The following is a 57,671-nucleotide window of genomic DNA, read 5'->3' as shown; positions in this document are numbered from 1 at the left end:
CATTCTTTATATAGGGCATGAGGGACATACGGGGCGCAATCCCAAGGCCTCCGTTCGCACGCGTACCCCCATGCGGTGGCACCATGACGCGGTGACCCACGTACGACAGCACCGGATTCAGGTCGTCGCCCACCGCGGAGCCTCGGAGGAGGCCCCCGAGCACACGCTGGCCGCGTACAGGAAGGCCATCGAGGACGGCGCCGACGCCCTCGAATGCGATGTCCGGCTGACCGCTGACGGCCATCTCGTCTGCGTCCACGACCGTCGCGTCAACCGTACGTCCAACGGCCGCGGAGCGGTCTCCGCGCTGGAGCTAGCCGATCTCGCCGCCCTGGACTTCGGTTCCCGCAAGACCCGGGAGTTCTGGCGCACGCGCGACGAGGAGCCCGACTGGGAGTTCCGCCCCGAGGACCGCGAGGACACCTCCGTGCTCACCCTGGAGCGGCTGCTGGAGCTCGTCGCCGACGCGGGGCGCCGGGTGGAGCTGGCGATCGAGACCAAGCACCCCACGCGGTGGGCGGGGCAGGTCGAGGAGCGGCTGCTGGTGCTGCTGAAGCGGTTCGGGCTGGACGCCCCGGCGGACGCGGCCGACTCGCCGGTGCGGGTGATGAGCTTCTCGGCGCGCTCGCTGCACCGGGTGCGGGCCGCCTCTCCGACGCTGCCGTCGGTCTATCTGATGCAGTTCGTCTCGCCCCGGCTGCGTGACGGCAGGCTGCCGGTGGGCGTGCGGATCGCGGGCCCGTCGATGCGGATTGTGCGCAATCACCCGGCGTACATCGAGCGTCTGAAGCGAGCCGGCCACCAGGTGCACGTGTGGACGGTGAACGAGCTCGAGGACGTCGATCTCTGTGTCGACCTGGGCGTCGACGCCATCATCACCAACCGTCCGCGCGCGGTCCTGGGCCGGATCGGACGCTGACGCACGCGCGTGTGACGCACGACTCTTGACCCGGCAGCCCCACCGGCCTCATCCTCCGATCTCGGCCATACCGTCGAAATCCAGCCATACGGCTACAGGGAGTGCTCCGGCGCGTTCGGTCCGTATTCGATCGTTGCGAATGCGTCTTCGGACGCGGAGTGGCCGGTTTCCGGTACAGGCCAAGGGGGCATCCACTCCGTGGCGTGGGGCGAAGGAGGTCTCGGGGGTGGCGTTGGTGGTGGCACAGGAAGTGCCCGCGTCGTCGAGCATGGCCGTACCCCATGGCCCTGCGGGCGTGGGCAAGGCAAGGCACCGCATGCGCACCCAGTTGCGCAGCGGCGGTGTGTCGGAAACGGTCATCGACGACGCCGTGCTGATTCTTTCCGAACTCTTGAGCAACGCGTGCAAGCACGGCAGACCGCTGGGCGACGCCCTGGCCGGCGACGGCGACGTCCGGGCCGCATGGCGGGTGGACACGGGCGGCAGACTCACGGTCGAGGTGACGGACGGCGGCGGGCCCACCCGCCCGGCTCCGGCCACGCCCTCGGTCACCGCGCACGGCGGCCGTGGGCTCAACATCATCACGGCGCTGGCCGACGACTGGGGCGTACGGGACAACACCCGCGGCGAGATCACGGTGTGGGTCGTCGTCCACCGCGACGTGCACGATCCGGACGCCGGACGCCGACGGGACGACCTGGCCCCGCGCTCCCCCGCTCGCGACTTCGCTCGAGCAGGAGGGACCGGAACCGTCGAGCCCTCCAGGGCACCGTCGGCCTCGGCGATACCCGAGATGGCCGAGCTGAACTTCGCGGACGCCTTCGACGACCTGGACTGAGCCGCCGGTCCCGCGGGGTCGGGCGCGTTGTCCACAGGTCGGCACGTGGGCCGCGTTGTCCACAGGCACCGGTTGTTGACGGCGCAAACGGCTAGGCTCGCGCCCGTACGAGACGAGCCGTAACCGGGAGACACCCACGATGGCCAAGAAGCGACCCCAGACGAAGGCCAAGCGGCCGCAGCTCAGCGACGGTGAGGTCCCGGTCGTCGGTGCCCGTGAGCCCTGCCCCTGCGGCAGCGGCCGCCGTTACAAGGCCTGCCACGGCCGGGCGGCCCAGCATGCCGTGACCGAACTGGTGCAGCGCCCCTTCGAGGGGCTGCCCAGCGAGTGCGACTGGGTGGCACTGCGCGAACTGGTGCCGGCCGCCACGGTGGAACTGACGCTGAAGGACGGCCTCCCCGAGGGCGTCCCGTCGGTCACGCTGGCCACGGTCCTGCCGATGGCCTGGCCGGCGCTGCGCCGCGACGACGGCTCGGTCCTGCTCGGCCTGCAGAACGACACGGCGTCGGGCGACATCAGCCGCGACCTCGCCGACACCCTCCAGCGCGCGCTCACCGCGGACCCGGGCACTCCGGTCCAGTCCCGCCGCGCCCCGGCGGACGGTCCGCGACTGCAGGACCTCCTCGACTCCGAAGGCGCGTTCGAGCCAGTTGTGCACCCGGGCTTCGAGTTCTGGGTCCCGGACGCGGAGAACGCCACGCCGGAGGTGACCGCCTCCCTGGAGCGGGCCAACGCCGCGGCCATCCCGACCGTGCGCCTGACCGGCGTGGACGCCGCCTACTGGTGCGAGACGCCGGACAAGAACCACCTGCGCTGGGTGATGCCTTACCCGGAGGAGCAGCTTCTGGACGCCCTTGCGCGGCTGCACGCGGCGGGCCGCTCGAACCTCGGGGAGGGCACCCGTCTCGTGGGGTCCTTCCGTGCTCACGGGCTCACCGTGCCGGTCTGGGACCTGCCGAGCGCGGTCACCGCCGAGGACATCGAGAAGCCGGCCGCCGAGTTCGCCGAGCGCCTTTCCGGCGCGCTGGCCACGGACGCACCGCTGACCGCGGAAGAGCGTCGCGCGCGTGGCGGGCTGACCAACCGGCAGGTCACGCTGAGTTGACGTGGCGTGTGCGGCTGACCGGTCGGTCAGCCGCACACCGCCCGCCCGGATCGGCGACTTTGCTCACAACTCCCGTTCCGGGCAAGCCACATCCGGTGTCCGAATAGCCGAGCAACAGCCGAGATCGAATTTGCGAACTGCCGATCTCTTGTTACCGTTTCAGTAGCCCGGTTGCTGGTGCATCCCCCGTCGCCAGCAACCGGGTTCTTTCCTGTTCGGGTGCTCTTTACGCAACGACATCACGCGTCAACTACCCGTAGCAGCACCCGAGTTGCTCCCGGACCGCAACAGCAGCGGCCCTTCTCCGACCCGCTCCGCGAACTCCGCGACCGCCGTGTACCCGTCCGGTTCTCCGCGGGTGTGCTCCCGGGGCGTCTCACAGGTCTTCGGCTCGTCCCCCGCGCCCACCGCGCAGTGCATCTGCACGGTACGTCCGCCGGGTCCCATGAGGCTCAGTACGGAGTCCAGCGCTCCGCCGGTCGCATTGCGGTAGTAGGTCCGCGCCCACGTCCGCTCACCCTGCGTCAGCACGCACGTCTGCGCCTCGACGCCTTCGGGCGAGGTGAGTTCGGGACCGCAACGGGCGGCCACGCCAAGACCGAGGCCGAGCACCGGCCGGGAACCGGTGCGCCGGGCCGAGGGGGCCTTCGCGTCGGCGGGCGGCGCGGAAGGACGTACCACGTCAGGCGCGTCAGGTACGGAGGCGTCGGGTACAGAGGCGCCACGTACGGACGAGCGTCCCTCGTCGCCCACCTGTCCCGCGGACGCCATGGCCAGCGGCAGCGCGACCGCGCATGCCACGACGCCCGCGAGGGCGAGCAGACGAAGGTTCATGGACCGGAACATAACCAGTGGCGCGGGCGTCCGGTTCCGCCCGCGCCCGACACCCCTACAACTCGGGTGCGTTCACACCCGTACGAGTGAGGGCCTCGACCACCGCGTCCACCACGGCCTCCACGTCGGGTACCCACGGGGAGGCCGAGCCGGGCAGCGGGGCACGCTCCCAGCGGATCTCGCCGTGGCCGGTCTCGGAGGGGGGCAGGGCCAGATAGCCGCCCTCGCCGTGGAAGCGGAGGGAACCGGGGACGAAGTCCTTGGCGTACAGCAGTTCGCCCAACTGCTCCAGGGAGTAGGGCTTCACGAGCAGCGCCCACCGGGTGGGTGCTGCGACGACCGGGCCGAGGCGCATGCCCGTGCTGTCGAGCACGGCGAGTGCGCGGGCGGCCGCGGGCGCCGGCAGGCTGACCGCGCAGGGCGCGTTGCCGCCGGTGGCCAGGACGATCGGCGCGGCGGGCCGGTTGCTCCACCACCAGCGCACCATGCGCTCGTCGGTGGTGGCCGCGAGCAGGCCGGGGTCGAAGGGGTGGGCACCGGGCACCGTGCACTCGGGGTCGGGGCACCCGCAGCGGGCTCGCCCCTGCGGGTCGGCCGCCACGCCCGGGAGTACGGGCCACTGCCATTGAGTCGCGAAGGTCAGGGCCGCGCTGATCAACTCAGGCCTTCCGTCGCTGCGCTGGGACAGGAGCCTGCGTCGCCTTCCGAGGATCTCGCGCATGAGCGCTCGTTCCTTTCCGTTGCACCGCTGGCAACACCGAGGACCACATCACAACATGTGTCGATCTCTTCACTGTGCGTACCTGTTGGCGCATCACACCCCTGTCCGAGACAAGGGGAACCCCTATGGGCCGAACGTTGAGCTGCGTCCGCGGCAGCCTCGCCCACACTGCGGTCTATCAGAAGCGCGGGCCTGGCGTGGGGTGGCGAAGTCTGGCGTTTGCTGTCGCGCGTGGTTCTCTTCGCCTCCGCCGCGGGAGGATGGGGCTCGGTCGTCGGTGGCTAAGACGCCCGGGTCCGTCGCCAGGTTCCGGGTGATTACCAACCACCCCTGGCCTTCTCCGAGTACGTACCCATCACGACCGCTGTGACGCTCTGTGGAGCAGGGCCAGTCGACCGCAATACGCCGTTACCCGAGTCAGTTTTAGGCCAACTTTATCTTTTGGCAAGTGCTGCACTGATGACCCACGGACACCAGGAATCCCGGCAGGACAATGCTGGACATCCCCTCACGAGTGCGTGTACATGTGGAGACACTGCTAGCGGCGCAGAATGACATGGGGGTTTGCGATGCTTTTGAGCAATACGCACCGGTCGGAAAGCCGGACGCCATGAACGCCCCTCACCCTCCGAAAGTGGCTGGAATCGATTCAACGGTTCCCTCGCCAGCCCACACTGTCGCGCCCGCGCCTTCCGTCTCGGGTACCTCGGGGGTTCTCTCACCAAACGCGCCGGGCGCGCTGCTTCAGGACCGGCTCGCCGGCTGGGTCTCGGACCTCACGACCCTGCACGAACTGACCGAACGGCTGGCCCGCACGGACGCGCTGTCCGAGGCTCTGCAGGAACTGCTGCACGCCGGAGCCGCCCTGGTGGGCGCCCGCCGCGGACTCGTCGTGCTGGAACCCGGCGACGGACTCGGCCCCGACACCACCATCGGCCTGGGCCTCGCCCGCGCCGACCTCGGTCACATCGAGACCGTGCCCCGCAGCTCCCTGTCGTACGGCCGCATCCTCGACGGACTGCCCGGCGGTGACGGCGAGATCGCCCAGCCCGACCTCTTCGCCGAGGACGGGCTCGACCCCCGGCACCGCGAGGTCGCCGCCCGCCTCGGCTACGCCGCGAGCTACGCGCTGCCCCTGACCGCGGAGGCGTACAGCGAGGTCGCCGGCCGGCTCGGCGCCGCCGTGTGGCTCTACGACGAGCCCGCGGAACCCACCGAACGGCAGCGCCACCTGGTCGGCCTGTACGCGCGTTACGCCGGCGAGCACCTGGCCCGGCTCCTGGAGGTCGAGCGCACGCGCGCGTGCATGGCGACGATCGCCGAGGAACTGCTGCCGTCCCGGCTCCCCCGCGTCGCCGGAGTACGGCTCGCCGCCAGGCACCGCACCGGGCCGCGCGGCGGCGGCGACTGGTACGACGCGCTGCCGCTGCCGGATGCCGCGCTCGGTCTCGCCGTGGGCTCTGTGACGGGGTCCGGGCCCAGCGCGATCGCCGCGATGGGACGGCTGAGAGCCTCCCTGCGGGCGTACGCCGTGATGGAGGGCGAGGACCCGGTCGCGGTCCTGTCCGACCTGGAGCTGCTGCTCCGGCTCACCGAGCCGGCCCGCTCCGCCACCGCCCTGTTCGCCTACTGCGAGCCCGCGCTGCGCAAGATCACGCTGGCCGGTGCCGGGCACTGCCCGCCGCTGCTGGTCGGCGAGCGGCGCACCGAGTTCATGGAGACCTCCGTGTCCGCGCCGCTCGGGATGCTCGCCTGCTGGGAGGCGCCGAGTGTGGAACTCCAGGCGGAGGCGGGTGAGACGGTTCTGCTCTACACCGACGGGCTCCTGCACCGCACCGGCGACCCCACGGACCGCTCCTTCGCCCGGCTGCACGCGGCGGCGGCCGGCGTGCCCAGGGCGCTGCGGCGCGACCCCGAGGCGATCGTCGACCACGTGCTGCGGACCGTGCTGCCGGACGGGCTGGACGAGGCGGACTCCGAGGAGGACGTGGTCCTGGTCGCCGCTCACTTCGAGTAGTCGCGGGCCAAGCCGTCGGTAACAGGTCTTCCGGCCCTGGGCCCCTTCCGTACGACCGTACGATGGACGGGGTCCAGTGCCGTATCGAGGAGGATGACCGTGGCCGACGAGCTCACCCCGGAGACCCCGGAAGCTGAGTCTGAGGAGCCGATCAAGCAGCGGAAGAACGGCCTGTACCCGGGCGTCTCCGACGAGCTGGCCGAGAACATGAAGTCCGGCTGGGCCGACACGGAACTGCGCGACCTGGAGCCCATCGCCCAGGCCGCCGAGACCGCCGCCCGCCGCGCCGCGCTCTCCGCGCGCTTCCCCGGCGACCGCCTGGTGATCCCCGCGGGCAACCTGAAGACCCGCTCGAACGACACCGAGTACGCCTTCAGGGCCTCGGTCGAGTACGCGTACCTCACCGGCGGCCGGCCCGATGAGAGCGCAGGCGGCGTGCTGGTCATGGAGCCCGTCGCCGACGGCCACAAGGCGACGATCTACCTCCTGCCGCGCTCCGACCGCGAGAACGGCGAGTTCTGGCTCTCCGGCCAGGGCGAGCTGTGGGTGGGCCGCCGGCACTCCCTCACCGAGGCCGAGAAGCTGTACGGCATTCCCGCCTCCGACGTGCGCGAGCTGGCCGACCACCTGCGCGAGGCCACCGGCCCGGTCCGGGTGGTGCGCGGGTACGACGCCGGCATCGAGGCCGCGCTGACCGACAAGGTCACCGCCGAGCGCGACGCCGAGCTGCGGGTCTTCCTCTCCGAGGCGCGGCTGGTCAAGGACGGGTTCGAGATCGGCGAGCTGCAGAAGGCGGTCGACTCGACCGTTCGCGGCTTCGAGGACGTCGTACGCGTTCTGGACAAGGCCGAGGCGACGTCCGAGCGGTACATCGAGGGCACGTTCTTCCTCCGCGCCCGCGTCGAGGGCAACGACGTCGGCTACGGCACCATCGCCGCGGCCGGCCCGCACGCCTGCACGCTGCACTGGGTGCGCAACGACGGGCCGGTGCGCTCCGGCGACCTGCTGCTGCTGGACGCGGGCGTCGAGACCCACACGTACTACACCGCCGACGTCACGCGCACGCTGCCGGTCAACGGCCGGTTCAGTGAGATCCAGAAGCAGATCTACGACGCCGTGTACGACGCCCAGGAGGCCGGCATCGCGGCGGTGAAGCCGGGCGGGAAGTACCGGGACTTCCACGACGCGGCGCAGCGGGTGCTGACCGAGCGGCTCGTGGAGTGGGGACTGGTCGAGGGGCCGGTCGAGCGAGTGCTGGAGCTCGGGTTGCAGCGCCGGTGGACGCTGCACGGCACCGGGCACATGCTCGGTATGGACGTCCATGACTGCGCCGCCGCGCGCGTGGAGTCGTATGTCGACGGCACGCTGGAGCCGGGGATGGTGCTCACCGTCGAGCCCGGTCTGTACTTCCAGGCCGATGACCTGACGGTGCCGGAGGAGTACCGGGGCATCGGTGTGCGGATCGAGGACGACCTTCTGGTGACGGAGGACGGCAACCGGAACCTGTCCGCGGGGCTGCCTCGCCGGTCGGACGAGGTCGAGGCGTGGATGGCGGCCCTCAAGGGCTGAGATTCGTCGGCGGGTGGTTCGTGGCTGATCGCGCCCACGCGGCGGAGCCGCACATGTCACGGCCCCGCGCCCCTGAGGGGGTGGGGGTGGACCTGCATGTGCAGCTCCACGTCGGGGAAGGGCGTCGCGCCGGGCTGGAGCGTGCCCTGCGTGACGCCGTGCGGGAGGGGCGGCTGGCGCCCGGGGTGCGGTTGCCCGCGACCCGGCGGCTCGCGGGTGAGCTGGGGGTCTCACGGGGGACGGTGAAGGCGGCGTACGACCAGCTCGTCGCCGAGGGGTATCTGACCGCGCTGCAGGGGTCGGGCACCCGGGTCGCCCCGCTGCCCTCCGTCGATGCCGCACCGCTTCAGGCCGCCGCACCCACGCGTGTGCCGCGTCTCGATCTGCGGCCGGGGAGCCCGGACGTGGGGACGTTTCCGGCGGCGGCCTGGCTGCGGGCGCTGCGGCGCGCCATCGCGACGGCGCCCTCGCGGTCGTACGACTACGGCGATCCGCGCGGGCGGATCGAGCTGCGGACGGCGCTGTCGGGGTACCTGGGGCGGGCGCGGGGGGTGATCGCGCCGCCGGAGCGGATCGTCGTCACCTCGGGGTATGTGCAGGGGCTTTCGCTGCTCACGCGAGTGCTGGAGGGCGGCAGCGTCGCCATGGAGGATCCCGGGCTGCCCTTCCACCGGGAGGTGGTGCGGCGGGGCGGCGGGCGGGTGGTGCCGGTGCGGGTGGACGAACGGGGCGTCCTCCCCGGGGACTTGGGAGACGCCTCGGCCGTCGTGGTCACGCCGGCGCACCAGTACCCGACCGGGGTGACCCTGCATCCGGAGCGGCGGCGGGCGCTGACCGACTGGGCACGCACGCGTGGCGGGCTGATCGTCGAGGACGACTACGACGGGGAGTTCCGCTACGACCGGCAGCCCGTCGGCGCGCTCCAGGGGATGGCGCCCGGGCACGTGGCGTATCTGGGGACCGCTTCGAAGACGCTCGGGCCGGCGCTGCGGCTCGGGTGGATGGTGCTGCCGCCCGATCTGGTCGACGCGGTCGCCGACGCCAAGCTGCACAGCGACCATCACACCGAGTCCATCGGGCAGTTGGCGCTGGCCGAGCTGATCGGGAGCCATGCGTACGACCGTCACGTGCGCGCGTGCCGGTTGCGGTACCGGCGGCGCCGGGACCAGCTCCTGGACCGGCTGGGGCCGCGTCGGCGGGTACGCGGGATCGCGGCCGGGCTGCACGCGCTGGTGGAGGTCGACGACGAGGCGGAGGCGCTGGCGCGCGCGGCAGCGCGGGGCCTCGCCGTGGGGCACCTCGGGGAGCACTGGCACACGCCGGGCGTCGACGGGCGGACGCAAGGGCTGGTCGTGGGCTACGGGACGCCTCGGGAGCGGATGTACCTGGAGGCGCTGGACGTGCTGAGGAAGGTTCTGGACGGAGGCTGGGACAGCCGCTCGGCCGTCCTGGAATTGGGCCACTGAAAGGCCTGCCCAGTGGGCCTGCCCAGGGATCCACCGCGCTTCTAGCGTCGTTCGCATGACGAACCCACTCGTCCCGCCCGCGGGGCCGCAACGCGTCCTGGCTCTGGCCCAGTTGGCCAACTCCGTCGGTGACGGCGCCTACTACGTGACGTCGGCGCTCTACTTCACCCACGTCGTCGGGCTCGCCCCCGCGCGCGTGGGGCTCGGGCTGACCGTCGCCTGGGGGGTCGGCTCGCTGGTGGGGGTGCCGCTCGGGCGGCTCGCGGACCGGCGCGGGGCCCGCGGCACGGCGGTGCTGCTGGCGCTGGCGACCGGGCTGGCGGTGGCGTCCTTCCTGGTCGTCCGGGACTTCGTGCCGTTCGTCGTGGCAGCCTGCGCCTACGCCTCCGCCCAGTCGGGACTCGCCGCCGCCCGGCAGGCGCTGCTCGCGGGACTGGTGCCGGCCGGGGAGCGGACCGGGCTGCTCGCGCATCTCCAGGCAACGCTCAACGCCGGTCTGGCGGTGGGCGCCGGACTGGGCGGGCTCGCCCTGCACGCCGGGACGCGGACCGCTTATCTCGGGGTGTTCGCGCTGGACGCGGTGAGCTTCGTGGTGTGTGCGGGGCTGCTGGCGCGGATGCCTTCGATGGCTCCCGTGCGGTTGCCTTCGGTGGCGCCGGTGCACAAGGGCCGGGCCAACGGCCCTGAAGGCGTCCGGGAGCGCCGTGATCGCGGAGTACTGCGCGACCGTCCCTACGCCCTCCTCACGCTCCTCAACACCGTGCTCCTGCTGCGCATGCCGTTGCTCAGCCTCGGACTGCCGCTGTGGATCGCGGAGCGCACGGACGCCCCGGTCTGGCTGGTCTCCGCGCTGTTCGTGCTCAACACCGGGGCGGTGATGGTGTTCCAGGTGCGGATGGCGCGCGGGGTCACAGGCGTAGCGTCGGCCACGCGCGCGGTGCGGAGGTCGGGGTGGGTGATGCTGGCGGCGTGCGCGGTCTTCGCGCTGTCGGCGGGCGCGTCGCCCTGGGTGGCGGTCGGTGCGCTGGTCGTCGGTGCGGTGCTCCAAGTGGCCGCCGAGATGGGACAGTCGGCCGGTTCCTGGCAGCTGTCCTTCGAGCTGGCCCCGGCCGACCGCGTCGGCGAGTACCAGGGCTTCTTCGGGACCGGCGTGATCGTGGCCCGGGCCCTGGGCCCCCTGGTACTGACCTCGCTGCTGCTCGGGTGGGGGGCGGCGGGGTGGCTGCTGCTCGGCGGAGCGACGCTCGTGGCGTCGTACGCGATGGGCCCGGCGACCCGCCGGGCCCATGCCTCCCGGACGGACGTCAGGCTGCCCGCACCGGTGAACTGACCCTCGCCGGAAGTGAGTCCAGGAACAGGGCCCCCGCCAGTAGTCCCGCACTGCCCCTCGGGCTCCACGCGCGCGCGTGCAGGTCGGCGTCGAGGGCGTGCAGGGCTTCGCGGCCCGCGTCCGTCGCCGTGCCGCCCGCTTCCAGGATCCCGCGGGCGCCCGCCTGGACGTGCCGCAGGCCGGCCGGGCCCGCGGTGTGCAGGAGTTCGGTGTCCTGGAGGGTGGACATCACGGTGAGCAGGGCGTCGAGGCGGGCCTCGTCCTCGCCGCCGCCGGCCGAGCGGGCGGTGGCCAGGGCGTCCAACGCCCGCCGTACGTGCGGGAATCCGGCCCGGGCCTCGCCGCGCGCCCCGGCGGCGCCGTACTTCGCCGAGATCGACGAGCCGCGCGAGGGCCGTCGCGGGGCCCGGCGGTCGGGGTGCGCGGCGATCCGCTTGGCGGTCGCGGCCACGTCCTTCGCCGCGGCACGGGGTTCGAGGGCGGCCGCGGCGACCAGCAGGCCGAGCGCCCACAGGGCGCCGCGGTGGCCGCCGCCGGCGAGGCCCACCGAGTGCTCGGTGCAGCGGCCGATCGCGCCCAGTTCGGTGCGGAGCCGGGGCGTGGGCTCGCCCGTGCGGCGGGCCGCGGCGGCCATCGCCGCGAGGCCGGGTGCGAGTGCCTTGGCGGACCAGCGCAGGGCGCGGTGGTCCACCCGTGTCGTACGGGCGCCCAGGTCACGTGGGTCGGGCAGGCCTGGCTTGGGGGCGAGCGCCAGCTGCCCGGTCAGCGCGTCCACGGCGGCCCGGGCCAGTGCGTCGTCCTCGCGGCTGTTCATGCGTTACGAGGACGCCGTGGCCGACGGGGCGGCGCCGCCGCTCGGCGGGGTGCCGGTCGGCGCGCCGCTCGGGGGCGTACCGCCCGCACCGCCACCGCCGCTGCCCGCGCCGGTGTTCTCGGCGTCGGGGTCGACGCCGAGGGTGAGGGAGCCCTTGTAGCCCTTGGAGGGGTCGCTCTTGTGTACGGCCTTGAGGGTGAGCAGGCCGCTGGAGGCGCCGCCACCGTCGTAGACCATGTCGTCGGCGAGCTCGGTGTAGGTGCCGGAGTGCTTCGCGTAAGGCTCCAGCGTGAAGATCTCCTCGGCGATCTCGTCGGCGAAGAACAGCTGGCCGGTGTAGTTGACCTTGCCGCCCTTCTCGCCGCCCGTGTGCACCTTGAGGTGGATGTGACAGGTGCGCGGGGTGTACCAGCCGGGGAAGATCGTCTCGAACTTGACGACCCCGTTGGCGTTGGCGATCTGGTGACCGCGCAGATAGGTGGTGTCGTCGGCGGTCGAGCCGTCCTCGCTCTCGGCGGGCGCGGAACCGCCGGGGTTGGCGGTGGTGTACCCGGAGTAGTAGCCCCAGGCGTCGCAGTGCCAGATCTCGACGGCCGCGCCGGGCACCGGGGTGCAGCCGTCGGTGGCGTCCACGACGGTGAGGCGCAGGGTCAGCGGGACACCGCTCTTGCCGTCGGTGATGTCCTTCCGCACCAGGGCGCCGTCGAGGTAGTACGGCCCCTCGGTGACGCTGGACATCAGGGTCATGCACGCGCTGCCGGCGGAGGTCGCCGAGGCGGTGGCCGTGGCCTCGGTGGTGGTCGTCGCGTCGGCGGCGAAGGCCGACCGATACCCGGCCCAGCCGAGAGTGCCGGCCGTGACCGTGCCACCGGTCACCGCGAGGGCGCGGCGCCGGGTGATGGAGGTGTCCTTGTGGTTTCCCGTCATGCCCATGAACGTAGGAACGACGACCGTCAGGAACCTGGGCCGACGCTGTGCGCAGGCTGAGAATGCGGATCGCGTGTCTTCGGGTACGGCGCCGGCGCTACACCGCCATCAGCGGCGCGTCCTTCTTCCACTTCAGGATCTTGTCGAAGCTCACCACCGCGCCCCGCCGGCCGGGCTTGTTGCCGATGTGGACGTGGTCGGCGAGTTCCTCGATGAGACACAGACCGCGGCCGTTCTCGTCCTCCACGGGCACCGGACGGGCCGGCGGCCGGGGCGGGGCCGCGGAGAAACCGGGGCCCGAGTCGGCGACCTCGATACGGCACTTCTCGCCGTCGAGGTAGGCGGTGACGCGGTACGCCTGCGAGGAATCCTCGGTGTCACCGTCCCCGCCGTGCTCCACGGCGTTGGCGCAGGCCTCGCTGAGCGCCAGGGAGAGGTCGTAGGAGATGTCGGGGTCGACACCCGCCGTCTCCATGGTTCCGAGCAGCAGCCGCCGGGCGAGCGGAACGCTCGCGGCCTCGCGGCGCAGATGGAGTGACCACCAGATGCTCATGCTCCAGCCTCCAGGCCGCGGCTCGACATACCGTTACGTATTGCCGCGAGTGCACCGGTGTAAGCACACAGTTGACGTGATGCCGCCCATATGGGGGATGCGCCGATGACGGCCATCGGTGTATGTGGGGCGCCCTGTGGCAGAACGTGACCTTCCGGCCGTACACCGCGTACGTCATCTTGTGGACCTGCCGTATGGCGGTCATCAGGCCAGTGCGATGATGAGCCCGCCATGACTGCCCCCCACCCACGTACGGCGCGTGCCGGAGGCGACCTCCGGGTGCTACGGGCCGCGGTGTTCGCCGCGGTCTGTGTCGTGCTGGCCGCGGCCGGTCACGCCCTCGCCTCCTGCGCCACGGTTCCGCTGTGGACGCTGGGCGCGGGTTTCCTGGGGGCCGTCCTGGTCGTGGCACCACTCGCCGGACGTGAGCGGTCGCTGCCGGGCATAGCCGCGCTGCTCGCGGTCGGACAGACCGTGCTGCACGTGCTGTTCGGGCTGGGGCAGCACGGGACGACGGCCGGCGCTGCGGCGGGTACGGCCACGACGGCCTCGGCAGTGTCCGACGCCTCCCTGGTCGAGCAGGCCGCACGGCTCGTCTGCGGGACCACCGCGGCGGCGATCAGCCCCGCGCAGGCCCACAAGATCCTCGTCGACGCCCGGCTCCGCCCGAGCGCGGCCGCTCCCCCGACCACGACGCACCACCCGGCGGACGCTCTGTCCACCGCGGCGGGGTCCGCCATGTCGCTGCTGCCGTCCCTGCCGATGCTGCTCGGGCATGTCCTCGCGGCCTTCGCCGCGGGATGGCTGCTGCGTCGGGGGGACATGGCACTGCTGCGGCTCGTCGAGATGTCCGCACTGTCGGCACACGCGGTCGCCGAGGGAGCGCTCGTACGGTCCCTGCGCGGGGCGCTCGCGCTGGTGCGCGCCCTGCGTGCCGGGCTGCCGGGCGCGCCCGAGGCCGGTTGGCGCATCCCGCGCACCACTCTGCCAGCGCCGCCCGCCCCCCGCACCACCGCACTCCAGCACACGCTGGTCCGGCGGGGCCCGCCGGACGCCGACGCGTTCCTCCTCGCCGCCTGACGCGACGCGACCAGTGCTCCACCTCCTTCGAGGACGTGGGGAGGGCCGCCGTCGCGCGGCACGCGCGTGTGCCCGTGCTGGTGTGAGTCACCGCCCGTCGACGGGTGAGAGCTGACGCCCGCGCACGCGTACCCCTCTTCCTCACCGGAACCCGGAAACCTCTCGGAGTGGAGTGCTCCCCATGAAGGCCTCTCGCCTCGCCGCCGTCGGCGCCGTCGCCGCCTCTACCGTCGTCGTCCTGTCCTCGCCCGCGTTCGCGCACGTCAGCGTGCAGCCCGAGGGCACCGCCGCCAAGGGCGGTTACGCGGTCGTCGACTTCAAGGTCCCCAACGAGCGCGACGACGCCTCGACCACCAAGCTCGAGGTCAACTTCCCGGCCGACCACCCGATCGCCTCCGTGATGCCGGAGCCGATGGCCGGCTGGGACATCAAGGTCACCAGGTCCAAGCTCGACAAGCCCGTCGAACTGCACGGCAAGCAGATCACCGAGGCCGTCACCAAGGTCACCTGGACCGCGGACGGCAAGGGCATCGAGCCCGGCTACTTCCAGAAGTTCCCCGTCTCCGTCGGCGCGCTCCCCGAGGACACCGACGAGCTGGTCTTCAAGGCGATCCAGACGTACTCCAACAAGGAGGTCGTCCGCTGGATCGAGGAGCAGCAGGAGGGCGCGGAGGAGCCCGAGAACCCGGCGCCCGTGCTGGCGCTGTCCGCCGCCGCCGAGGACGGGCACGCGCACGACTCCGCGGCCGGCGCCGAAGCCACCGAAGAGGCCGCCGACGCGGAAGCCGCCGACGCCGAGACCGCGGCCCCCGCCGACAGCAGCGACACGACCGCCCGCGTTCTCGGCGTGGTCGGCATCGTCATCGGCGTGGTCGGCGTGGCGTACGGCGTGCTCGCCGGGCGCCGGCGCACCGACGCCTGAGGTCCACCGTCCGGCCCGGTACCGGGGTTCGCTCGGCTCCCGTGCGACCCCGGTGCCGTCGGCACCATCACATCTGGGACATTTTTCTATGCGCAAGAAGACGTTCGCCGCGGCCGCCCTGCTCGCCGCCGCCACCTTGACCCTCTCCGCGTGCGGCAGCAGTGACGACAGCGGCTCGCCGGTCTCCGTGGTCTCCGAGGAGGCGGGCGCGGACAAGGCCGCCACCGTCCTCGACCAGCCGTTCGAAAAGCCGGACCTGGTCCTCACCGACACGAAGGGCAAGTCGTACGACCTCCGCAAGGAGACCGCGGGCAAGCCGACGCTCATCTACTTCGGCTACACGCACTGCCCCGACATCTGCCCGCTGACGATGAACAACATCGCCGTCGCCAAGAAGTCGCTGCCCAAGTCCGAACAGGACGAGCTGCGCGTCGTGTTCGTCACCACGGACCCGGACCGGGACACGCCCTCCGAACTCGGCAAGTGGCTCAAGGGCATCGACACCCAGTTCGTCGGCCTGACCGGCGACTTCCCCACCATCCAGGCCGGCGCCCGCACCCTAGGCATCTCCATCGAGCCGACGCACAAGGACAAGAAGGGCAAGACCGTCTCCGTGCACGGCACCCAGGTCGTCGCGTTCTCCCCGAAGACCGACGCCGGATACGTCCTCTACGGCGAGGACGCCACGGTCGACGACTACACCAAGGACCTCCCCAAGCTCGTGAAGGGTGCGAAGCCGTGAGGCCTCTCACCGTGCCCGCCGCGGTGCTGACCGGGGTCCTGGTCCTGGCCGGCTGCGGCTCGGACTCCGGCTCCGACACCGGAGGCGGCGTCTCCGTGTCCGGCGCCTACATGCCGCAGCCGGTGTCCGACGACATGGCGGCCGGCTATCTGACGATCGTCAACGACAGCGGTACGAAGGCCGAGCTGACCTCGGTCACCAGCGACATCGGCGAGGTCACCATGCACCGGACGGTCGGGGGCGCGATGGAGGAGAGCAACCGGTTCTCCATCCCCGCCCACGGTCAACTCGTGTTCAAAAGCGGTGACAACCATCTGATGTTCGACAAGCTGCAGCACAAGCCCGAACAGGGCCAGACGGTCTCCGTCGAGCTGCACTTCGCCAAGTCCGACCCGGTCGTCGTCAAGATGCCGGTCAGGTCGGCGACGTACGTCCCGAAGACCGGACACTGACGGAGGGATCACCTTGACGCCGACCATCGCCCCCCGCGTCCGGACCCTGGTGCTGCTGCTCCTGGCCGCGGCCGGGCTGCTCCTCGCCGGGGCGGCCCCGGCCTCCGCGCACGCCGCGCTGACCGGCAGCGACCCGCAGCAGGGTGTGGTGGTCGACAAGGCACCCACCCAGGTCTCACTGACCTTCTCCGAGCAGGTCTCGACGTCCGCCGACTCGCTGCGCGTGCTCGATCCCAAGGGCAAGCCCGTCCAGCGCGGCAAACCGTCCAACGTGAGCGGCACGACGTACGCCGTCCAGCTGCTCAGCGGCCTGCCCGACGGCACCTACACCGTCACCTATCAGGTCGTGTCCGCGGACAGTCACCCCGTGGCCGGCGCCTTCACCTTCTCCGTCGGCGCGCCCTCGTCCACCTCCGTCTCGGTGTCCGGCGAGACCGCGGGCGGCGGGGCCGTCGGCTGGCTGTACGGCTTCGGGCGGTACATGTCGTACGCCGGCTTCGTCGTCCTGGTCGGCGGGGCCGCGTTCGTCCTCGCCTGCTGGCAGCCCGGTTCCGGCGTCCGGGCCGTACAGCGGCTCGTCGTCTCCGGCTGGCTCACGCTCACCGCGGCCACGCTCGCGCTGCTGCTCCTGCGCGGCTCCTACACCGGCTCCGGCAAGGTCGGCGACGTCTTCGACCTCGACCTGCTCGGGCAGGTGCTCCAGACCAAGACGGGCGCGGCGCTGGTGTCCCGGCTGCTGCTGCTCGCCGCGGCCGCGCTGTTCATCGCGGTGCTCTTCGGGGCGTACGACAAACGCGAGGAGGACGAGAAGCGGGACCTTACCTTCGGACTCGCCATCGGCGGGACCGTGGTCGCCGCCGGACTCGCCGCGAGCTGGGCGATGTCCGAGCACGCCTCGGTGGGCCTCCAGGCCGGGATCGCGATGCCGGTCGACGTCCTCCACCTGCTGGCGGTCGCGGCCTGGCTCGGCGGCCTCACCGCCCTCCTCGTCGCGCTGTACCGGGCACCCGCGGACACGCCCGTCGACACGGCCGCCGTACGGCGTTTCTCGACCGTCGCCTTCGGCAGTGTCGTCGCTCTGGTCCTGACCGGGACCTACCAGTCCTGGCGCCAGCTCGGCTCCTGGTCGGCGTTCACCGACACGCGGTACGGACAACTGCTGCTCGTCAAGATCGGGCTCGTGGCCCTCCTCGTCGGCGTCGCGTACATCTCGCGGCGGTGGACGGCACAGCTGGTGGACACGCCGGTCCGGGGGAGCAGGCAGGCGCCCGAGAAGGAGCGGGTCGGTGCGGGCGCCGGGGACGCCAAGGGTGGTTCCGGGGCGTCCAAGGACGCCGGAGCCTCCAAGCGCGCCGCGCAGCTCGCCCGGCAGCGCGCCGCGATGGACACGGCACGGCAGAAGCGGGAGCGGGACGCCGACCCGCACCGGTTCGGGCTGCGCCGCTCGGTGCTCGCCGAGGCCGGTGTCGCCGTCGTCCTGCTCGCCGTCACCACCGTGCTCACGCAGACCGAGCCCGGCCGTACGGAACAGGACGCCAAGGCGGCCACGTCGTCCTCCTCGTCCACCTCGTCGTCCGGGGCGGTCACCCTGGACATGTCGTTCGACACCGGCGGCGAGGACGGCAAGGGCGTCGTACGCATCGATCTCGACCCCGCGCGCGTGGGCGCCAACGAGATGCACGTCTATGTGGAGCGGTCCAACGGGCGTGCCTTCGACGTCCCGGAGGTGAAGGTCGCCTTCACCCTCGAGTCGAAGGACATCGGACCGCTGCCCGTCGTCCCCGACCACATCACCACCGGGCACTGGGCGGCGAACGGAGTGCAGATCCCCATGGCGGGCGACTGGGAGATCGCGGTGACCGTGCGGACCTCCGACATCGACCAGACGACCGTCTCCAAGAACACGCAGATCGGCTGAACCACACCATGCCTGAGCAGTCCATCCCGGAGGCCCCGACTCCCGCTCTCGAAGGGGGCGCTTCCGGACAGGCCCCCTCGGGGGAGGCTCTTTCGCGGCGGAAGCTGCTGAGCACCGCCGGCGCCACCGGGCTCGTCCTCGGGGTGGCCGGCGGGGCCGTCGGCTACACCGCGCGTCCGGCCGAGGCCACGCCTCTCACTTCCGTGGGCGCCGAGCAGGTGATGTTTCACGGGAAACATCAGCCCGGCATCACCCAGGGTCTCCAGGCCCGCGGTCACCTCGTGGCCTTCGACCTGGCGGCGGGAGCGGGCCGCAAGGAGGCTGCCGCACTGCTGCGTCGCTGGTCGCAGACGGCAGGGCGGCTGATGACGGGGGAGGCGGCGACGCAGGACGACACGGACGTCGCCCGGGACGCCGGCCCGTCCTCGCTGACGGTCACCTTCGGATTCGGGCACAGCTTCTTCGCCCGCACCGGCCTGGAGAAGCAGCGCCCGGCCTCCCTCGATCCCCTGCCCGACTTCTCCTCCGACCACCTCGACAAGAAGCGCAGCGACGGCGACCTGTGGGTGCAGATCGGCGCCAACGACGCGCTGGTCGCCTTCCACGCCCTGCGCGCCATCCAGAAGGACGCGGGGAGCGCGGCCCGCATCCGCTGGCAGATGAACGGCTTCAACCGCTCGCCGGGCGCCACGTCCCATCCCATGACGGCCCGCAACCTCATGGGCCAGATCGACGGCACCCGCAACCCGAAGCCGGCCGAGCCCGACTTCGACCGGCGGATCTTCGTGCCGTCCTCCGGCTCGAACGACCCGTCATGGATGGCGAACGGCTCCTACGCCGTCGTACGCCGCATCCGCATGCTCCTCGACGACTGGGAGAAGCTGTCGGTCACGGCCCAGGAGGACGTCATCGGGCGCCGCAAGTCCGACGGGGCTGCGCTGTCCGGCGGTACCGAGACGACCGAGATGGACCTGGAGAAGACCGACGCCAAGGGCGACCTGGTCGTCCCGATCAACGCCCATGCCCGCATCACACGGCCCGACCAGAACGGGGGCGCGGCGATGCTCCGGCGCCCGTTCTCGTACCACGACGGCTTCGACGGCGACGGGGTCCCCGACGCCGGTCTCCTCTTCGTCTGCTGGCAGGCCGACCCCCTGCGCGGCTTCGTTCCTGTACAGCGCAAGCTCGACCGGGGCGACGCCCTGTCCCGGTTCATCCGCCACGAGGCGAGCGGCCTGTTCGCGGTGCCGGGCGGGGCGGCGGAGGGGGAGTACGTGGGGCAGGCCCTGCTGGAGGGGTGACCCGGTCGCTCGGCGGGGTGGCTGTACCGAGATGCGGGCGCTGTGTTTCGCAAGGCCCATTAGGGTGAGGTCATGCCAGCGAGCTATGCGTATCTCGGCCCTGAGGGCACGTTCACCGAAGTGGCCCTGCGCCGGCTTCCCGAGGCGGCCACCCGGGAGTTGATCCCGTACGTGTCCGTGCAGTCCGCGCTCGACGCGGTGCGCCTCGGTGAGGCCGAGGCCGCGTTCGTGCCGATCGAGAACTCTGTCGAGGGCGGGATCACGACGACGCTCGACGAGCTGGTCGCCGGCGCGCCGCTGATGATCTACCGCGAGGTGCTGCTGTCGATCACCTTCGCGCTGCTGGTCCGGCCGGGCACCAAGCTGTCGGACATCAAGACGGTCTCCGCGCATCCGGCCGCCCAGCCGCAGGTGCGCAACTGGCTCAAGAAGAACCTCCCGGACGTCCACTGGGAGTCGGCCGCCTCGAACGCGGACGCCGCCCGCCTGGTCCAGGAGGGTCAGTACGACGCGGCCTTCGCGGGCGAGTTCGCGGCCGCCCGGTACGGCCTGGAGGCCCTGGAGACCGGCATCCACGACGCGGAGAACGCCCAGACCCGGTTCGTGTTGGTCGGCCGGCCCGCCCGGCCCGCGGCGCGCACCGGCGCGGACAAGACGTCCGTCGTGCTGTGGCAGCGCGACGACCACCCCGGCGGCCTGCGCGACCTGCTCGGCGAGTTCGCCACACGGGGCATCAACCTGATGCTGCTGCAGTCCCGGCCCACCGGCGCGGGCATCGGCAACTACTGCTTCTGTATCGACGCCGAGGGCCACATCTCCGACCGCCGAGTCGCCGAGGCCCTGACGGGGCTCAAGCGGATCTGCCTCCAGGTGCGCTACCTCGGCTCGTATCCGCGCGCGGACGTGGAGGTGGCGGACGTACGCCTTCCGTTCCCAGGGACCTCGGACGACGAGTTCGTGTCGGCGGCGGACTGGGTGGCACGATGCCAGGACGGACGTTTCTAGGACGTTTCCAGCCGCTCCCACCTGCATATCTTAGTTATCCACAGGAGTTATCCACAGGTGAGCATCTCGACCTGGGGACAAGTCGACATCCAAGCGCCACTCGGTCGACAAATCGCCTACAGCGCCCAAGTTCGTCCACAGTCCCGCGGGTCACTCTTCGTCCACCCGTTTCCTTCCGTCCATCCTTCGGAGCGACGCATTTCCACCTGAAAGTGGATGTGACGCCGGTTTGGGACGGGAATTCCTCGCCCTACACGCCCGACTCGGAATGATCGATTCCGACATCCACAGATCTTTCGCACAGCCTGTGGATAACTTTTCGGCGCTGTGGATTTCTGTGGACGAAGGCCGGCCCAAGTCCCGTTCCCCACAGGGAAATCGGGTCAACCCGACGCCCGTCGCATGCCCCGTCCCGGGGAGTGAGACGCCTTTCATTGACACGCTCGGCAATTGCCGCACAACGCAACGTAAGCCGCGATTCGGGGCAGCCCGGAATAGTGAGTCGTGAGCCGTCACCCCGCACCGGTAGCCTGGGTCGCGTGATTGACCTTCGCCTGCTCCGTGAGGACCCCGACCGTGTGCGTGCGTCGCAGCGCGCCCGTGGAGAGGACGTCGCGCTCGTCGACGCTCTCCTGTCTGCCGACGAGCGGCGCAGGTCGTCCGGCGTCCGCTTCGACGAGCTGCGCGCCGAACAGAAGGCCCTCGGCAAGCTCATTCCCAAGGCCTCCGGGGACGAGAAGGCCGAGCTGCTGAAGAAGGCGGGCCAGCTCGCCGCCGACGTCAAGGCCGCCGACGCCGAGCGCGACGCGGCCGACACCGAGACCCAGGAACTCGCCCTCCAGCTCAGCAACCTCGTGCACCCCGAGGTGCCCGTGGGCGGCGAGGAGGACTTCGTCACGCTGGAGACGCACGGCACGATCCGCGACTTCGGCGCCGAGGGCTTCGAGCCCAAGGACCACCTGGAGCTCGGCACGACCCTCGGCGCGATCGACGTCGAGCGCGGCGCCAAGGTCTCCGGCTCGCGCTTCTACTTCCTCACCGGTATCGGCGCCCTGCTGGAGCTCGCCCTGGTGAACGCGGCGATCGCGCAGGCCACGGCGGCCGGCTTCACGCCGATGCTGACGCCCGCGCTGGTCCGCCCCCAGTCGATGGCCGGCACCGGCTTCCTCGGCCAGGCGGCCCAGGACGTCTACCACCTCGACAAGGACGACCTCTACCTCGTCGGCACGTCCGAGGTCGCGCTCGCCGCGTACCACATGGACGAGATCATCGACGCCGACCGCCTCCCGCTGCGCTACGCGGGCTTCTCGCCCTGCTTCCGCCGCGAGGCCGGTTCGCACGGCAAGGACACCCGCGGCATCTTCCGCGTCCACCAGTTCGACAAGGTCGAGATGTTCTCGTACGTCGACCCGGCGGACTCGCAGGCCGAGCACCAGCGCCTGCTGGAGTGGGAGAAGCAGTGGCTGACGTCGCTGGAACTGCCGTTCCGGGTCATCGACGTCGCCTCCGCCGACCTCGGCTCCTCGGCCGCCCGCAAGTTCGACTGCGAGGCGTGGATCCCGACGCAGGGCAAGTACCGCGAGCTGACCTCGACCTCGGACTGCACCGAGTACCAGTCCCGCCGCCTGTCGATCCGCGTCCGTGACGGCAAGCGGGTCAAGCCGCTGGCGACGCTGAACGGCACGCTGTGCGCGGTACCGCGCACGATCGTGGCGATCCTGGAGAACCACCAGCAGGCCGACGGCTCCGTCCGGGTCCCCGAGGTGCTCCGCCCCTACCTGGGCGGCCGGGAGATCCTGGAGCCGGTCGCCAAGTGAGTACGTCGGCCGAATCGGGATTCCCCTACCGCCTGATCGCGACCGACCTCGACGGAACGCTCCTGCGTTCCGACGAGTCGGTCTCGCAGCGCACCCGTGACGCGCTCGCCGCGGCCACCGCGGCGGGCGCCGCCCACATCGTCGTGACGGGCCGCGCGGCCCCCTGGACCCGCCACATCCTCGACGACCTCGGCTACAACGGCCTCGCCGTCTGCGCCCAGGGTGCCCAGGTGTACGACGCCGGCGAGCACCGCCTGCTGACGTCGGTGACGCTGGACCGGCAGCTGGCCGGGGTGGCGCTGGCGAAGATCGAGGCGGAGGTCGGCCCGCTGTACCTGGCGGCGAGCCGGGACGGTCTGGAGGGCGAGGTGCTGGTCGGCCCCGGTTACGCGGTCACCGGAAAGCTCCCCTCGACCCCCTTCACGGACGCGTCCGACCTGTGGACCGCCCCGCTGAACAAGATCTACATACAGCATCCCACGCTGACGGACGACGAGTTGGCCGAGGCCTCCCGTCAGGCCGCCGGTGGCTTCGTCGGTGTCGCGATGGCCGGCGCGGGCATCGTCGAGCTGCTTCCCCTCGGCCTCTCCAAGGCGACGGGGCTGTCCCTGGCGGCCCGCCGCCTGGGCATGAAGGCCGCCGACACGATCGCCTTCGGCGACATGCCCAACGACGTCCCGATGTTCGCCTGGTCCTCCTACGGCGTGGCCATGGCCAACGCCCACGAGGAACTGAAGACGGTGGCGAACGAGGTGACGACCTCCAACGAGGAGGACGGGATCGCGGTCGTGCTGGAGCGGTTGCTGGGCTGAAGTTCCCTACTCGGCGGAGGATGCACGGATCGAACGTGCGCGGGCTTTTCAGGCCCGACCTTGGCTTAGCAAGCCAGTGCCTTACCACTCGGCCAATCCTCCGGGTGGGCGGCCTCACGTGAGCGCAGTGCGCACGTGCTCGAAGCGGCCGCCCCGGGCAGCTCCCCGTATGGGCGGACTCGACGGAGGAGTAACTACTCCGGAGTCCGCCGCGGGCTGCCCTGCGGGGAGCTCAACGGACTGTCGTGCATGGACATCGTCGAACTCCTCCCCAGTACGTGGCGCCGGTTCGGTCCGGCGGGCTGGACATCAACCACTGTGCCCGTACGCCGGGTTCGGCGCCACCGATTAACCGGCGGCCCCGGACTCCTTCACCGCCGCCGCCACCTGCGCCGACGCTTGCTGAAGAACCACCCCGCGGGCGGCTCGTCGGAACGCCACGGCTGTGGTTCGGGCTTCTCCTTGCGCCAGCGCTCAGCCAGCATGCGCGCCCGCGCGGACGGCTCGGCGGTCTCGGCCGAGCGTATGAAGTCCTCGTCCAGGACGAGGTCGTCCCAGCTCTCGTCCCCGGACCGTCCGCGACTGTCGTCCTGTGACGCCTCGTCCGCCACCGCCATCCCCGCCCTCCCAGCCGTGCGCCCGCCTGTGCCCAGTGTGCCCGGACCGAGGTGAAGCCCCTGTCAGTAAGCAGGGCGTCTACTCCTCGCCCGCGAGCGTCAGTGACCGCAGTTTCTGCCCTGCGTACCAGGTCGCCAGGACGGTGACCGCGACGAGCAGGACCGTCGCCGTCGTCAGCCCGACGTCGGAGGTCACCAGGTCGCCGCCGGCGACCTTCTGGGCCACCGCCAGCGACCACTGCTGGACGCTGAGCGTGCGCGCCCCTGCGACCAGGGAGCCGAACAGGGCCTCCCAGACGAGCGCGTAGACGAGCCCGAAGACGACCGCGTGCCGGGACACCGTGCCGAGCAGCAGGAAGAGTGCCGCGTAGGCGATGGAGGCGACCAGCGCGGCCACCGTGTAGGCGACGGCGATCTGCTGGCCGTTGCCGTTGAGGATGAGGCCGGCGATCAGAGTGGGTACCGCGGAGAACACCATCGTCACGGCGATCGCGACGATCAGCTTGGTGAAGATGATCGTGGGCCGTTTGATCGGCTTGGACAGCAGGTAGACCACGGAGCCGTCGTCGATCTCCGGGCCGATCGCGCCCGTGCCGGCGATGACGCCGATGATCGGCACCATGGTGGCGAGCGCGAGCCCGCCCAGCAGGTCGGACGCCGTCTGGTCGTCGGCGCCGGCCAGGCCGCGCACCACGACGGAGATCGCGATGAGCAGCAGGGGCAGCGCGCCCAGGATGAGGGCCCGGCGCCGGCCGAGCAGGGCGCGGTAGGTGAGTCGGGCGACTGTGGGGTCGTACATCTTGGCCTCCTACGCCGCGACGAGATACGAGAAGACGGACTCGAGGGACTCGTCGGACGGCGAGACCGTGAGCAGGCGGATGCCGTGGTCCCTGGCCACCCTCGGCAGCAGGGCCGTGAAGCGGCCGAAGTCGACGGCCTGGATGCGCAACGCGCCCTCCGCGAGGTCGACTTCGATGCCGGACGTGGACGGGTCGGCGATCAGCGCGGCCGCGAGGGCGCGGTCGTCGCTGGAGCGCACCAGGTAGCGGTGCGGACGGTCGGTCATCAGGCGGCGGATCTTGCGGAAGTCGCCGCTGGCCGCGTGCCTGCCTGCCACCACCACCTCGATGTGCCGGGCGAGTTGTTCGACCTCTTCGAGGATGTGGGACGAGAAGAGCACCGTGCGGCCCTCGTCACCCATACGCCTGAGCAGGTCCATGAGCTGCATGCGCTGGCGCGGGTCCATGCCGTTGAAGGGCTCGTCCAGCAGCAGCAGCGAGGGGTCGTGGACGAGCGCGCTGGCCATCTTCACGCGCTGGCGCATGCCCTTGGAGTACGTCGAGATCTTGCGGTCCTGCGCGTACTCCATCTCGACCGTGGCCAGCGCCTTGTGAGCAGCCTTGGCGCCCAGGCCGTGCAACTCGGCGTTGGCGACGACGAATTCGCGCCCGGTGAGGAAGTCGTACATCGCCTCGCGCTCCGGGACGATACCGATGTGCTTGTAGATGTTCTCGTTGCGCCACACCTGCTGGCCGTCGAGGGTGACGGTGCCGGTGGAGGGGGCCAGGAAGCCGCCCATCATGTTGATGAGGGTGGACTTTCCTGCGCCGTTGGGGCCGAGCAGGCCGGTGACGCCGGGGCCGATGGTCATGGTGATGTCGTTGACGGCGACCACGTTGCCGAACCAGCGCGAGACGTGGTCGATGTTGAGCGTGGTCACAGTCCGACCTTTCGGTAGCGGCGCATCATGAGGCCGTAGCAGGCGGCGATCAGGCCGAGGGTGACGAGGACGTAGACCACGCCCTCCCCGTTCGTCGGGCCGACCCCTCCGGGGAACGCCGAGCTCGCGCCCAGGAACGCGGACTGCACTCCGTCGATGAGCGTGATGGGCGAGAACAGACCGATCCAGGCGATGGACCCGGTGCTGCTCTGCGCTTCGGCGATGGCCTGCAGCGTGGAGACGGCGCCGTAGGAGATGGTCAGGACGGCGATCACGGCGGCGATGCCGAAGCCGCGGCGCGGGGTGACCGACGCGATGACGAGGCCTAGGCCGGCGAAGAGCAGCGAGAGCAGTGCCACGGAGACCAGCCCCTGTGCGAATCCCTTGGTCTGGTCGGTGAAGTCGAGCTTGGCCAGCAGAGCGCCCACGTAGAGCACCAGCAGCGGGGCGGCGGTGAGGATGAACAGCGCCGATGCCAGGGCCGCGAACTTCGCGCGGACGTAGTCGGCGGTCTCGATGGGCCGCGAGAAGTACAGCGGTACGGTCTTGAAGCGCAGGTCGCGCGAGACGGACTGGGGTGCCTGCGAGGCGACGTACAGGCTGATGACGGCCTGCATGACGATCGCGTAGCGCGTGTAGTCGAGCGGCAGGTCCTTCGCCTTGGTGGCGACCGCGACGGCGACCATGATGGCCGCGGGCACGCACATCACCACGAACAGCAGCATCGGCAGCACCTTGGACTTGACCGAGCGGCCGAGGCCGTAGGAGCCGCGCAGGGACTGCGAGTACAGGGAACGGGTGGCGTAGGAGCGGCCCAGGCGCGGGCCGTCGTAGCTGCGGTAGCCGATGTTGTGGATGCGGGTCTGGTCACCGGACGGTGCCGCCGGTGTCCGCATGGGCTGTTCAACCGCCATGACCGACGGCCTCCTTCCGCTGCTCGTCCTCGTGGGTGAAGACCTCGGAGATGTGATGCCGGCGCTGTTCCATGCGCACCAGGCCGAGGCCGAGGTCGGCGACCACGTCCCGCACCAGGTCGTACGTCTCCTCGCCCTGCGCGGTGAGCAGCAGCACGTGGCCGGCGCCCGGCAGGCCCGCGCCGCTGTCGAGGATGTCCATCCCGCGCGCGTGGAGAGCGTCGCGCACCGCGCGGGTGCCGTCCGGGTGCTCGTCGGTGTCGGTGACCTCGATCGCGAGGGTGGTCGTGATCTGGGTGAAGTCGGTGGTGGAGCTGGATCGCAGGAGTTTGCCGCCGTCGACGACGACCACGTGGTCGCAGGTGCGCTCCAGCTCGCCGAGGAGGTGGGAGGTGACCAGGACGGAGATGCCGAAGTCGGTGTAGATGCGGCGGATCAGGCCGAGCATCTCGTCGCGGCCGACCGGGTCGAGGCCGTTGGTCGGCTCGTCCAGGAGGACCAGTTGCGGGTCGTGGACGAGGGCTTGCGCGAGTTTCACGCGCTGCTTCATGCCGGTGGAGTAGCCGCCGATGGGGCGGTAGCGCTCCTCGTACAGCCCGACGTGCCGCAGCGTGTCCGCGGTGCGTTCGCGGGCGGCGGTGGGCGGCAGGCCGGACATGCGCGCCATGTGCACGACGAACTCGGTGGCCGAGACGTCGGGCGGCAGGCAGTCGTGCTCCGGCATGTAGCCGACCCGCTCGCGGATGGCGGCTCCCTTGGTGGCGACATCGAGTCCGAGCACTTCGGCGCGGCCCTCGGTGGCGGGGGAAAGACCCAGAAGGATCTTGATCAGTGTGGACTTGCCGGCTCCATTGGCTCCGACGAGTCCGGTCACACCGGGCCCGACGTCCACGGAGAGCCGGTCAAGCGCGGTCACCCGGGGGAACCGCTTGCTCAGGCTTTCGGTCGCGATCACAGTCACGGCTATGACGGTAGTGACCTGGACCACGCCGGTCGTCACTCCGCAGGGTCGTCTTGGTATCAGACTCCAGGCGTACGGGTCCCTAAGGGTCCCCCTCAGGTCGAACAACGTATCGCCGGCTGTCCACATCCGCGGAGTCGTCCACAGCCCGGCGCCCTCCTATTGACGCAATCTCTAACGACTGCCACATTCGCCAGTGTCACGTGACGAGCACGTACCGCGGTCGACGAGGACGTGGACCGGCTCATGGTCCGCCAGGACTGTGCCAACCGGCAACTCCCGGGACCCCGGGCAGTGCGCCTTCTGGCTGGACGACGATCTGCCGCACGTGCGGCGCTGGGCGGAGGACAAGTGACGTTGCCGACGGGTGCGCGGGAGCGCTGGGTGCGGACCGGCGGGGTCGAGCTGTGCGTCGCCGAACTCGGGGACCCCTCCGGGCCGACGGTCGTCCTGGTGCACGGCTATCCGGACAGCAAGGAGGTGTGGTCGGCGGTCGCGTCCCGGCTGGCCGAGCGCTTCCACGTGGTGTTGTACGACGTACGCGGCCATGGCCGCTCCACCGCACCACAGCCGTTGCGCGGCGGGTTCACGCTGGAGAAGCTGACGGACGACTTCCTGGCCGTCGCCGACGCGGTCAGCCCGGAGAAGTCCGTGCACCTGGTGGGGCACGACTGGGGCTCGGTGCAGGCCTGGGAGTTCACCACGGTCCAGCGCACCGAGGGCCGGATCGCCTCCTTCACGTCCATGTCCGGACCGTCCCTCGACCACCTCGGCCACTGGATCCACAAGCGCGTCAAACGCCCCACCCCACGCCGTATCGGCCAACTGCTCGGCCAGGGCGCCAAGTCCTGGTACGTCTACCTGCTGCAGACGCCCGTGCTGTCCGAGCTGGCCTGGCGCGGCCCCCTCGGCAGACACTGGCCGAGGATCCTGGAGCGCCTCGAGAAGGTCCCGGGCGGCGGCTACCCGACCTCGTCACTGCCGACGGACGCGGCACACGGCACCTGGCTGTACCGGGACAACGTACGGTCCCGGCTGCGCCGTCCTCGTACGGACGCGTACGCGCACGCGCCCGTGCAGCTCATCACGCCCCTGGGTGACGCCTTCCTCTCGGAGAAGCTCTACGACGAGCTGGAGCTGTGGGCTCCGCGGCTGACCCGGCGCACGATCTCCGCCCGGCACTGGGTCCCCCGCTCCCGGCCCGACCAACTGGCGGTCTGGATCTCGGAGTTCGTGACGTCGGTGGAGGGCGGAAAGCCGGATGCGGTGAAGGCCACGGGGAAGTATGCCGACCGCTTCGGCGGCCGGCTCGTGCTGGTCACCGGTGCCGGCAGTGGCATCGGGCGGGCCACGGCGTTCGCGTTCGCCGAGGCCGGGGCGCGGGTGGTGGCCGTCGACCGGGACGCCGAGGCCGCCGTGCGCACGGCCGAACTGTCCCGGCTGGTCGGTGCGCCCGAGGCCTGGGCGGAGACGGTCGACGTCTCCGACGAGCAGGCCATGGAGAAGCTCGCCGAGAAGGTCGCCGCCGAGTACGGCGTGGTGGACGTCCTGGTGAACAACGCCGGCATCGGCCTGTCCGGCTCCTTCTTCGACACCACTCCGGCGGACTGGAAGCAGGTCCTCGACGTCAACCTGTGGGGTGTGATCCACGGCTGCCGCGTCTTCGGCAAGCAGATGGCCGACCGCGGACAGGGCGGCCACATCGTGAACACCGCGTCGGCGGCGGCGTACCAGCCCTCCAAGGCCCTGCCCGCCTACGGCACCTCCAAGGCGGCCGTGCTGATGCTGAGCCAGTGCCTGCGCGCGGAGCTGGCCGGCCGGGGCATCGGCGTGACCGCGGTCTGCCCCGGATTCGTCAACACGAACATCGCCTCGACCGCGCACTTCGCCGGCGTCGACGCCGCCGAGGAGAAACGGCGCCAGAAGCGGACCGCCCGCCTGTACGCCCTGCGGAACTACCCACCGGAGAAGGTCGCCGACGCGATCCTGCGGGCGGTGGTGCGGAACGCGGCGGTGGTCCCGGTGACGCCCGAGGCGCGCGGCGCCCACCTCCTGTCCCGATTCATGCCCAGGGCGCTGCGGGCGATCGCACGACTGGAGCCACGCCTGTGAGCGCACGGACCGGCCCCCGCACGGTCGCGTTCGACTGGTCGCGCACGCCACTGCACCGGCCCCCGGCGAGCCGACCGCGCCCCCTGGGGGCACAGCCCACCTGATACGCCACGCCCCGCGGCTCGCGGGCCGCCTGCGTGGCGGGAGCTGGGCGCGGCGATACTTCGCTGCTTTTGGCGGTCGTACCGCCCGTCGCGGGAGGGGCCGTTGAGCCGTGCGGTGGAGTACCCGAGGAGTTCACCGGCCACGAGGACCGCCTCGTGACGGACGGCTCCAGGGGTTCCAGCCGCCGAGCCGAGAAGTCCGCGCACCAGGCCGAGACTTCCGCCCCCGCCTACCGGATCGAGGACCTGGCGCACCTCAGCGGCGCCACGGTCCGCACCATCCGTGCCTACCAGGACAGCGGGCTGCTCCCCCCGCCCCGAGCGCCGCGACTGCGCCAACGTCCAAGAGCTCCCGGTGGCCGCCGAGTTGCATGCGGTGGGGGTGCCGCTGTCCGCGATCTCTGGCCTCCTGCGGGAGTTGAAGTGCCGGGTCGAGCACATCGCCGCCCGTTTCCTGGAGTTCACGACCGAGCATGTCTTCGCCCGGTACCTGGAGGGCCCGCACCGTCCGACGGACGCGGACGCTGCAGAAGCGGCCTGTCTCGTAGACGGCTGCGACCGCTCGCCCAGCAGACTGTGGACGCCGAACTCGGGTCCTCAACGCCTTCGTTGGCGGTCCAGCATCTTCTGGAGCACCTGGGTACGGGTGACGTCCCGACGTCACCCGCGCGGACGCGTGACGTGGTGATCCCCGTGGAGACAATGCGGGCTGTGGAGAGGCTGGTCGGAGCGGAGAACGCAGCCGAGTTCATCGCGCCGTCCGCCGAACGGGAGCTGCGCGCCCGGTCCTTGGACCGACTCGCCGCAAGTCATGGCGCAGCAGAGGATCTTGGTGAAACACCCGGAGGTGCAAGGTGGTTGTCCACAGAATCGCCAACTCCCCTGTGGATAACCGGACTTGGTTGTGGATCAAACATCCGGAGCAAAATCATTCGCGTGATTCACGTCTCTCGCGGCACCCTGGCGAGGTGGATGAAAGACGCACCGTGAAGGTGTCCAAGTATCTGTCGAAGCACCTGCGCCATCAGCCGGAGCGGATCGGACTGATCCTCGACGACGCCGGCTGGGTGGAGATCGACACCCTGATCGCGGCCGCCGCCGCGCACGGCTTCCGGTTCACTCGCGAGGAACTCGACCACGTGGTCGCCGCCAACGACAAGCGGCGCTTCGCGGTCGACGGCAGCCGGATCCGCGCCAGCCAGGGCCACAGTGTCGACGTGGACCTCGGACTGCCGCCGGCCACCCCGCCGGCGCACCTCTACCACGGAACCGTGGCCCGCTCCCTGGATGCGATCCGTACCGAGGGCCTGCGGCCCATGAACCGGCACGACGTCCACCTCTCGCCCGACCGGGAGACCGCGACCCGCGTCGGCGCCCGCCGCGGCCGTCCCGTCGTGCTGTCCGTGGACGCGGGCGCCATGCACCGCGATGGCCATGTCTTCCACGTCAGCGCGAACGGGGTGTGGCTGACGAAGGCGGTCCCGCCACGGTATCTGCGGCTTCCGGAGCGCCCTTGACGATGCCGTGATCCACGTCAGCCCATGACTGAGGCTCTGCGCATGGCTGAGGCTCGGCCCAGAGGCTCGGCCCATGACTGAGAGGCCGCGCGCGATGACCGTCGGTGACGGTTTCACGTGAAACACGTTCGTCCGCATACGCTCGCACCCATGAGTCTGCGTCTGAGCACCGTGATCCTCCCGTACCGCCGCTGGCACGAAGGCAGCCGTTCGGCATGGACACGCGCCGAGCAGCTCGGCTTCCACACCGGGTACACGTACGACCACCTGTCCTGGCGGAGCTTCCGGGACGGACCGTGGTTCGGGGCCGTGCCGACGCTGACCGCCGCCGCGGCCGTCACCGAGGATCTACGCCTGGGCACGCTGGTGACCTCGCCGAACTTCCGGCACCCGGTGACCCTCGCCAAGGAGCTGATCTCCCTCGACGACATCTCCGGCGGGCGAGTGACGCTGGGTATCGGTGCGGGCGGCACCGGCTTCGACGCCACCGCGCTCGGGCAGGAGCCGTGGACCCCGCGCGAGCGTGCCGACCGGTACGCCGAGTTCGTGCAGCTGCTGGACCGGCTGCTGAGCGAGGACGGCCCCAGCGGAGTCTCGTACGAGGGCGACTACTACTCGGCGCACGAGGCCCGCAACATCCCCGGCTGCGTACAGCGCCCCCGGCTGCCCTTCGCGGTGGCCGCCACCGGACCGCGCGGGCTGAAGCTCGCCGCACGCTACGGACAGGCGTGGGTGACCACCGGCGACCCCAAGCTGTACGAGAACGGCACTCCCGAACAGTCGGTTCAAGCCATTCGCGGACAGGCCGAGAAGCTGGCCGACGCGTGCGCCGCGATCGGCCGTGACCTCGGCTCGCTCGACAAGATCCTGCTCACCGGCTTCACCCCGGACCGTGGCCGGCCGCTGAAGTCCCTGGACGCGTTCGTGGACTTCGCGGGCCGGCACCAAGAGCTGGGCTTCACCGAGATCGTGATCCACTGGCCCATCCCCGGCTCGGACTTCGAGTCGGACGAAAAGGTCTTCGAGCAGATCGCCATGGAGGCGCCGGGACAGCTGCGCTGACCTGGAAGACCAGCCGTCTGTGCCTCGTCGGATCCTCATCCGTGCGGACCGCCGCACGGGCGTGCACGCATATGCGGGAGAATGGCCGGGTGACCTCAGCGACTCGACAGCCCGAGACCCCGGCCGCCGCCCTCCCGACCCGGCTGATCGCCACCGACCTCGACGGCACCCTGCTGCGTGACGACAAGTCGGTGTCCCCGCGCACGGTCGCGGCCCTCGCCGCCGCCGAGGAGGCGGGCATCGAGGTCTTCTTCGTCACCGGCCGCCCCGCGCGCTGGATGGACGTCGTCAGCGACCACGTCCACGGCCACGGCCTGGCGATCTGCGGCAACGGCGCCGCGGTGGTCGACCTGCACGGCGGCCCCGGCGCCCACCGGTTCGTGAAGGTCCGCGAGCTGGCACGGGACAACGCCCTGGACGCCGTAGGGCTGCTGCGTGACGTGGCCCCGGGCACGGTGTACGCGGTCGAGCAGACGTACGGCTTCTACCAGGAGCCGGACTATCCGAAGCTGCACATGGAGATCCCGGACACGCTCGCGCCGGCCGAGGACCTGCTGGCGCCGGATGCCCCAGGAGCCGGCGAGCCGGTCCTGAAGATCCTCGCTTTTCACCCCGAGATCGACCCGGACGCCTTCCTCACGCTCGCCCGCCTCGCGATCGGCGACCGGGCCAACGTCACCCGCTCCAGTCCCAGCGCCCTGCTGGAGATCAGCGGTCCCGGTGTCTCCAAGGCCAGCACACTCGCCCTGTGCTGTGCCGAGCGCGGCATCTCGCACGAGCAGGTCGTCGCCTTCGGGGACATGCCCAACGACGTCGAGATGCTGACGTGGGCCGGACGGTCGTACGCGATGGGCAACGCGCACCCGGACGTGCTCGCGGCGGCGTCGGGGCAGACCGTCGCCAACAACGAGGACGGGGTGGCCGTCGTGATCGAGCGGCTGCTGATGGAGCGGGACCGCTGAGATCCGCTCGAGCGGGCGGAGGTCCACGGCTAACCGAGGCTCACTCCACGTGACGACAGCCATGGCCCCGGGTCCACCGCCGAACCCGCCTCCGGGGTGACCCGCACCTCGAAGTGCAGGTGCGGGCCGGTGGAATTGCCGCTCGTGCCCGACTGCCCGACCCACTGCCCGGCAGCCACGCGCTCGCCCTGGTCGACGGCGACGGCGGCGAGGTGGGCGTACTGCGTGAAGTAGCCGTCCGCGTGCTGGACCACGACCTCGATGCCGAACGGGCCCCCGCACGACACCTTCACCACCCGCCCCGCGCCCACCGCCCGCACCGGCGTGCCGATCGGCACCGCGAAGTCCTGCCCGGTGTGCCGGTTCGCCCACCGCGCACCGCCGCTGCCGAACGCCGCGGACAGCTCGTACGTCTCCACCGGCGCCACCCATGTGCTCGTGACACCCGTGTGCGGCTGGTCCAGTCGGACGGCGCCCCGGCACGAACCGGCTGCGACGGAGGCATCGGCCTGGCCCTGCAACTGCCACCGTGCCTGTTCGAGCTTCGTCTCGATGTCCTTCTTCAGATCGGCGAGCTCGATGTTCCGCCGGTCCAGCTGCCGCCAGGCCGCCGCGGCCTTCGCCTCGTCCGCGGCGAGCCGAGCCTCGGCCCGGCTGCTCTTGTCGATCGCGTTGTTGAGGGCGAGATCCGCCTGCCAGACGGCCCGCTGACCGCGCATCAGGTCATCGGGATCGTCCGCCAGGATCATCTGCGCCGTGATCGGAAGACCCCCGCCGGTGCGGTACTGGGCGCGCGCGATCCGACCCAGGTCCTCGTGCAGGACGGCGATCCCCTGCCGCTCCCGGTCCAGCAGCGCCTCCAAGCGCCGGGCCTGCGCCCGCTGCACCTCGGCCTCCTGCCGAGCCGCCTCGTACTGCTGCGTCGCCACGGCCGCGTCCTCGTACAGCCGGACCACCTGCGCGCTGATCCCGGCGTCGGCGGAGCTGTGCGTGTCCTCGCCCTCGTCGGCGGCACCGGAGATGCCCGTCGGGCCGGCCGCGAGCACGGCCAAGGCACACAGCAACACCGGCACGAGCAGCGGATGACGGCGGGGGAAGCGCATATCAGCGATCCTGGCCCGCCCCGCGGCCCAAGGCCTGTTCACGTCGTACGGCTGGGGGACGGGTTGCTGCGGATGGGCTAGTACGGCGTCACCGGGAGTAGCTTCGGATCCCCGAGAGGGGTGGGTGTGGTGCGCGTTGACCGACTACCGCACCCCCACCAGCAGATCCGCCTGCTCCTCCCGTTCCAGCATCCGCCGCAACGGACCCTGCACGGCGGCCAGTTCGGCATACGCGCCCCGCTGCACCACACGCCCCGCGTCCAGCACCACCACTTCGTCCACCGCTTCCAGACCCGCCAGCCGGTGGGTGATCAGCAGCGTCGTACGGCCCTCGGTGGCGGCCAGCAGATCGGCGGTCAGCGCGTCCGCCGTCGGCAGGTCCAGATGCTCGGCGGGCTCGTCGAGCACGAGGACGGGGAAGTCGGCCAGCACCGCACGGGCCAGCGCGAGCCGCTGGCGCTGCCCGCCGGACAGCCACGCCCCGTGTTCGCCAACCAGCGTGTCCAGCCCGTCGGGCAGTCCGTCGGCCCAGTCGAGCAGCCGGGCGCGTCGCAGCGCGTCGCGCAACTCGTTCTCGGTGGCATCCTTCTTGGCGAGCAGGAGGTTCTCCCGCACGGAGCTGTCGAAGAGGTGCGCGTCCTGCGCGCACAGCCCGACGAGCCGCCGTACGTCGTCGCCGTCCAGCGCGTGCGCGTCCACGCCTCCCAGCGTGTAGGAACCGGCGTCCGCGTCCAGGAAGCGCAGCAGCACCTGCGCGAGCGTCGACTTGCCGGACCCGGAGGGTCCGACCACCGCGATCCGACGGCCCTCCGCCAGGGTCAGGTCGACTCCGGCGAGCGCGTCCCGGTTCTGCCCGAGGTGACGGGCGGCAAGTCCCTTGACCGCGACGGGGAAGGGCGATGCGGGCGCCTGCCGGGGCCGCTCCGGTTCCCGTACGGGCTCGGGCGCGTCCAGCACCTCGTACACGCGGTCGGCACTCCTGCGCACCCGCTGCCGGTACTGCACGGCGAGCGGCAGGCCCAGTACGGCCTCGAAGGCGGCCAGCGGAGTGAGCACCACGACGGCCATCACCACGCCGCCCAGCCTGCCGTCGACGACCGCCTGGGCGCCCACGAGGGCGGTGGCGGCGACGGTCAGACCGGAGAACAGCGCGGTGAGTCCGTCACCGAGCGCGGTGGCGGTGGCGGCGCGTGAGGCGATCCGGGTGAGCGTCCCGTCGGCCCGCCGAGCCTCGGCGGTACGGGCGGGCAGGGCGCCGGCGACGGTCAACTCGGCGGTCCCCGTGAGCAGATCGGTCACGCGCGTGGCCAGCACGCCGCGAGCGGGGGCCAGCCGGTGCTCGGCCCGTCGCGCCACGGCGCCGGTGACCAGCGGGACACCCGCCCCGGCCATCAGCAGTCCGACGGCGAGCACGGCGCCGGCCTCGGGCAGCAGCCAGGTCGTGAAGCCGACGGACGCGGCGGACACGACCACGGCGGCACCGGCGGGCAGCAGCCAGCGCAGCCAGTAGTCCTGCAGGGCGTCCACGTCGGCGACGAGCCGCGACAGCAGGTCACCCCGGCGGGTCTGCCGAAGTCCCGCGGGCGCCAGCCGCTCGAGGCGCCGGTACACCGCTACCCGCGTGTCGGCCAGCATCCGCAGTACGGCGTCATGTGAGACGAGCCGCTCGGCGTAGCGGAAGACGGCCCGTCCGATCCCGAAGGCCCGCGTCGCCGTCACGGCCACCATCAGATAGAGCACGGGCGGCTGCTGCGAGGCCCGTGAGATGAGCCACCCGGAGGTGGCCATGAGCCCGACGGCGCTGCCGAGCGCGAGGCTCCCGAGCAGCAGGGCGAGCACGAGCCTGCCACGCCGGGCTCCGGACATGGAACGGGCGCGGGCAAGGACACCGCGCCTGTCCGCCGCCGGGAGCGTCGTCTCCGGTGCTTCGGAATCATCGGAAACGTCGAAAGCTTCGGAAGGGAGATCCGGTTCAGCCCCGGCCGCGCGCACCGCAGCCGCCCCTGGCACAACCTCCCGGTGGGCGGGGGACACCGGCTCGGCCAGCCGCATCACCCGGTCCGCCACCGACAGCAGCGCCGGCCGGTGCACAACGAGCAGCACCGTCCGGCCCACCGCCAGCCGCCGCACCGCCTCCACGACCTCGGCCTCGGTGTTCCCGTCGAGCGCCGCTGTCGGCTCGTCGAGCAGCAGCACGGGCCGGTCGGCGAGGAACGCCCGGGCCAGCGCGAGCCGTTGCCGCTGCCCGGCGGACAGCCCGGCCCCGTCCTCACCGAGCACGGTGTCGACGCCCAGGGCCAGCGCGTCAACGAACTCCAGCGCGCCGGCGTCCGTCAAGGCCCGCCGTACGGCCGTGTCGTCGGCGTCGGGCCGGGCGAGACGTACGTTCTCGGCGATCGTCCCGGCGAACAGGTGCGGCCGCTGGGGCACCCACGCGATCCGTGCCCGCCACTGCTCCAGGTCGGCTTCGGTGAGATCGACTCCCCCGGCCAGCACCCGTCCCTCGCTGGGCCGTACAAAGCCCAGCAGCACGTTCAACAGCGTGGACTTGCCCGCCCCGCTCGGCCCGACGAGAGCGACCGTCTCCCCGGTCTCCACCGCGAACGACACGTCCGACACGGCGTCCCCGGAGCGTCCCGGGTAGCGGACCGTGACTCCCTCGAAGCACAGACCCCCCGTCGACACGGCGGCGGAACCCGACGCCGGCACCGGCGTCTCCAGCACCGAGAAGATCTCCTCGGCGGCCGCCAGTCCCTCCGCCGCCGCGTGGTACTGCGCTCCCACCTGGCGCAGCGGCAGATACGCCTCCGGCGCCAGGACGAGGATCACCAGGCCGATGTACAGGTCCATGTCGCCGTGGACGAGCCGCATGCCGATCGTCACGGCGACGAGGGCCACCGAGAGCGTGGCGAGCAGCTCCAGCGCGAAGGAGGAGATGAAGGCGATGCGCAGCGTCCGCATGGTCGCCTGCCGGTACTCGCCGGTGATCCGCCGGATCGAGTCGGCCTGCGCCTTGGCCCGGCCGAACACCTTCAGGGTCGGCAGGCCGGCGACGACGTCCAGGAAGTGCCCGGAGAGCCGGGACAGCAGCCGCCACTGACGGTCCATCCGGGACTGGGTGGCCCAGCCGATCAGCATCATGAAGACCGGAATGAGCGGCAGGGTGCCGACGATGATGGCCGCCGACACCCAGTCCTCGGTGACGATCCGCGCCAGCACCGCCACCGGTACGACCACCGCGAGCCCCAACTGCGGGAGGTAGCGCGAGAAGTAGTCGTCGAGGGCGTCCACGCCGCGAGTGGCGAGGGCGACCAGCGAGCCGGTCCGCTGTCCGCTCAGCCACCCGGGGCCCAGGGCCACGGAACGCTCCAGCAACCGCCCGCGCAGTTCCGACTTCACCGCCGCACTCGCACGGTGGGCCGCGAGTTCGGTCAGCCAGGCGACCACGGCCCGGCCGACCGCGACGGCTGCCAACAGCAGCAGGGGAGTGGCGAGTTCGGCCACCGCCATACCGTGCTGGAAGGCACCCACCACCACTTCGGCGATGAGCATCGCCTGGGCGATGACCAGCACCGCACCGACGGCACCCAGACCGACGACGGCCACCAGGAAGAGCCGGGTGGCACGGGCGTACCGGAGGAGTCGCGGATCAATCGGTTTCACGTGAAACATGCCCTTCGATCCAGGACGGCGCGTTTCACGATGTTTCACGTGAAACATCGTGAAACGCGCTTCCCTGTCGGACTCAGTGAACGGCGTCGGCGGCCAGGTGCTGTGTGCCGATCCGCTTGCGGAACACCCAGTAGGTCCAGCTCTGGTAGAGCAGGACGATCGGTGTGGCGATGCCCGCACACCAGGTCATGATCTTCAGGGTGTAGGGGCTCGACGAGGCGTTGGTGACCGTGAGGTTCCACTCGGCATTGAGCGAGGACGGCATGACGTTCGGGAAGAGCGTCAGGAAGAGCATCGCCACGGTGGCGACGATGGTGACGCCGGACAGCGCGAACGACCATCCCTCGCGTCCGGCCTGGTTCGCCCCGAGTGCCACGACCAGCGCGGCGACCGCCACGACGAGCGCGACCAGGCTCTTGCCGTCACCGCTGTCGACCTGCGTCCACGCCAGGAAGACCAGCGCCAGCACGGCGGCGACGAGTCCCACCCCCAGCGCCAGCTTCCGTGCCCGCTCCCGGATCTCCCCGACAGTCTTGAGTGCCGTGAACACGGATCCGTGGAAGGTGAACAGGGTCAGCGTCACCAGGCCGCCGAGCAGCGCGTAGGGGTTGAACAGGTCCCAGAAGGTGCCGACGTAGTTGAAGCTCTGGTCGATCTTCACGCCGTGCACGATGTTGCCGAAGGCCACACCCCACAGGAAGGCCGGGATCAGCGAGGTCCAGAAGATCGCGTGCTCCCAGTTGCGCTGCCAGTTCTCCTCGGGCCGCTTCACCCGGTACTCGAAGGCGACGCCCCTGACGATCAGGCAGACCAGGATCATCAGCAGGGGCAGGTAGAACCCGGAGAAGAGCGTGGCGTACCACTCGGGGAAGGCGGCGAAGGTCGCGCCGCCGGCCGTGAGCAGCCAGACCTCGTTGCCGTCCCAGACCGGACCGATGGTGTTGATCAGCACGCGCCGCTCGGGCCGGTTTCGGGCGAGCAGCTTGGTGAGAATGCCGACCCCGAAGTCGAATCCCTCCAGGAAGAAGTATCCGGTCCACAGGAGGGCGATGAGGACGAACCAGACGTCGTGAAGTTCCATGACTGTGCAGCTCCCTCGGCCTAGTACGAGAAGGCCATCGGCTTGTCGGCGTCACGGGAGTCGCCGCCGATCTTCGTGGGCGGATTGAGGTCGGCCTCGGTGAGTTCGGGCGGGCCGGCCTTCACGTACTTCGCGAGCAGCCTGACCTCGATGACGGCCAGGACGGCGTACAGCGCGGTGAAGGTGACCATCGAGATGATGATCTCGGTCTGGGAGACGCCCGGGGAGACCGCGTCGCGGGTCCGCATCACGCCGTAGACGACCCAGGGCTGTCGTCCCATCTCGGTGAAGATCCAGCCCCACGAGTTGGCGATCAGCGGGAAGGCCATCGTCCAGACCGCCAGCAGCCAGTACAGCCGGGTGAGCCGCGATCCGAGGGGCTTCTTCAGCAGCACCAGGTGCGGTACCTCGTCCTCCCCGGTCCGCAGGGAGGCCGGCAGCAGGAACCTCTTCCGGGTGAGCCACAGCCCCAGCAGGCCGAGGGAGAAGGACGCCATACCGAACCCGATCATCCAGCGGAAGCCCCAGTAGGCGACGGGGACGATGGGCTTGTAGTCACCGGGCCCGTACTTCTGCTGCTCGGCCTTGTTGGTGTCGTTGATGCCGGGCACGTAGGAATCGAAGTCGCTGTGGGCGAGGAAGGACAGCAGCCCGGGTATCTCCAGGGCCACCTTGTTGTGCCCCTCGTCGACGTCCCCGTACGCGAACACGGAGAAGGGCGCCGGTTCCTCGCCGTCCCACAGCGCCTCCGCGGCGGCCATCTTCATCGGCTGCTGCTCGTACATGACCTTGCCGAGGGTGTCCCCGCTGATCGCGGTGAACAGGCCGCCGACCGCCAGGGTGACCAGGCCGAGCCGGAGCGAGGTCCGCATCACCGGGATGTGCTTCTTGCGCAGCAGGTGGAACGCGGCGATGCCCACCATGAAGGCGCCACCCGTCAGGAAGGCCGCCGAGAAGCTGTGGAAGACCTGGTTGAGCGCGGTGTTCTGGGTGAGGACCTGCCAGAAGTCGGTGAGTTCGGCGCGGCCCTTCTCCTTGTTGATCCGGTAGCCGACAGGGTGCTGCATCCAGGAGTTGGCCGCGAGGATGAAGTACGCCGACAGCAACGTGCCGAGCGAGACCATCCAGATGCAGGCCAGGTGGATCTTCTTCGGTAGCTTGTCCCAGCCGAAGATCCACAGACCGATGAAGGTCGACTCGAAGAAGAAGGCGATCAGCGCCTCGAAGGCGAGGGGGGCGCCGAAGACGTCACCGACGAAGCGCGAGTAGTCGGACCAGTTCATGCCGAACTGGAACTCCTGCACGATGCCGGTGACGACACCCATCGCGATGTTGATCAGGAAGAGCTTGCCCCAGAACTTGGTGGCCCTGAGATACTTCTCCTTCTCCGTGCGCACCCAGGCCGTCTGCAGGCCGGCCGTGAGAGCGGCCAGCGAGATCGTCAGGGGAACGAACAGGAAGTGGTAGACGGTGGTGATGCCGAACTGCCAGCGCGCCAATGTCTCCGGCGCCAGAGCCAGTTCCACGTCGTCACTCTCCTTACATCGCCGTGTCACAGCGGTGGTTTGCCCCTTACGCCCCCCACATCGCGGGAGTAACCGGGACACGCTTGTGAACGCGTTCACATTCACAAGCAATTATGGCGCACCCGTTTTCGAAGCACGATGGGGGGTCCCCCTTTTTCCGGGAGACCCCCCTCACAACACGCCGGTGCCGGGACCTAGAGCTCCTTGCGGAAGCCCTCCGCCACCTTCAGGAAGATGTCGTTCGCCTCGTTCTCCCCGACCGTGACCCGCACGCCCTCGCCCGGGAACGGCCGGATCACCACGCCCGCCTGCTCACACGCGGCGGCGAAGGCGACCGTGCGCTCCCCCAGCCGCAGCCACACGAAGTTGGCCTGCGTCTCAGGCACCGTCCAGCCCTGGCCGCGCAGCGCCTCGACCACGCGCGTGCGCTCGCACACCAGGCAGCCGACCCGGCCGAGCAGTGCGTCCTCGGCCTGCAGCGAGGCGATCGCCGCGTCCTGCGCGAGCTGGCTCACGCCGAAGGGCACCGCCGTCTTGCGCAGCGCCGCCGCGACCGGCTCGTGGGCGATCGCGAAGCCGACACGGAGGCCGGCCAGGCCGTACGCCTTGGAGAACGTCCGCAGGACACAGACGTTGGGCCGCTCGCGGTACAGCTCCACGCCGTCCGGCACCTCGGCGTCGCGGATGAACTCGCGGTACGCCTCGTCCAGCACCACCAGCACGTCGCTCGGCACCCGGTCGAGGAACCGTTCCAGCTCGGCCCGCTTCACGACCGTGCCGGTCGGGTTGTTCGGGTTGCAGACGAAGATCAGCCGGGTCCGGTCGGTGATCGCGTCCGCCATGGCGTCCAGGTCGTGCACGTCACCCGGCGTCAGCGGCACCTGCACCGATGTCGCCCCGCTGATCTGCGTGATGATCGGGTAAGCCTCGAAGGACCGCCAGGCGTAGATCACCTCGTCGCCAGGGCCGGAGGTCGCCTGGACCAGCTGCTGGGCCACGCCGACCGAGCCGGTGCCGGTGGCCAGGTGGGACAGGGGGACGGCGAAGCGCTCGGACAGCTCGTTCATCAGGCCCGTGCACGCCATGTCCGGGTAGCGGTTGAACGAGGAGGCCGCGGCCATCACCGTCTCCATCACGCCGGGCAGCGGTGGATACGGGTTCTCGTTGGAGGACAGCTTGTAGGCCACCGGGCCGTCGGCCACCGCGGGCTTGCCCGGCTTGTAGGTGGGGATCCCCGCCAGCTCGGCGCGCAGCTTCGGGCTCGTCTCGCTCACCGCAGTCCTCCTCGCGACCGCCGGCGGCCCGTCATCACCGCCCGGCTTCCAATGCTCCTCACCCTATGAGGATTCCGTTCGGCTGCGTACAGGTCGGAGCCGACCTCATCCGTCACACCGGCATCAGGGGCATCACCATACGAAGGCGCACGAAACCAGGGGGCGCGGTCACATATATCTATGCGCCGGTGGCTCACGCCGTGGCGCGCATCCCTCGTAGAGGTGAGTTGAGACCTCTTCGAAACATGGACCACTTGGCAGGCCTGCACGGGCCGACACGTCACGTCCTGACATGGAGTGGTCCAAGCCCCTTGTTTTCCAAGGCATTTGACTGCCCATGACCTTGCAGAAACGTGCCTGTCAACGCGTGCATATGCGTCCGCCCTACCCCACCGCATGAGCCCTACTATCGGCTCGCCATGACAGCAGCAGGGAAGCACCAGGTGAGCCGCGCGGAAACCTCTCGTCGGGGAAGTCGGCCGGGCCGGGCAGGCATCAGAGACGTCGCCGCCGCCGCCGGAGTCTCGATCACGACCGTCTCCGACGCCCTCAACGGCAAGGGCAGGCTCCCCGACGCCACCCGACGCCACGTCCGCGAGGTCGCCGATCGGCTGGGCTACCGCCCGTCGGCCGCCGCCCGCACACTACGCACCGGCAAGTCGGGGCTGATCGGCCTGACCGTGACGACGTACGGGGATGAACCTTTCACCTTCACCGAGTTCGCGTACTTCGCCGAAATGGCGCGCGCCGCCACCTCGGCCGCGCTCGCCCGCGGCTACGCGCTCGTCATCCTCCCCGCGACCTCCCGCCACGACGTGTGGTCGAACGTCGCCCTGGATGGCACGGTCGTCATCGACCCGTCCGACCAGGACCCGGTCGTCAGTGAACTGGTCCGGCAGGGTCTCCCGGTCGTCTCCGACGGCCGCCCGGCCGGCACACTGCCGGTCACCGCCTGGGTCGACAACGACCACGAGGCTGCCGTACTCGGCATCCTCGACCATCTGGCCGACGCCGGCGCCCGCCGCATCGGCCTGCTGACCGGGACCACGACGGACACGTACACCCACCTGTCGACCACCGCATACCTGCGCTGGTGCGAGCGCGTGGGCCAGGATCCGGTGTACGAGGCCTATCCGGCGCACGATCCGTGCGCGGGCGCCGTCGCCGCCGACCGGCTGCTCGCCCGTCCCGACCGGCCCGATGCCGTGTACGGGCTGTTCGACCCGAACGGCACCGACCTGCTCGCGGCCGCCCGCCGCTACGGTCTGCGCGTCCCGGACGACCTGCTTCTGGTCTGCTGCAGCGAGTCCACCGTGTACGCCAGCACCGAGCCGCCCATCACCACGCTCTCCCTGAAGCCTCGCCGCATCGGCACAGCCGTGGTCCAGCTCCTCATCGACGCCATCGAGGGGGTCGAGTCGGACCGACCGGTCGAGCAGGTGATACCGACCGAACTGATCGTGCGTACCTCGTCCCAGCGACGTTCTCCGCGTACGACTGTCAGCCCGCCGCGATCGCCCGAAGAGAAGTAGTCCGAGGGCGGCCGCCCCGGGAAAGCGCGTTCTCCGAGGCGGGGCAAGGGCGGTTACCCGGAGGGCGAAGCCCTGCCCAATCGGGGCGAAAGCCGCGGTGAACCGGGCTCCTGCTCCGATTCACCACCCCTGGGTCATCACACGGCGCGATCCGCATTCCTATGATGGGCCCACGACACCGCGGGCCGCTGCGACCAGGCAGTCCGAAGCGGTGCAGATGCGGCGTGATGGTGGAGGGGTCTGATGACTCAGGGGGCCGGTCAGGGACCCGAGGTGGAGCGGACGGCGACGTTGCGCGACTTCCGGGTGCCCGCGTACGTCCACGAGACCGGTCCGTACCCTCCCGCCGCCTCCACCGGCGAGGGCGTCAGACCGGCCGAGGAAGCGGTGGAGCACCCCGAGGGGTACACGCCGACCGAGCGCGACCTGCCGGTCATCAACCGGGGTGACACTCTTCAGGTGCGCATCGACCCCGTGGCCGAACCGGACCCGCAGCCGACGAGCGGACCCGGGCCGCTCTACGTCGTCGGAGACGTGCACGGTTATCTCGACGAGCTGATGGCCGCCCTCCAGGAGAGAGGCCTCGTCGACACCGCGGGGAACTGGTGCGCGGGCACGGCCCGCCTGTGGTTCCTGGGCGACTTCACCGACCGCGGCCCGGACGGCATCGGCGTCATCGACCTCGTGATGCGGCTGTCCGCCGAGGCAGCCGCGGCCGGCGGCTACTGCAAGGCCCTCATGGGCAACCACGAGCTGTTGCTGCTCGGGGCCAAGCGGTTCGGCGACACCCCCGTCAACTCCGGCGCGGGCACTGCCACCTTCCAGGCCGCCTGGCTGCTCAACGGCGGCCAGAAGAGCGACATGGACCGTCTCCAGGACCACCACCTCCAGTGGATGGCCCGCCTCGACGCCGTCGAGGAGGTCGACGGTCATCTACTCGTCCACTCCGACACCACCGCGTATCTCGACTACGGCCGCTCCATCGAAGAGGTCAACGACACCGTCCGCGAGACGATCACCCGCAACGACGCGGACGAAGTGTGGGATCTGTTCCGCAAGTTCACCAAGCGGTTCTCCTTCCGCGACGAAGGCGGCGCGGACGCCGTACGCTCCCTGCTCGATACGTATGGCGGCACCCGCATCGTTCACGGGCACAGCCCCATTCCGTATCTCCTCGGCGACGTCGGCACCGAAGAGGGCGAGGACCCGGCAACTCCGCTGGTCGAGGGGCCGCACCTCTACGCCGACGGACTCGCCATCGCGATGGACGGCGGAGTGACCATGGCCGGAAAGCTGCTGGTCCAGCAACTTCCCCTGGAAATCTGAAGGTTCTCAGGGCAGGCGTTGCCCATGACGGACTGATCGACGGCCGCCCTGGCCAGAGGGCATTTTCGGTAAACCCCCTGTCACCGCGTACCGACATCGCTCTACCATCGGCTTATCCGTAGCAGGCTCCCCTCCGTTTCTGCCCGACGGCTCGTCAGCGTGCGAGCCCCAAGCCCTACGGAGCATCGGGGGATGCACATGAACAGCGTTCCGCAGCACCTGCTGAGCGAGGACCGCCAGGAATACGAGCGGATCCTCGATGAGGCGCTGCGCTCCGCCCCACACCGCCCTGAACTGGCCGCTGTCGGTCAGCGGCTCAACACCGAACAACTGCGCACCATGGCACTCAACGCCACCGCCCTCATCACGGCGGCCGCGGCGACCGAGTACCAGCACTATGTGAAGGTCCGCGAGGAACTGCGCCAACCGGCGTCGTCCCCCCCGTCGTCCACGCGCGAGACCGGCTCCCCGGAGCCGGACACGAGCACGATGGGACTCGCCACCACCATGGGTGAGGTCGCCGAGACCGCCGGCGCGGGCGCCATCGCCGTCGTCGCGGTCCTGACACCCGTCCTCGCCGGAACGGCCGCGGCGATCTTCCTGCTCGTGGGCTACATCCTGAAGATGCTCAACCCCGAGCCGGCGTTCGCCCAGACCATGCTCACCACCGGGTGGGTGTTCGGCGCCATGACCGCGGCCGCGATCCTCGTCGCCGCGGTCGGACTGCTGCTCACCGCGCTGCGCAACCAGCCCTCGCTCGAAGCGGGGCCGTACGGTGTGATGAGCGAGGAGGTGGCCCGGGCCAAGGAAGCCTGGCGTGAGGCCCTGCTGGAGCGCGGCATCCTGCCGTTCCTCCGGGAGGCGCTCGCCACCCCCGGCAGTGCCGCACTGCACCGTGCGACACCGCCGGCGCCGACCAGCCGCATGCCGCACCTCGGCTACGACCGGCCGGGCTTCAGCAGCCCGGACGAAGGCACCCGGGGTCCCCGCCCGAGCTTCACGAGCCCGGACTACACCAGTCCGGACTTCGGGGGGCCGGAACACCAGCCGGAATAGCCGGAACGGCCCCTCGGCTTGCGCTCCACCAGGGGAGCGCAAGCCGAAGACCCGGCCCCGACCGGGGGCAGAACGGCCTCAGTCCGCGAGGGGCAGGTACACACGGTTGCCCGCCGCCGCGAACTCCTTGGACTTCTGTGCCATGCCCTCCTCGATCTCCTCCTGATTCCCGCCGTGCCGGCGGCGAATGTCCTGGGAGATCTTCATCGAGCAGAACTTCGGCCCGCACATCGAGCAGAAGTGCGCCGTCTTGGCAGGCTCGGCCGGAAGCGTCTCGTCGTGGAACTCCCGTGCCGTGTCCGGGTCGAGCGCCAGGTTGAACTGGTCCTCCCACCGGAACTCGAAGCGGGCGTCCGACAGCGCGTCGTCCCACTCCTGCGCACCGGGATGCCCCTTGGCGAGGTCGGCCGCGTGGGCTGCGATCTTGTAGGTGATGACGCCGGTCTTCACGTCGTCACGGTTGGGCAGGCCCAAGTGCTCCTTGGGCGTGACGTAGCAGAGCATGGCCGTGCCCCACCAGGCGATCATCGCGGCACCGATGCCGGAGGTGATGTGGTCGTACGCGGGCGCGACGTCCGTCGTCAGCGGGCCGAGCGTATAGAACGGAGCTTCATCGCAGATCTCCTGCTGAAGGTCGATGTTCTCCTTGATCTTGTGCATCGGGACATGTCCCGGGCCCTCGATCATGGTCTGTACGTTGAAACGCTTCGCGATTCGGTTGAGTTCCCCGAGCGTGCGCAACTCGGCGAACTGCGCCTCGTCGTTGGCGTCCGCGATGGAGCCCGGCCTGAGGCCGTCACCCAGCGAGTAGGTGACGTCGTAGGCGGCGAGGATCTCGCAGAGCTCCTCGAAGTTCTCGTACAGGAAGCTCTCCTTGTGGTGCGCGAGGCACCAGGCGGCCATGATCGAGCCGCCACGCGAGACGATGCCGGTCTTGCGGTTGGCCGTCAGCGGTACGTACGGCAGTCGGACGCCCGCGTGGACCGTCATGTAGTCCACGCCCTGCTCGGCCTGTTCGACGACCGTGTCCTTGTAGATCTCCCAGGTCAGCTCCTCGGCGCGCCCGTCGACCTTCTCCAGGGCCTGGTAGAGCGGCACCGTGCCGATGGGGACGGGGGAGTTGCGCAGCACCCACTCGCGGGTGGTGTGGATGTTGCGGCCGGTGGACAGGTCCATGACCGTGTCAGCGCCCCAACGGGTCGCCCAGGTCATCTTCTCGACCTCCTCCTCGATGGAGGACGTCACCGCGGAGTTGCCGATGTTGGCGTTGACCTTCACCAGGAACCGCTTGCCGATGATCATCGGCTCGATCTCCGGGTGGTTGACGTTGGCCGGGAGCACAGCCCTGCCTGCGGCGATCTCCTCGCGGACGACCTCCGGCGAAACGTTCTCCCGGAGAGCGACGTACTCCATCTCCGGTGTGATCTCGCCGCGGCGGGCGTAGGCGAGCTGTGTGACCGCGTTGGCGTCGCGGCTGCGGCGGGGCAGGCGCGGCCGTCCCGGGAAGACCGCATCGAGGTTACGCAGACCGCCCCTCGGTGAGGTGTGCTTGACCCCGTCGTCCTCGGGTCGGACGGGCCGTCCCGCGTACTCCTCGGTGTCGCCGCGGGCCACGATCCAGTTCTCGCGCAGGGGCGGCAGCCCCCTGCGGACATCGGTTTCGGTGAGTGGATCGGTGTACGGGCCTGACGTGTCGTACAGCGTGACCGACTGCCCGTTGGTGAGGTGCACCTGACGGACCGGCACCCGCAGATCGGGGCGTGAGCCCTCGACGTACGCCTTGTGCCAGCCGATGGACTTCCCGCTCTCCTCGCCCTCACTGAGCTCGTTCTGCGTGGAGGCAGGCGTGCGTGCGTCCTTGTTGGTCATGAGACCTAGCTCCCTACGCCGGCATTACCCGGTAACAGGTTCGGCGGTCGACGCAGCGAATTCCGTGTGCCGGCGTTTCGTGTGAAACATCACTCGCTTCAGGCGATGTTTCATGTGAAACATGGCAGGGACGGAGGTCAGCGCCCTCTCAGCCCGGTGCTCCGAGCTCCCGCGTGTACAAAGGTGCCTCCACGCTAGCGTCAATTCGGGCGCGGTGAACAGAGGGCCCCTGGCGTTCTTGCGATGATCGGTCGGTGACCACGACACAGCAGTTCCCGTTTCCGCCATCCGAGCCGCCCCGCAGGCCGGGTGGCCGGAACGGCGACGGAGGCGACGACGGACGTGGAGACGGGCGCGGCGGCAGCCTTGGTGGCGGTCATGGCGGGGCCCGTGGAGGTGGCCATGGCAGTGGCCACGGCGGTAGCCATGATTTTTTCGGTGCCGGGAGCGACGGGCGAGCCGGGCTGGCCCATGGCGCCGGAGTCGGTGGCGGTGGCGGGCGCGGTGGCGGTGGCGGGCGCGGTGGCGGTGGCGGTCGTGGGTCCGGCCACGGCGACGAGCACGGTCATGGCTCGGGTGGCGGCGACGGTCACGGCGACAACGGTTCCGGTGAGGAGCAGGGGCACGACGGCCCCGGCGGCGGACAGGGACACGACGGTCCCGGTCCCGGCGGCGGGCACGGCCACTCCCACAGTCACGGGCCTGCGACCCCCGTCTCCAAGCATCTGCGCAAGGTCATCGCGGCGATCCTGATCCCGTTCGCCGCGGCCGTCCTGGTCGGGCTCGCGGTGTTGTGGCCGGGGGGCGCCCCGGGGCACGCGCGCACGGGGGTCGGCTTCGACCGGCAGACCCAGCAGGCCACGGTCACCAAGGTCGAGAGCGTGAGCTGCTCGTCGGTGAACGCCTCCGGGGAAGCCCCGACCGGCGACACCTCCACCGCCGAGGGCTCGTCCGCGCAACAGCAGGCGAACGGCACCTGCAAGAAGGCGACGATCCGGGTCGACACCGGCGATGACAAGGGCCGTACCTTCACGGAAATCGTCCAGCCGGACCAGTCACGCCAGTTGCACGAGGGCGAGAAGGTCGTCGTCGCCTACGAGCCCTCGGCGCCGAAGGACCTGCAGTACTCGGTCACCGACGTCAACCGTCGCCTCCCGATGGCGTTGCTCGCCGGCATTTTCGCGCTCGCCGTCGTGATCGTGGGACGGCTGCGGGGCGTGATGGCACTGGTCTCACTGGCCATCAGCTTCCTGCTGCTGAACTTCTTCGTCCTGCCCGCGATCCTGCAGGGCTCGAATCCGCTGGTCGTGGCCGTGGTCGGATCGAGCGCCATCATGCTGATCGCCCTGTACCTGTGCCACGGCCTGTCGGCCCGTACGTCCGTGGCGGTGCTCGGCACACTGATCTCGCTGTTGCTGATCGGCGTCCTGGGCTCGCTGTTCATCGGATGGGCCGCACTCACCGGTAACACGGACGACAACACCGGTCTGATCCACGGTCTGTATCCGTCGATCGACATGAGCGGTCTGCTGCTCGCCGGCGTCATCATCGGTTCGCTCGGTGTCCTCGACGACGTGACCGTCACCCAGACGTCGGCGGTCTGGGAGCTGCACGAGGCCAATCCGACGATGGGCTGGCGCGGGCTGTACCGCGCGGGCATACGGATCGGCCGTGACCACATCGCGTCCGTCGTCAACACGCTCGTCCTCGCCTACGCGGGCGCCGCGCTGCCGCTGCTGCTGCTCTTCTCGATCGCCCAGAGCAGCATGGGGACGGTCGCCAACAGCGAACTTGTCGCGGAGGAGATCGTGCGCACGCTGGTGGGCTCCATCGGCCTGGTCGCCTCGGTACCGGTCACCACGGCCCTCGCGGCCCTGGTGGTCTCGGCCGACCGGACGGGGACGGGGGCCCCTGCGACGGCGGGGACGCCGGGGGCACCGGGAGCGCCGACACTGGAAGCGGCAACGACCGGTGCGCGTCCGGCTCCGGCGCGCGGCGGGAAGGGACGGCGTCGCAGGCGCTGAGGCAGGAGACCTGGCTGCCCTGCCCCCTGTGGCTTACCCGACAGAGCCGGGCGGCACTGGCCGCCTCAGCATCCGCCTCGCCGCCACGCCTTCTTGACGGCTCCCGCGTCGCCTCACGCATCACTTCGACTCACGAAGTCACGGCTCACGCAGAAGCGTTACAGCGCAACCCTCCACCCGAGGCGAAGCGCTTCAGCCCGCGCTCTGCTCCTCCGCCAGGATGCGGTCCAGAGCCTCGTCGAGGTGAGCGTCGAAGTCGGCGTGCGCCCCTTCCTGACCCAGCGGCACCAGCTTGTCGGTGCGGTCCAGGAAAGCGATGAGCGGAGCCGTGGACGAGCGGAACAACGCCTGGTCGCTGCCGACCTGCAGCCGGATCAGCACGTCGCCGAGCGAGTCGGGATCGGCGGGCGAGACCCGCACGTCCCCGTCCCCGCACGGCCGCCCCACCCCGTCGATCAGCAGCTCGCGACCGAAGGCCCAGGTCACCGGGGCATCTCCCGGCAAATGGAAGGTCAGCCGGACGGCGTACGGATCGCAGGTCTCGTAGCGCAGCTCCACCGGGATTCGGAAGGAGAGCTCCTCGGAAACGAGAAAGTTCATCATGACCTCTGCTTGCACGGACTCGCGCATCGCCTATCCCGTCACTTGCCGTCGACTGGCTGGGAACCCATCCTTCAGACACTGAGGGAATCTTGCTGAAAGTACACGAAAGATCACAAGGAGTGAGTTTTCAGATACTGATAGAGATCGCGAGTGACCCCAGCAGCAGCCCCAGCGCTCCCTGCAACTGCTGCGTCGCCGCCTGCAGCCGGTCGGCCTGATGCGCGGGCAGAGAAATAGCCATCGTCGCGGCCGAGTTACCCACCGTGATCGGAATGGCCGCGCACACCGTCCCCAGCGCGTACTCCTGCCGCTCGGTCACCGGATCCGCCCGCCGCATGCGTTCGAGTCGCCGCAGCATGGTGTGGTTGTCGCGCACCGTGTACGGGGTGATGGACTGAACGGGATAGCGGTCGAGGTGGTCACGGCGGGCCTCGTCGTCCAACTGGGCCAGCAGACATTGCCCGATGGCGTGTGCGTGCCCGGTTTCGCGGAAGTCGGCCCACTCCTTGACCGCCGGGTTGCCCGGGGAGTCGGAGACGCACATGACCTCGATCTCACCGTCGCGGTACATCGCGTAGTACACCGGTACACCGATCGCGTCGCGCCAGTGTGCGAGTGTCTCCGCGACCGTGCTGCGACGTTTCTGCTGGGCTCCGCTGCTGCCCAGCCGCTCGGCTGCCTCACCGAGGAAGAACAGCCCCTTGTCGCGGCGCAGATAGCCCTCGTGCACGAGGGTGCGCAGCAGGTGGTAGGCCGTGGGGAGCGCCAGGCCCGTCTCGCGGGCGAGTTGCTTGGCTGGGGCGCCGTGTTCGTGCTCGGCGACGGCCTCGAGCAGGCGCATCGCGCGTTGCACGGATCCGATGAGGGTCGCGGACTGTGGCGACACGGACGACGATGTCGCCTGCCGCTGAGTCGGAGGTGTCGTGGGGCGCGGCCGCGCCGACGATGCGGCGGGCTGCTCGGGCGGTCGGATGTGCGCTCCCGGCGGTGGTAGCGCGGCCCGACCGGCCGCTGCGGGCGCATGGAGTGGAGCCGCCGCGGCGGCTGCCTGGGGTTGGGCGGGTGCGGAGGGTACGTGGGATTGGACAGGTGGGGTGTCAACCGTGGCCAAGGGTCACTCCCGGAGCGCGAGGGGGCAGCCCGTGCGGGGAACACGGGAGGGGGTGTACGCCGCTCGCGGGGTCGTCGCCCCGCGTCGAGTTCCGGACTCTAATCGTCCGTCACCGCTCGCAGACCGCCTCGCCGGGAAACTTCCCTCCCCCGAGGGAACCGGTGATTCCTGTTACCGACCGCCGGTTGCCCCGAGTTGACGGCTCACCAGTCGCTGCGGGACGAGGAGCTCGTCGTGAACTTCCGTACGACGTAGATCAGTCCGCCGACCAGAGCCACGAAGACCAGCAACTTGAAGAGCAGGCCGATGACGAAACCCACGACGCTCGCTATCAGCCCGCCGAACACGACCAGGGCGATGACCGGCACCGCGACCCACTTCACCCACCACGGCAGTCCCATGAAGATCTCTCGCATCGCCCCAACCTCTCTGTGCCCGGCACTTGTGCTGCCGGATCTTCTGACGTCCTGCACTCGATGCTAGGGCCGGGAGGGGTCCCAGCGGGGCCTCGCATCCCTTGTCCGCCCCTGACTGATCCCCTAGGGAACCCCGAGGTCGCAGCTCAGCTCTCGGGCGGAGAGAAGACCACCATCACCCTCAGGTCCTCGCTGATGTGGTGGAACTTGTGCGCTACACCGGCCGGTACGTACACGACACTGCCGCGCGCCACCTGGGTGGTCTCCATGCCCACGGTGATCGCGGCGCGACCACTCACGACGAAGTAGACCTCGTCCTGGTTGTGCGGCTGCTGTGGGTCGTGCGCGCCCGCGTCGAGCGCGTACAGGCCGACCGACATGTTCCGCTCCCGCAGGAACTGCAGGTAGGCGCCGTCGTTGGCGGCACGCTCCGTCTCCAGTTCGTCCAACCGGAATGCCTTCATCGACTTTGTCCGCCCTCGCCCGTACTCGTAATCGATCTCGTCTGTCACGATCAGACACATGAAGAATTTCGTAGTCAAGACGATCGCCAACGCGGGCGCCCTGGCGGTCGCCGTATGGCTGCTCGACAAGATCACCCTCACCGGCGACAGCACCGGCAAGAAGGTCTGGACGCTCATACTCGTCGCCCTGGTCTTCGGGCTGGTGAACTTCCTGGTCAAGCCCATCGTGAAGGTTCTCACCTTCCCGCTGTTCATCCTGACCCTCGGCCTGATCACCCTGGTGGTCAACGCCCTGATGCTGCTGCTGACCTCCTGGCTCGCCGACAAGTTCGACCTGAGCTTCCACGTCGAGGGCTTCTGGACCGCCGTCCTGGGCGGCCTGATCATCTCGATCGTGTCCTGGGCGCTCCACGTCGTCCTGCCCGACGAGGACTGAGCACACCATGACCTACCGGGTCTGCTTCGTCTGCACCGGCAACATCTGTCGTTCCCCGATGGCCGAATCCGTCTTCCGCGCCCGTATCCGGGAGGCCGGCCTCGACGGCCTGGTGGAGGTCGACAGCGCCGGAACGGGCGGCTGGCACGAGGGGGACGGTGCCGACCCGCGCACGGTCACCGTCCTCGAAAACAGCGGCTATGACGGTGCTCACACGGCCCGCCAGTTCCAGCCGTCATGGTTCGCCCGCCTCGACCTCGTCATCGCCCTTGACGTCGGTCACCTCAAGGCCCTGCGCCGCCTCGCACCCACCTCGCAGGACGCGGAGAAGGTCCGGCTGCTGCGCTCCTACGACCCCACTGCGGGCGGCGACCTCGACGTACCGGACCCGTACTACGGGGGCCTGGACGGCTTCGAGGAGTGCCTTGAGATGGTGGAGGCGGCGAGTGAGGGTCTGCTCGCCGCCGTACGCGAGGACGTGGAGGGACGAGTGGCATGAGCGCTACGAGCGGGCAGGGACTTCCGGTGGACAGCGGTGACGGCACGCGCGCGGTGCGGGCAGGGCTGCCCGAGCCGGTCAAGCACGAGCCGACCCTGCCCGGTCCGGTGTTCGCCGCCCACTTCCATCTGCCGGGCGAGGTGACGGGTCCGTACGGCTACGGCCGCGACGACAACCCGACCTGGACCCTGCTGGAGCGCGCCATCGGTGAGCTGGAGGCGCCCGGGCAGGACGACGCCGAGACGCTCGTGTTCGCCTCCGGCATGGCCGCCATCTCCTCGGTGCTCTTCTCGCAGCTGCGGGCCGGCGACGCGGTCGTCATGCCCAGCGACGGCTACCAGGCGCTGCCCCTGGTGCGCACCCAGCTGGAGGCGTACGGCATCGAGGTGCGCACCGCGCCTACCGGCGACGACGCCCAGCTGGACGTCCTCGACGGCGCGAAGCTGTTGTGGATCGAGACGCCGTCGAACCCCGGGCTCGATGTGTGCGACGTACGGCGGCTCGCCGAGGCGGCACACGCGCGTGGCGCCCTGGTCGCGGTCGACAACACGCTCGCGACACCTCTCGGGCAGCGTCCGCTGGAACTCGGTGCCGACTTCTCCGTGGCCAGCGGCACCAAGCAGCTCACCGGGCATGGGGACGTCCTGCTGGGATACGTCGCCGGCCGCGACGCCGAGGCCATGGCCGCCGTACGGCGCTGGCGGAAGATCGTCGGGGCGATCGCGGGGCCCATGGAGGCCTGGCTCGCCCACCGTTCGATCGCCACGCTTCAGCTGCGGGTCGACAGGCAGAACGCGACTGCCCTGACTCTTGCGGAGGCGCTGCGGGAGCACCCCGAGGTGACCGGGCTGCGCTATCCCGGCCTGCCCGGCGACCCCTCCCGCAAGGTCGCCTCGCAGCAGATGCGGCGCTTCGGATGCGTGGTCTCCTTCACGCTGCCCACGCGCGCGCGTGCCGACCGTTTTCTCGACGCACTGCGGCTCGTCGACGACGCGACCAGCTTCGGTGGGGTGCGCTCGACGGCCGAACGCCGCGGGCGCTGGGGCGGAGATGCCGTGCCGGACGGTTTCATTCGCTTCTCGGTGGGTGCGGAGGACCCCGAGGACCTGGTGTCGGATGTGCTGCGCGCGCTGGACGAATCGTCCCGGTGACGCCCTCGCGCCCGCTCTGGGCAGAGTGCGGCCACGTACGACGGACGGTCCGAGCCTCCCCCCTCGTGGCTCGGACCGTCCCGGTTCTGCGCGCGAAGAACCGCGCGAACAAGGCTAGTTGACTCTGTGTCAGTGTCCAATCACAGTAGCGACAGAGACCTATCGACATATTTATAGTTGGGCCCTGCCTCGGGGCCGAGAGAAGGGCAGGGAAGAGGAGGCGTCGCCATGGATCTGGCCTTGCTGCGCACCTTTGTGACGGTGCACCGGGCCGGTTCCTTCACTCGCGCGGCCGCGCTGCTCGGCCTGTCGCAGCCGGCCGTCACCTCGCAGATCCGCACCCTGGAGCGACAGCTGGGGCGGCCCCTGTTCCTGCGGCAGGCCCGGGGCGTGACACCTACGACCATCGGCGACGAGCTCGCCCACAAGGCGGCCCCGCATCTCGATGCCCTGGTGGAGATCGCCGAGACCGGGCTCGACGACGATTCGTCCTTACGGACACTGCACCTCGCAGGCCCGCCCGAGTTCACCGCCGAGCGGGCGCTGCCCGCGCTCACCCTGCTGACCGGCGAGGACGGCCAGGGTTTCGCCCTGCGTGCTTCCTTCGGCAACACCGAGGAGGTTCTGGAAGGGCTGGCCGCCGGACATCATGATCTGGCCATCTGCCCGGCCCGCCCACGCGGCGCCCTGCTCACGGCGACTGCGCTCTGCGACGAGGAGCACGTCCTGGTCGCCGCCCCGCACTGGGCCGAGCAGCTCGGCTCCGGGAAACCACGCCGCAAAGGGGCGCGGGTCCTGGAGAACGTCACCTCGGCCAAGGGGAGACGGGCGTTGGAGAACGTCTCCGGGACCAGGGGAAGGCGGGCGTCGGAGAACCCCTCCGGGACCAGGGGAAGGCGGGCGTCGGAGAACCCCTCCGGGTCCACGGGAAGGCGGGCGTCGGAATCCGCCTCCGTGGCCAGGTCGGCACCCGCGCTGGAGGACGTCCCGGTGGTGGAGGTGCACGAGTCGCTGCCCTTCGTGTCCCGCTACTGGGCTTCGGTCTTCGACTCCCTCCCGGCCGCCCCGGGAACCGTGATCGTTCCCGACCTGCGCGCGGTTCTCGCATGCACGGTGGCAGGCGCCGGGCTCGCGGTGCTGCCCCGCTATCTGTGCGCCTCCGCCCTCGAGCGCGGGAAGATCGTCGCGCTGCACGATCCGGCAGTTCCGCCCCTGCGGACGTACTTCCTGGTGGTCCGCACGGGCACCCTGGCGATGCCGCACATCGCGCGGGCTCATGAGTGGCTGCTGCGGGCGGCCGGCGACTGGTGCTGAGGCTCGCATTTCAGCTGGTCACGCGGTGAGACCATTCGATGGCCTTCGCGATGTTTCACGTGGAACCAGGGGGGCCACATTTCTCCCATGACCGTCCGACCCGTGGTCAAGCGCACCGCCCGTGCCGTTCTGCTGGACGGTGACGACCTGATCTTGATCAAGCGCACCAAACCCGGCATGGATCCCTACTGGCTCACGCCCGGCGGTGGGGTCGAGCCGGACGACACGACCGTCGTCGACGCCCTGCACCGCGAGGTGTACGAGGAACTCGGCGCCAAGATCACCGATGTGGTGCCCTGCTTCGTCGACACCGTCGAACACATCGGCGCGGACGCCGGCGCGACCGGCGTGAAGGTGCAGCACTTCTTCGTCTGCCATCTGGAGTCCATGGACCCGTCCCTGCGGCACGGTCCCGAGGTGGACGAGCCCATCGGCGAGTACGAGATCGTGCGGGTGCCGTTCACCCGCGTCGGGATCGCCTCCGTCCACCTCGTACCGCTGTCGCTGCGGCACTACCTCGACGGCAACATCGAGGGCGTACGCGCCATGCACGCCCCGGACCTCGGCTGACGTCCGACGCCGGATCACTGGGCGACGGTGACGAGCTCCTCCACCGAGTCGTGGCGTATGCGTGCCGACGGGATACCTACGTCCCTGAGCGCGTCCACGCCACTGCGGATCATTCCGGGCGGGCCGGAGAGATAGGCGTCGTACTCGTTCCACGGGCCATACTCGCGTATGGCGTCCGGAAGCTGGAGATGCGCCTGCTGATCGATGACCGCGCGGACCGAGAGCCAGGGGTGGCTCTGCTGGAGCCGGAGCATGGTGTCGATGTCGTAGAGGTCGTGATCGGTCCGGGCGCCGTAGAACACCTCGACCGGGCGCCGTTCGCCGTGCTCGGCGACGTCCTCCACGAGTGCCTTGATGGGCGCTATGCCGGTCCCTCCGCCCAGACAGAGCAGTCCGCTGTCGGTGGTGTGGTCGACGGTCATCGAGCCGGCGGGCGGGCCGAGCCGGATGATGTCGCCCGGCCGGGCGCGGTGCACCAGGGCGTTGGAGACCCAGCCCGCGGGGACGGCCTTCACGTGGAACGACAGCAGACCGTCCGAGCGGGGCGCGGAAGCGAAGGAGTAGTGCCGCCAGATCCGCGGCCACCAGGGTGTCTCCACGCTCGTGTACTGACCGGCGAGGAAGGGGTAGGGCTGATCCGGGCGGACGGTGACCACCGCGACGTCCGGCGTTCTGAGATCGTGCGCCACGACTTCCGCGTACCACCAGGCCGGGGCGCGTAGTTCGTCCGCCGCCGCCGCGTCGATCATGACCTGCGAGATCGTCGTGTACGCCCGGACCCAGGCAGCCTCCAGCTCGGGGTTCCAGATCCCGGCGGCGTACTTGCTCAGGGCGCCGATCAGGCACTCGCCGACAGCCGGGTAGTGCTCGGCCCGCGTGCCGTACTTGCGGTGGCCTCGGCCGAGGTTCTGCAGGTACTCGACCAGGACCTCGGTGTTGTCGATGTGCTCGGCCGCGGTGAGCAGCGCCGTGAGCAGGCGGTCCCGCTGGGTGTCCATCGCGGCCGGGAACAGCGACCGCAGATCCGGGTGGCGTACGAAGAGCAGCGCGTAGAAGTACGAGGTGACCTTGTCGGCCACGGGACCGACCTCGGCCATGGTCCGGCGGATGAGAACGGCGTCCGGGGAGGCGTCCTGCTGGGGGGCGGAGCGCTGGGCGGGCACGCGCTGTTCGACCGACGGGGCTTGGGCGGGCGCTGCCTGGGTGAGGAGGGAGGAACGGGCGACCGGGGTTTGAGAGGGCGGAGCTGGGACGCTGGTCGGACTGAGGGCCGATATCGAGGGCGATATCTCGGGGGCCTGTATCGCGCCCGGCCTTCCGGATGCGTCGGCGGCCGGGACAGCGTGGGCTGAGCCGGACGCTGGGTCATTCACGGTGGCGGGCGGGGCGTCGGCTGCCTCCCCTGGAGGGGGCGCGCCGGCTGCCGTCGCTGTGGGCGGTGTGTCGTCCGTGATCTCGGGGGGCGGCGGTGCTCCGCCGGTTGTCACGGCGGGCGGCGCGGCGTCCGGCGTCGGTGGGGCCGTGCCGGTCCCT

At 70.4% G+C, this 57,671-nt stretch carries 50 protein-coding genes, 1 tRNA gene and 1 pseudogene (1 of these 52 only partly in view); 30 read left to right on the top strand and 22 right to left on the bottom strand.

What is annotated here, in order from left to right; translation table 11 throughout:
• The first annotated feature begins 91 nt into the window (after positions 1-91).
• From KUM49_RS02350 to KUM49_RS02340, 3 genes are all read left to right on the top strand, one after another.
• Positions 92-919, top strand: coding sequence for a glycerophosphodiester phosphodiesterase (locus KUM49_RS02350; protein WP_217234947.1), 828 nt, complete (start codon positions 92-94; stop codon positions 917-919).
• A 139-nt stretch (positions 920-1,058) separates the two neighbouring features.
• Complete coding sequence (locus KUM49_RS02345) at positions 1,059-1,757, top strand: ATP-binding protein (RefSeq protein WP_217234946.1); 699 nt, start codon at positions 1,059-1,061, stop codon at positions 1,755-1,757.
• 139 nt (positions 1,758-1,896) lie between these two features.
• Entirely contained in the window at positions 1,897-2,862 is a 966-nt protein-coding gene (locus KUM49_RS02340) for a DUF5926 family protein (RefSeq protein WP_217234945.1), read from the top strand.
• 246 nt (positions 2,863-3,108) lie between these two features.
• On the opposite strand, the gene KUM49_RS02335 is transcribed toward KUM49_RS02340, so the two are convergent.
• Positions 3,109-3,696, bottom strand: a complete 588-nt coding sequence (locus tag KUM49_RS02335; RefSeq protein WP_217234944.1) for a hypothetical protein — start codon at positions 3,694-3,696, stop codon at positions 3,109-3,111.
• A 55-nt stretch (positions 3,697-3,751) separates the two neighbouring features.
• Entirely contained in the window at positions 3,752-4,417 is a 666-nt protein-coding gene (locus KUM49_RS02330) for a bifunctional DNA primase/polymerase (protein WP_217234943.1), read from the bottom strand.
• Positions 4,418-4,910: 493 nt separating this feature from the next.
• On the opposite strand from KUM49_RS02330, the gene KUM49_RS02325 reads away from it, so the two are divergent.
• The 4 genes from KUM49_RS02325 (at position 4,911) to KUM49_RS02310 (ending at position 10,799) form a co-directional block, all read left to right on the top strand.
• Positions 4,911-6,434, top strand: a complete 1,524-nt coding sequence (locus KUM49_RS02325) for a PP2C family protein-serine/threonine phosphatase (RefSeq protein WP_217234942.1) — start codon at positions 4,911-4,913, stop codon at positions 6,432-6,434.
• A 93-nt stretch (positions 6,435-6,527) separates the two neighbouring features.
• The gene (locus KUM49_RS02320) at positions 6,528-8,003 is read left to right on the top strand and encodes an aminopeptidase P family protein (protein WP_217234941.1); all 1,476 of its coding nucleotides are present in this window, start codon (positions 6,528-6,530) and stop codon (positions 8,001-8,003) included.
• A 53-nt stretch (positions 8,004-8,056) separates the two neighbouring features.
• Positions 8,057-9,469, top strand: a complete 1,413-nt coding sequence (locus KUM49_RS02315; protein ID WP_217234940.1) for a PLP-dependent aminotransferase family protein — start codon at positions 8,057-8,059, stop codon at positions 9,467-9,469.
• 55 nt (positions 9,470-9,524) lie between these two features.
• Positions 9,525-10,799, top strand: a complete 1,275-nt coding sequence (locus tag KUM49_RS02310; protein ID WP_217234939.1) for an MFS transporter — start codon at positions 9,525-9,527, stop codon at positions 10,797-10,799.
• Here KUM49_RS02310 and KUM49_RS02305 read toward each other — a convergent pair.
• The 3 genes from KUM49_RS02305 to KUM49_RS02295 form a co-directional block, all read right to left on the bottom strand.
• Positions 10,774-11,613: a triphosphoribosyl-dephospho-CoA synthase gene (locus tag KUM49_RS02305; protein ID WP_217234938.1), complete on the bottom strand. Its 840-nt coding sequence runs from the start codon at positions 11,611-11,613 to the stop codon at positions 10,774-10,776. The two genes, KUM49_RS02310 and KUM49_RS02305, sit on opposite strands and share 26 nt — an antisense overlap.
• Before the next feature lie 3 nt (positions 11,614-11,616).
• Entirely contained in the window at positions 11,617-12,546 is a 930-nt protein-coding gene (locus tag KUM49_RS02300; RefSeq protein WP_217234937.1) for an intradiol ring-cleavage dioxygenase, read from the bottom strand.
• 91 nt (positions 12,547-12,637) lie between these two features.
• Positions 12,638-13,093, bottom strand: coding sequence for an ATP-binding protein (locus KUM49_RS02295; protein WP_217234936.1), 456 nt, complete (start codon positions 13,091-13,093; stop codon positions 12,638-12,640).
• Positions 13,094-13,324: 231 nt separating this feature from the next.
• On the opposite strand from KUM49_RS02295, the gene KUM49_RS02290 reads away from it, so the two are divergent.
• The 9 genes from KUM49_RS02290 to KUM49_RS02250 all read left to right on the top strand — a co-directional run bounded on the left by KUM49_RS02290 (position 13,325) and on the right by KUM49_RS02250 (position 23,142).
• Complete coding sequence (locus tag KUM49_RS02290; RefSeq protein WP_217234935.1) at positions 13,325-14,173, top strand: hypothetical protein; 849 nt, start codon at positions 13,325-13,327, stop codon at positions 14,171-14,173.
• A 181-nt stretch (positions 14,174-14,354) separates the two neighbouring features.
• On the top strand, positions 14,355-15,095 hold the full coding sequence (locus tag KUM49_RS02285; RefSeq protein WP_217234934.1) for a YcnI family protein: 741 nt from the start codon (positions 14,355-14,357) through the stop codon (positions 15,093-15,095).
• Positions 15,096-15,183: 88 nt separating this feature from the next.
• A complete protein-coding gene (locus KUM49_RS02280) occupies positions 15,184-15,837 on the top strand; it encodes an SCO family protein (RefSeq protein WP_217234933.1) in 654 nt (217 codons plus the stop codon).
• Positions 15,834-16,289 (top strand): copper chaperone PCu(A)C, encoded by a 456-nt coding sequence (locus KUM49_RS02275; RefSeq protein ID WP_308406530.1) that lies wholly within the window; start codon positions 15,834-15,836, stop codon positions 16,287-16,289. Before KUM49_RS02280 ends, KUM49_RS02275 begins: the two co-directional genes overlap by 4 nt.
• Before the next feature lie 13 nt (positions 16,290-16,302).
• Positions 16,303-18,207: a copper resistance CopC/CopD family protein gene (locus tag KUM49_RS02270; protein WP_217234932.1), complete on the top strand. Its 1,905-nt coding sequence runs from the start codon at positions 16,303-16,305 to the stop codon at positions 18,205-18,207.
• 8 nt (positions 18,208-18,215) lie between these two features.
• On the top strand, positions 18,216-19,508 hold the full coding sequence (efeB, locus tag KUM49_RS02265) for an iron uptake transporter deferrochelatase/peroxidase subunit (RefSeq protein ID WP_217234931.1): 1,293 nt from the start codon (positions 18,216-18,218) through the stop codon (positions 19,506-19,508).
• Between the two features lie 72 nt (positions 19,509-19,580).
• Positions 19,581-20,513 (top strand): prephenate dehydratase, encoded by a 933-nt coding sequence (pheA, locus tag KUM49_RS02260; protein WP_217234930.1) that lies wholly within the window; start codon positions 19,581-19,583, stop codon positions 20,511-20,513.
• A gap of 539 nt (positions 20,514-21,052) precedes the next feature.
• Positions 21,053-22,330, top strand: coding sequence for a serine--tRNA ligase (serS, locus tag KUM49_RS02255; protein ID WP_217234929.1), 1,278 nt, complete (start codon positions 21,053-21,055; stop codon positions 22,328-22,330).
• Positions 22,327-23,142: an HAD family hydrolase gene (locus KUM49_RS02250; protein WP_217234928.1), complete on the top strand. Its 816-nt coding sequence runs from the start codon at positions 22,327-22,329 to the stop codon at positions 23,140-23,142. Before serS ends, KUM49_RS02250 begins: the two co-directional genes overlap by 4 nt.
• Positions 23,143-23,156: 14 nt before the next feature.
• Here KUM49_RS02250 and KUM49_RS02245 read toward each other — a convergent pair.
• The 6 genes from KUM49_RS02245 to KUM49_RS02220 form a co-directional block, all read right to left on the bottom strand.
• Positions 23,157-23,244 (bottom strand) — tRNA-Ser (locus tag KUM49_RS02245).
• Positions 23,245-23,513: 269 nt separating this feature from the next.
• Complete coding sequence (locus KUM49_RS02240; protein ID WP_217234927.1) at positions 23,514-23,759, bottom strand: hypothetical protein; 246 nt, start codon at positions 23,757-23,759, stop codon at positions 23,514-23,516.
• A 79-nt stretch (positions 23,760-23,838) separates the two neighbouring features.
• The gene (locus KUM49_RS02235; protein ID WP_217234926.1) at positions 23,839-24,558 is read right to left on the bottom strand and encodes an ABC transporter permease subunit; all 720 of its coding nucleotides are present in this window, start codon (positions 24,556-24,558) and stop codon (positions 23,839-23,841) included.
• Positions 24,559-24,567: 9 nt separating this feature from the next.
• Positions 24,568-25,479: an ABC transporter ATP-binding protein gene (locus KUM49_RS02230; RefSeq protein WP_217234925.1), complete on the bottom strand. Its 912-nt coding sequence runs from the start codon at positions 25,477-25,479 to the stop codon at positions 24,568-24,570.
• Complete coding sequence (locus KUM49_RS02225; protein ID WP_217234924.1) at positions 25,476-26,393, bottom strand: ABC transporter permease; 918 nt, start codon at positions 26,391-26,393, stop codon at positions 25,476-25,478. The genes KUM49_RS02230 and KUM49_RS02225 overlap by 4 nt, the downstream gene beginning before the upstream one ends.
• Positions 26,383-27,348, bottom strand: coding sequence for an ABC transporter ATP-binding protein (locus tag KUM49_RS02220; protein ID WP_217234981.1), 966 nt, complete (start codon positions 27,346-27,348; stop codon positions 26,383-26,385). Before KUM49_RS02220 ends, KUM49_RS02225 begins: the two co-directional genes overlap by 11 nt.
• Positions 27,349-27,705: 357 nt before the next feature.
• Here KUM49_RS02220 and KUM49_RS02215 point away from each other — a divergent pair, with 357 nt between their 5' ends.
• The 5 genes and pseudogenes from KUM49_RS02215 to KUM49_RS02195 all read left to right on the top strand — a co-directional run bounded on the left by KUM49_RS02215 (position 27,706) and on the right by KUM49_RS02195 (position 33,111).
• The gene (locus KUM49_RS02215) at positions 27,706-29,466 is read left to right on the top strand and encodes an SDR family oxidoreductase (protein WP_217234923.1); all 1,761 of its coding nucleotides are present in this window, start codon (positions 27,706-27,708) and stop codon (positions 29,464-29,466) included.
• Positions 29,467-29,807: 341 nt separating this feature from the next.
• Positions 29,808-30,407: pseudogene (locus KUM49_RS02210) on the top strand (MerR family transcriptional regulator); the annotation flags it as partial.
• A 131-nt stretch (positions 30,408-30,538) separates the two neighbouring features.
• Positions 30,539-31,087: an RNA 2'-phosphotransferase gene (locus KUM49_RS02205; RefSeq protein ID WP_217234922.1), complete on the top strand. Its 549-nt coding sequence runs from the start codon at positions 30,539-30,541 to the stop codon at positions 31,085-31,087.
• A 150-nt stretch (positions 31,088-31,237) separates the two neighbouring features.
• Positions 31,238-32,149 (top strand): LLM class flavin-dependent oxidoreductase, encoded by a 912-nt coding sequence (locus tag KUM49_RS02200; protein ID WP_217234921.1) that lies wholly within the window; start codon positions 31,238-31,240, stop codon positions 32,147-32,149.
• Between the two features lie 71 nt (positions 32,150-32,220).
• Positions 32,221-33,111 carry a Cof-type HAD-IIB family hydrolase gene (locus KUM49_RS02195; protein WP_217234920.1) on the top strand — a complete coding sequence of 297 codons (891 nt, stop codon included), beginning with the start codon at positions 32,221-32,223 and terminating at the stop codon, positions 33,109-33,111.
• 29 nt (positions 33,112-33,140) lie between these two features.
• On the opposite strand, the gene KUM49_RS02190 is transcribed toward KUM49_RS02195, so the two are convergent.
• From KUM49_RS02190 to hisC, 5 genes are all read right to left on the bottom strand, one after another.
• On the bottom strand, positions 33,141-34,214 hold the full coding sequence (locus tag KUM49_RS02190) for a M23 family metallopeptidase (protein ID WP_217234919.1): 1,074 nt from the start codon (positions 34,212-34,214) through the stop codon (positions 33,141-33,143).
• A 144-nt stretch (positions 34,215-34,358) separates the two neighbouring features.
• Positions 34,359-37,886 carry a thiol reductant ABC exporter subunit CydD gene (gene cydD, locus KUM49_RS02185; protein WP_254400611.1) on the bottom strand — a complete coding sequence of 1,176 codons (3,528 nt, stop codon included), beginning with the start codon at positions 37,884-37,886 and terminating at the stop codon, positions 34,359-34,361.
• A 73-nt stretch (positions 37,887-37,959) separates the two neighbouring features.
• Positions 37,960-38,967 (bottom strand): cytochrome d ubiquinol oxidase subunit II, encoded by a 1,008-nt coding sequence (gene cydB / locus KUM49_RS02180; RefSeq protein ID WP_217234917.1) that lies wholly within the window; start codon positions 38,965-38,967, stop codon positions 37,960-37,962.
• Between the two features lie 20 nt (positions 38,968-38,987).
• A complete protein-coding gene (locus KUM49_RS02175) occupies positions 38,988-40,493 on the bottom strand; it encodes a cytochrome ubiquinol oxidase subunit I (RefSeq protein ID WP_217234916.1) in 1,506 nt (501 codons plus the stop codon).
• Positions 40,494-40,687: 194 nt separating this feature from the next.
• The gene (gene hisC / locus KUM49_RS02170; RefSeq protein ID WP_217234915.1) at positions 40,688-41,767 is read right to left on the bottom strand and encodes a histidinol-phosphate transaminase; all 1,080 of its coding nucleotides are present in this window, start codon (positions 41,765-41,767) and stop codon (positions 40,688-40,690) included.
• 419 nt (positions 41,768-42,186) lie between these two features.
• On the opposite strand from hisC, the gene KUM49_RS02165 reads away from it, so the two are divergent.
• The 3 genes from KUM49_RS02165 to KUM49_RS02155 all read left to right on the top strand — a co-directional run bounded on the left by KUM49_RS02165 (position 42,187) and on the right by KUM49_RS02155 (position 45,681).
• Entirely contained in the window at positions 42,187-43,299 is a 1,113-nt protein-coding gene (locus tag KUM49_RS02165) for a LacI family DNA-binding transcriptional regulator (RefSeq protein ID WP_217234914.1), read from the top strand.
• A gap of 243 nt (positions 43,300-43,542) precedes the next feature.
• Entirely contained in the window at positions 43,543-44,625 is a 1,083-nt protein-coding gene (locus KUM49_RS02160) for a metallophosphoesterase family protein (protein WP_217234913.1), read from the top strand.
• 192 nt (positions 44,626-44,817) lie between these two features.
• The gene (locus KUM49_RS02155; RefSeq protein WP_217234912.1) at positions 44,818-45,681 is read left to right on the top strand and encodes a hypothetical protein; all 864 of its coding nucleotides are present in this window, start codon (positions 44,818-44,820) and stop codon (positions 45,679-45,681) included.
• A gap of 78 nt (positions 45,682-45,759) precedes the next feature.
• On the opposite strand, the gene thiC is transcribed toward KUM49_RS02155, so the two are convergent.
• Positions 45,760-47,550, bottom strand: coding sequence for a phosphomethylpyrimidine synthase ThiC (gene thiC, locus KUM49_RS02150; RefSeq protein ID WP_254400610.1), 1,791 nt, complete (start codon positions 47,548-47,550; stop codon positions 45,760-45,762).
• Positions 47,551-47,804: 254 nt separating this feature from the next.
• Between thiC and KUM49_RS02145 the strand changes: the two genes are divergently transcribed.
• Complete coding sequence (locus KUM49_RS02145) at positions 47,805-49,574, top strand: YibE/F family protein (protein ID WP_374200122.1); 1,770 nt, start codon at positions 47,805-47,807, stop codon at positions 49,572-49,574.
• A 192-nt stretch (positions 49,575-49,766) separates the two neighbouring features.
• Here KUM49_RS02145 and KUM49_RS02140 read toward each other — a convergent pair whose 3' ends face one another.
• From KUM49_RS02140 to KUM49_RS02125, 4 genes are all read right to left on the bottom strand, one after another.
• Entirely contained in the window at positions 49,767-50,204 is a 438-nt protein-coding gene (locus KUM49_RS02140; protein WP_217234911.1) for an SsgA family sporulation/cell division regulator, read from the bottom strand.
• A 100-nt stretch (positions 50,205-50,304) separates the two neighbouring features.
• A complete protein-coding gene (locus KUM49_RS02135) occupies positions 50,305-51,063 on the bottom strand; it encodes an IclR family transcriptional regulator C-terminal domain-containing protein (RefSeq protein ID WP_308406529.1) in 759 nt (252 codons plus the stop codon).
• Between the two features lie 428 nt (positions 51,064-51,491).
• Entirely contained in the window at positions 51,492-51,704 is a 213-nt protein-coding gene (locus KUM49_RS02130) for a DUF5326 family protein (RefSeq protein WP_217234910.1), read from the bottom strand.
• Between the two features lie 146 nt (positions 51,705-51,850).
• Complete coding sequence (locus tag KUM49_RS02125; RefSeq protein ID WP_217234977.1) at positions 51,851-52,168, bottom strand: cupin domain-containing protein; 318 nt, start codon at positions 52,166-52,168, stop codon at positions 51,851-51,853.
• Between the two features lie 58 nt (positions 52,169-52,226).
• Between KUM49_RS02125 and KUM49_RS02120 the strand changes: the two genes are divergently transcribed.
• The 5 genes from KUM49_RS02120 (at position 52,227) to KUM49_RS02095 (ending at position 56,138) form a co-directional block, all read left to right on the top strand.
• Complete coding sequence (locus KUM49_RS02120; RefSeq protein ID WP_217234909.1) at positions 52,227-52,604, top strand: phage holin family protein; 378 nt, start codon at positions 52,227-52,229, stop codon at positions 52,602-52,604.
• A gap of 7 nt (positions 52,605-52,611) precedes the next feature.
• Positions 52,612-53,103: a low molecular weight protein-tyrosine-phosphatase gene (locus tag KUM49_RS02115; RefSeq protein WP_217234908.1), complete on the top strand. Its 492-nt coding sequence runs from the start codon at positions 52,612-52,614 to the stop codon at positions 53,101-53,103.
• Positions 53,100-54,254, top strand: coding sequence for a cystathionine gamma-lyase (locus KUM49_RS02110; RefSeq protein WP_217234907.1), 1,155 nt, complete (start codon positions 53,100-53,102; stop codon positions 54,252-54,254). The genes KUM49_RS02115 and KUM49_RS02110 overlap by 4 nt, the downstream gene beginning before the upstream one ends.
• A 228-nt stretch (positions 54,255-54,482) precedes the next feature.
• Positions 54,483-55,568 (top strand): LysR family transcriptional regulator, encoded by a 1,086-nt coding sequence (locus tag KUM49_RS47965; protein WP_254400609.1) that lies wholly within the window; start codon positions 54,483-54,485, stop codon positions 55,566-55,568.
• Between the two features lie 87 nt (positions 55,569-55,655).
• Positions 55,656-56,138, top strand: coding sequence for an NUDIX domain-containing protein (locus tag KUM49_RS02095; RefSeq protein WP_217234906.1), 483 nt, complete (start codon positions 55,656-55,658; stop codon positions 56,136-56,138).
• Positions 56,139-56,152: 14 nt separating this feature from the next.
• On the opposite strand, the gene KUM49_RS02090 is transcribed toward KUM49_RS02095, so the two are convergent.
• Positions 56,153-57,671, bottom strand: the 3' portion of a protein-coding gene (locus tag KUM49_RS02090; protein ID WP_217234905.1) for a globin domain-containing protein. Its footprint extends 182 nt past the window's final position; 1,519 of the gene's 1,701 nt are visible here — the last part of the coding sequence; its start codon lies beyond the right edge, outside the window; its stop codon occupies positions 56,153-56,155.

The sequence above is a fragment of the Streptomyces sp. AC555_RSS877 genome, from assembly GCF_019049245.1.
Classification (GTDB): Bacteria; Actinomycetota; Actinomycetes; order Streptomycetales; family Streptomycetaceae; genus Streptomyces.
The sequence above is the reverse complement of the archived record's forward strand: the minus strand, read 5'-3'. Positions and strand labels throughout refer to the sequence as shown.

Coding starts and splice junctions, on each gene's coding strand:
- KUM49_RS02345 (WP_217234946.1), top strand. CDS start 1,059: ATGCGTCTTCGGACGCGGAGTGGCCGGTTTCCGGTACAGGCCAAGGGG.
- KUM49_RS02340 (WP_217234945.1), top strand. CDS start 1,897: ATGGCCAAGAAGCGACCCCAGACGAAGGCCAAGCGGCCGCAGCTCAGC.
- KUM49_RS02335 (WP_217234944.1), bottom strand. CDS start 3,696: ATGAACCTTCGTCTGCTCGCCCTCGCGGGCGTCGTGGCATGCGCGGTC.
- KUM49_RS02330 (WP_217234943.1), bottom strand. CDS start 4,417: ATGCGCGAGATCCTCGGAAGGCGACGCAGGCTCCTGTCCCAGCGCAGC.
- KUM49_RS02325 (WP_217234942.1), top strand. CDS start 4,911: ATGCTGGACATCCCCTCACGAGTGCGTGTACATGTGGAGACACTGCTA.
- KUM49_RS02320 (WP_217234941.1), top strand. CDS start 6,528: ATGACCGTGGCCGACGAGCTCACCCCGGAGACCCCGGAAGCTGAGTCT.
- KUM49_RS02315 (WP_217234940.1), top strand. CDS start 8,057: ATGTCACGGCCCCGCGCCCCTGAGGGGGTGGGGGTGGACCTGCATGTG.
- KUM49_RS02310 (WP_217234939.1), top strand. CDS start 9,525: ATGACGAACCCACTCGTCCCGCCCGCGGGGCCGCAACGCGTCCTGGCT.
- KUM49_RS02305 (WP_217234938.1), bottom strand. CDS start 11,613: ATGAACAGCCGCGAGGACGACGCACTGGCCCGGGCCGCCGTGGACGCG.
- KUM49_RS02300 (WP_217234937.1), bottom strand. CDS start 12,546: ATGGGCATGACGGGAAACCACAAGGACACCTCCATCACCCGGCGCCGC.
- KUM49_RS02295 (WP_217234936.1), bottom strand. CDS start 13,093: ATGAGCATCTGGTGGTCACTCCATCTGCGCCGCGAGGCCGCGAGCGTT.
- KUM49_RS02290 (WP_217234935.1), top strand. CDS start 13,325: ATGACTGCCCCCCACCCACGTACGGCGCGTGCCGGAGGCGACCTCCGG.
- KUM49_RS02285 (WP_217234934.1), top strand. CDS start 14,355: ATGAAGGCCTCTCGCCTCGCCGCCGTCGGCGCCGTCGCCGCCTCTACC.
- KUM49_RS02280 (WP_217234933.1), top strand. CDS start 15,184: ATGCGCAAGAAGACGTTCGCCGCGGCCGCCCTGCTCGCCGCCGCCACC.
- efeB (WP_217234931.1), top strand. CDS start 18,216: ATGCCTGAGCAGTCCATCCCGGAGGCCCCGACTCCCGCTCTCGAAGGG.
- pheA (WP_217234930.1), top strand. CDS start 19,581: ATGCCAGCGAGCTATGCGTATCTCGGCCCTGAGGGCACGTTCACCGAA.
- KUM49_RS02240 (WP_217234927.1), bottom strand. CDS start 23,759: ATGGCGGTGGCGGACGAGGCGTCACAGGACGACAGTCGCGGACGGTCC.
- KUM49_RS02235 (WP_217234926.1), bottom strand. CDS start 24,558: ATGTACGACCCCACAGTCGCCCGACTCACCTACCGCGCCCTGCTCGGC.
- KUM49_RS02225 (WP_217234924.1), bottom strand. CDS start 26,393: ATGGCGGTTGAACAGCCCATGCGGACACCGGCGGCACCGTCCGGTGAC.
- KUM49_RS02200 (WP_217234921.1), top strand. CDS start 31,238: ATGAGTCTGCGTCTGAGCACCGTGATCCTCCCGTACCGCCGCTGGCAC.
- KUM49_RS02195 (WP_217234920.1), top strand. CDS start 32,221: ATGCGGGAGAATGGCCGGGTGACCTCAGCGACTCGACAGCCCGAGACC.
- KUM49_RS02190 (WP_217234919.1), bottom strand. CDS start 34,214: ATGCGCTTCCCCCGCCGTCATCCGCTGCTCGTGCCGGTGTTGCTGTGT.
- cydD (WP_254400611.1), bottom strand. CDS start 37,886: ATGTTTCACGTGAAACCGATTGATCCGCGACTCCTCCGGTACGCCCGT.
- cydB (WP_217234917.1), bottom strand. CDS start 38,967: ATGGAACTTCACGACGTCTGGTTCGTCCTCATCGCCCTCCTGTGGACC.
- KUM49_RS02165 (WP_217234914.1), top strand. CDS start 42,187: ATGACAGCAGCAGGGAAGCACCAGGTGAGCCGCGCGGAAACCTCTCGT.
- KUM49_RS02160 (WP_217234913.1), top strand. CDS start 43,543: ATGACTCAGGGGGCCGGTCAGGGACCCGAGGTGGAGCGGACGGCGACG.
- KUM49_RS02155 (WP_217234912.1), top strand. CDS start 44,818: ATGCACATGAACAGCGTTCCGCAGCACCTGCTGAGCGAGGACCGCCAG.
- thiC (WP_254400610.1), bottom strand. CDS start 47,550: ATGACCAACAAGGACGCACGCACGCCTGCCTCCACGCAGAACGAGCTC.
- KUM49_RS02140 (WP_217234911.1), bottom strand. CDS start 50,204: ATGCGCGAGTCCGTGCAAGCAGAGGTCATGATGAACTTTCTCGTTTCC.
- KUM49_RS02130 (WP_217234910.1), bottom strand. CDS start 51,704: ATGCGAGAGATCTTCATGGGACTGCCGTGGTGGGTGAAGTGGGTCGCG.
- KUM49_RS02125 (WP_217234977.1), bottom strand. CDS start 52,168: ATGAAGGCATTCCGGTTGGACGAACTGGAGACGGAGCGTGCCGCCAAC.
- KUM49_RS02120 (WP_217234909.1), top strand. CDS start 52,227: ATGAAGAATTTCGTAGTCAAGACGATCGCCAACGCGGGCGCCCTGGCG.
- KUM49_RS02115 (WP_217234908.1), top strand. CDS start 52,612: ATGACCTACCGGGTCTGCTTCGTCTGCACCGGCAACATCTGTCGTTCC.
- KUM49_RS02110 (WP_217234907.1), top strand. CDS start 53,100: ATGAGCGCTACGAGCGGGCAGGGACTTCCGGTGGACAGCGGTGACGGC.
- KUM49_RS47965 (WP_254400609.1), top strand. CDS start 54,483: ATGGATCTGGCCTTGCTGCGCACCTTTGTGACGGTGCACCGGGCCGGT.
- KUM49_RS02095 (WP_217234906.1), top strand. CDS start 55,656: ATGACCGTCCGACCCGTGGTCAAGCGCACCGCCCGTGCCGTTCTGCTG.